Annotated in this window: 41 protein-coding genes; 27 read left to right on the top strand and 14 right to left on the bottom strand. The window is 71.6% G+C overall.

Annotated features, from left to right (window positions below; all coding sequences use genetic code 11):
* Window positions 1–331 precede the first annotated feature (331 nt).
* Complete coding sequence (locus tag ACWDY5_RS37585) at window positions 332–1,306, bottom strand: 4-hydroxy-3-methylbut-2-enyl diphosphate reductase (RefSeq protein ID WP_449726897.1); 975 nt, start codon at window positions 1,304–1,306, stop codon at window positions 332–334.
* 140 nt (window positions 1,307–1,446) lie between these two features.
* Between ACWDY5_RS37585 and ACWDY5_RS37580 the strand changes: the two genes are divergently transcribed.
* The 5 genes from ACWDY5_RS37580 (at window position 1,447) to glpX (ending at window position 5,249) form a co-directional block, all read left to right on the top strand.
* On the top strand, window positions 1,447–2,166 hold the full coding sequence (locus tag ACWDY5_RS37580; protein WP_449726896.1) for a lipid droplet-associated protein: 720 nt from the start codon (window positions 1,447–1,449) through the stop codon (window positions 2,164–2,166).
* Window positions 2,163–3,428, top strand: coding sequence for an exodeoxyribonuclease VII large subunit (gene xseA / locus ACWDY5_RS37575; protein WP_449726895.1), 1,266 nt, complete (start codon window positions 2,163–2,165; stop codon window positions 3,426–3,428). The genes ACWDY5_RS37580 and xseA overlap by 4 nt, the downstream gene beginning before the upstream one ends.
* Window positions 3,409–3,843, top strand: coding sequence for a hypothetical protein (locus ACWDY5_RS37570; RefSeq protein WP_252481151.1), 435 nt, complete (start codon window positions 3,409–3,411; stop codon window positions 3,841–3,843). Before xseA ends, ACWDY5_RS37570 begins: the two co-directional genes overlap by 20 nt.
* On the top strand, window positions 3,840–4,067 hold the full coding sequence (locus ACWDY5_RS37565) for an exodeoxyribonuclease VII small subunit (protein WP_449726894.1): 228 nt from the start codon (window positions 3,840–3,842) through the stop codon (window positions 4,065–4,067). Before ACWDY5_RS37570 ends, ACWDY5_RS37565 begins: the two co-directional genes overlap by 4 nt.
* 138 nt (window positions 4,068–4,205) lie before the next feature.
* Window positions 4,206–5,249 carry a class II fructose-bisphosphatase gene (gene glpX / locus ACWDY5_RS37560; protein WP_449726893.1) on the top strand — a complete coding sequence of 348 codons (1,044 nt, stop codon included), beginning with the start codon at window positions 4,206–4,208 and terminating at the stop codon, window positions 5,247–5,249.
* Window positions 5,250–5,303: 54 nt separating this feature from the next.
* Here glpX and ACWDY5_RS37555 read toward each other — a convergent pair whose 3' ends face one another.
* Genes ACWDY5_RS37555 through ACWDY5_RS37545 form a run of 3 tightly spaced genes read right to left on the bottom strand, consistent with a single transcriptional unit; the run spans window position 5,304 to window position 7,052 of the window.
* Entirely contained in the window at window positions 5,304–5,501 is a 198-nt protein-coding gene (locus ACWDY5_RS37555) for a hypothetical protein (protein WP_449726892.1), read from the bottom strand.
* Window positions 5,502–5,515: 14 nt separating this feature from the next.
* On the bottom strand, window positions 5,516–5,773 hold the full coding sequence (locus ACWDY5_RS37550) for a hypothetical protein (RefSeq protein ID WP_449726891.1): 258 nt from the start codon (window positions 5,771–5,773) through the stop codon (window positions 5,516–5,518).
* Between the two features lie 13 nt (window positions 5,774–5,786).
* Window positions 5,787–7,052 (bottom strand): protein-glutamine glutaminase family protein, encoded by a 1,266-nt coding sequence (locus ACWDY5_RS37545; RefSeq protein WP_449726890.1) that lies wholly within the window; start codon window positions 7,050–7,052, stop codon window positions 5,787–5,789.
* Between the two features lie 255 nt (window positions 7,053–7,307).
* Between ACWDY5_RS37545 and ACWDY5_RS37540 the strand changes: the two genes are divergently transcribed.
* From ACWDY5_RS37540 to ACWDY5_RS37530, 3 genes are all read left to right on the top strand, one after another.
* Window positions 7,308–8,072, top strand: coding sequence for a S1 family peptidase (locus ACWDY5_RS37540; protein WP_449726889.1), 765 nt, complete (start codon window positions 7,308–7,310; stop codon window positions 8,070–8,072).
* Between the two features lie 186 nt (window positions 8,073–8,258).
* The gene (locus ACWDY5_RS37535) at window positions 8,259–9,029 is read left to right on the top strand and encodes a S1 family peptidase (protein WP_449726888.1); all 771 of its coding nucleotides are present in this window, start codon (window positions 8,259–8,261) and stop codon (window positions 9,027–9,029) included.
* 174 nt (window positions 9,030–9,203) lie between these two features.
* Entirely contained in the window at window positions 9,204–9,821 is a 618-nt protein-coding gene (locus tag ACWDY5_RS37530) for a L,D-transpeptidase (protein WP_449726887.1), read from the top strand.
* 59 nt (window positions 9,822–9,880) lie between these two features.
* Here ACWDY5_RS37530 and ACWDY5_RS37525 read toward each other — a convergent pair whose 3' ends face one another.
* The gene (locus ACWDY5_RS37525; protein ID WP_449726886.1) at window positions 9,881–10,876 is read right to left on the bottom strand and encodes an NAD(P)/FAD-dependent oxidoreductase; all 996 of its coding nucleotides are present in this window, start codon (window positions 10,874–10,876) and stop codon (window positions 9,881–9,883) included.
* Between the two features lie 257 nt (window positions 10,877–11,133).
* On the opposite strand from ACWDY5_RS37525, the gene ACWDY5_RS37520 reads away from it, so the two are divergent.
* Complete coding sequence (locus ACWDY5_RS37520; RefSeq protein ID WP_449726885.1) at window positions 11,134–12,531, top strand: class II fumarate hydratase; 1,398 nt, start codon at window positions 11,134–11,136, stop codon at window positions 12,529–12,531.
* Here ACWDY5_RS37520 and ACWDY5_RS37515 read toward each other — a convergent pair.
* Entirely contained in the window at window positions 12,470–13,396 is a 927-nt protein-coding gene (locus ACWDY5_RS37515; RefSeq protein WP_449726884.1) for a DMT family transporter, read from the bottom strand. The two genes, ACWDY5_RS37520 and ACWDY5_RS37515, sit on opposite strands and share 62 nt — an antisense overlap.
* Before the next feature lie 47 nt (window positions 13,397–13,443).
* On the opposite strand from ACWDY5_RS37515, the gene pdxR reads away from it, so the two are divergent.
* The 5 genes from pdxR (at window position 13,444) to guaB1 (ending at window position 19,279) form a co-directional block, all read left to right on the top strand.
* Window positions 13,444–14,874: a MocR-like pyridoxine biosynthesis transcription factor PdxR gene (gene pdxR, locus ACWDY5_RS37510; RefSeq protein WP_449726883.1), complete on the top strand. Its 1,431-nt coding sequence runs from the start codon at window positions 13,444–13,446 to the stop codon at window positions 14,872–14,874.
* Entirely contained in the window at window positions 14,856–16,358 is a 1,503-nt protein-coding gene (locus ACWDY5_RS37505; protein WP_449726882.1) for an ATP-dependent DNA ligase, read from the top strand. The genes pdxR and ACWDY5_RS37505 overlap by 19 nt, the downstream gene beginning before the upstream one ends.
* A gap of 134 nt (window positions 16,359–16,492) precedes the next feature.
* A complete protein-coding gene (locus ACWDY5_RS37500) occupies window positions 16,493–16,813 on the top strand; it encodes a DUF4288 domain-containing protein (protein ID WP_449726881.1) in 321 nt (106 codons plus the stop codon).
* 139 nt (window positions 16,814–16,952) lie between these two features.
* The gene (locus tag ACWDY5_RS37495; RefSeq protein WP_449726880.1) at window positions 16,953–17,792 is read left to right on the top strand and encodes an NAD(P)H-binding protein; all 840 of its coding nucleotides are present in this window, start codon (window positions 16,953–16,955) and stop codon (window positions 17,790–17,792) included.
* A gap of 47 nt (window positions 17,793–17,839) precedes the next feature.
* Complete coding sequence (gene guaB1 / locus ACWDY5_RS37490; RefSeq protein WP_449726879.1) at window positions 17,840–19,279, top strand: GMP reductase; 1,440 nt, start codon at window positions 17,840–17,842, stop codon at window positions 19,277–19,279.
* 96 nt (window positions 19,280–19,375) lie between these two features.
* Here the strand turns inward: guaB1 and ACWDY5_RS37485 are convergent, their stop codons facing one another.
* The 5 genes from ACWDY5_RS37485 to ACWDY5_RS37465 all read right to left on the bottom strand — a co-directional run bounded on the left by ACWDY5_RS37485 (window position 19,376) and on the right by ACWDY5_RS37465 (window position 24,691).
* Window positions 19,376–19,558, bottom strand: coding sequence for a hypothetical protein (locus ACWDY5_RS37485; protein ID WP_449726878.1), 183 nt, complete (start codon window positions 19,556–19,558; stop codon window positions 19,376–19,378).
* A gap of 167 nt (window positions 19,559–19,725) precedes the next feature.
* Window positions 19,726–21,009: a PhoH family protein gene (locus ACWDY5_RS37480; protein WP_283661589.1), complete on the bottom strand. Its 1,284-nt coding sequence runs from the start codon at window positions 21,007–21,009 to the stop codon at window positions 19,726–19,728.
* A 398-nt stretch (window positions 21,010–21,407) separates the two neighbouring features.
* Entirely contained in the window at window positions 21,408–22,307 is a 900-nt protein-coding gene (locus tag ACWDY5_RS37475; RefSeq protein WP_449726898.1) for a PfkB family carbohydrate kinase, read from the bottom strand.
* A gap of 339 nt (window positions 22,308–22,646) precedes the next feature.
* A complete protein-coding gene (locus tag ACWDY5_RS37470; protein ID WP_449726877.1) occupies window positions 22,647–23,882 on the bottom strand; it encodes a DUF885 domain-containing protein in 1,236 nt (411 codons plus the stop codon).
* Between the two features lie 29 nt (window positions 23,883–23,911).
* Window positions 23,912–24,691 (bottom strand): isoprenyl transferase, encoded by a 780-nt coding sequence (locus ACWDY5_RS37465; RefSeq protein ID WP_283661592.1) that lies wholly within the window; start codon window positions 24,689–24,691, stop codon window positions 23,912–23,914.
* A gap of 67 nt (window positions 24,692–24,758) precedes the next feature.
* Here ACWDY5_RS37465 and ACWDY5_RS37460 point away from each other — a divergent pair, with 67 nt between their 5' ends.
* From ACWDY5_RS37460 to ACWDY5_RS37445, 4 genes are all read left to right on the top strand, one after another.
* Window positions 24,759–25,148: a CoA-binding protein gene (locus tag ACWDY5_RS37460; protein ID WP_449726876.1), complete on the top strand. Its 390-nt coding sequence runs from the start codon at window positions 24,759–24,761 to the stop codon at window positions 25,146–25,148.
* Window positions 25,149–25,210: 62 nt separating this feature from the next.
* A complete protein-coding gene (gene trhA / locus ACWDY5_RS37455) occupies window positions 25,211–25,888 on the top strand; it encodes a PAQR family membrane homeostasis protein TrhA (protein ID WP_449726875.1) in 678 nt (225 codons plus the stop codon).
* A 127-nt stretch (window positions 25,889–26,015) separates the two neighbouring features.
* Complete coding sequence (locus ACWDY5_RS37450; protein WP_449726874.1) at window positions 26,016–26,753, top strand: hypothetical protein; 738 nt, start codon at window positions 26,016–26,018, stop codon at window positions 26,751–26,753.
* 8 nt (window positions 26,754–26,761) lie between these two features.
* A complete protein-coding gene (locus tag ACWDY5_RS37445) occupies window positions 26,762–27,178 on the top strand; it encodes a hypothetical protein (protein ID WP_449726873.1) in 417 nt (138 codons plus the stop codon).
* Between the two features lie 12 nt (window positions 27,179–27,190).
* Here ACWDY5_RS37445 and ACWDY5_RS37440 read toward each other — a convergent pair whose 3' ends face one another.
* Window positions 27,191–27,709 (bottom strand): hypothetical protein, encoded by a 519-nt coding sequence (locus ACWDY5_RS37440; RefSeq protein WP_252481174.1) that lies wholly within the window; start codon window positions 27,707–27,709, stop codon window positions 27,191–27,193.
* Between the two features lie 117 nt (window positions 27,710–27,826).
* On the opposite strand from ACWDY5_RS37440, the gene ACWDY5_RS37435 reads away from it, so the two are divergent.
* The 5 genes from ACWDY5_RS37435 to ACWDY5_RS37415 all read left to right on the top strand — a co-directional run bounded on the left by ACWDY5_RS37435 (window position 27,827) and on the right by ACWDY5_RS37415 (window position 31,508).
* Window positions 27,827–28,444, top strand: coding sequence for a hypothetical protein (locus tag ACWDY5_RS37435; protein ID WP_449726872.1), 618 nt, complete (start codon window positions 27,827–27,829; stop codon window positions 28,442–28,444).
* Window positions 28,445–28,511: 67 nt separating this feature from the next.
* Complete coding sequence (locus ACWDY5_RS37430) at window positions 28,512–28,853, top strand: hypothetical protein (protein ID WP_449726871.1); 342 nt, start codon at window positions 28,512–28,514, stop codon at window positions 28,851–28,853.
* Window positions 28,854–28,878: 25 nt separating this feature from the next.
* Entirely contained in the window at window positions 28,879–29,661 is a 783-nt protein-coding gene (locus tag ACWDY5_RS37425) for a hypothetical protein (RefSeq protein WP_449726870.1), read from the top strand.
* 39 nt (window positions 29,662–29,700) lie between these two features.
* On the top strand, window positions 29,701–30,414 hold the full coding sequence (locus tag ACWDY5_RS37420; RefSeq protein WP_449726869.1) for an ESX secretion-associated protein EspG: 714 nt from the start codon (window positions 29,701–29,703) through the stop codon (window positions 30,412–30,414).
* Window positions 30,411–31,508, top strand: a complete 1,098-nt coding sequence (locus tag ACWDY5_RS37415; RefSeq protein ID WP_449726868.1) for a pentapeptide repeat-containing protein — start codon at window positions 30,411–30,413, stop codon at window positions 31,506–31,508. Before ACWDY5_RS37420 ends, ACWDY5_RS37415 begins: the two co-directional genes overlap by 4 nt.
* Here the strand turns inward: ACWDY5_RS37415 and ACWDY5_RS37410 are convergent.
* Complete coding sequence (locus tag ACWDY5_RS37410) at window positions 31,461–33,488, bottom strand: thioredoxin domain-containing protein (protein ID WP_449726867.1); 2,028 nt, start codon at window positions 33,486–33,488, stop codon at window positions 31,461–31,463. The two genes, ACWDY5_RS37415 and ACWDY5_RS37410, sit on opposite strands and share 48 nt — an antisense overlap.
* A gap of 30 nt (window positions 33,489–33,518) precedes the next feature.
* A complete protein-coding gene (locus ACWDY5_RS37405) occupies window positions 33,519–35,009 on the bottom strand; it encodes a PucR family transcriptional regulator (RefSeq protein ID WP_449726866.1) in 1,491 nt (496 codons plus the stop codon).
* A gap of 89 nt (window positions 35,010–35,098) precedes the next feature.
* Between ACWDY5_RS37405 and ACWDY5_RS37400 the strand changes: the two genes are divergently transcribed.
* The 4 genes from ACWDY5_RS37400 to ACWDY5_RS37385 all read left to right on the top strand — a co-directional run.
* Entirely contained in the window at window positions 35,099–36,409 is a 1,311-nt protein-coding gene (locus tag ACWDY5_RS37400) for an amino acid permease (protein WP_449726865.1), read from the top strand.
* Complete coding sequence (gabT, locus tag ACWDY5_RS37395; protein ID WP_449726864.1) at window positions 36,406–37,746, top strand: 4-aminobutyrate--2-oxoglutarate transaminase; 1,341 nt, start codon at window positions 36,406–36,408, stop codon at window positions 37,744–37,746. The genes ACWDY5_RS37400 and gabT overlap by 4 nt, the downstream gene beginning before the upstream one ends.
* A 42-nt stretch (window positions 37,747–37,788) precedes the next feature.
* Window positions 37,789–39,177 (top strand): 3' terminal RNA ribose 2'-O-methyltransferase Hen1, encoded by a 1,389-nt coding sequence (locus tag ACWDY5_RS37390; RefSeq protein ID WP_449726863.1) that lies wholly within the window; start codon window positions 37,789–37,791, stop codon window positions 39,175–39,177.
* Window positions 39,174–41,050: polynucleotide kinase-phosphatase (locus ACWDY5_RS37385; RefSeq protein WP_449726862.1), on the top strand; the 1,877-nt coding region annotated here is incomplete at its 3' end. The genes ACWDY5_RS37390 and ACWDY5_RS37385, both read left to right, overlap by 4 nt.

Here is a 41,050-nt window from a genome sequence, read left to right as displayed (position 1 = left end):
TGGTGGCGGTGCGGTCGGGGGCCGGGGCGCGGGTGGCCGTGGTGCCGCCGGTGGCGCGGCCGGTGGCCGGGCCGGTGGCGCTCGCGATGCCGGTGGCGCGGCAGGCGGCCGTGGTGGCGCGGCTGGCGGTGGGCGGCCGGTGCCGCCCCGGGGCGGTCAGCCCGGCCGTCAGCAGCCGCCTCCGCCGCAGCGCGGTGGCCCACCGCCCAGGACTGGCGGTCAGCCCCCCGCGCCGCGCAGGCGCCCGCCACGGGACGACGACTACTAAGAGACAAAGCGAAAGGGCCGCTCCCGAGGTGGGAGCGGCCCTTTCGCTTTGTCAGTGCGGCCGTCAGGACTCCTTGGCGGCCTTCTCCTTCATCTCCTTGCGCAGCTCCCGCGGCAGCGAGAAGGTGATCTTCTCGTTGGCGGTGGTGACCGTCTCCACGTCGGCCCAGCCGCGCTCCTCCAGGTGCATGAGCAGCTTCATCACCAGCTCGTCCGGCACCGAGGCGCCGGAGGTGACGCCGATGGTGCCGACACCCTCCAGCCAGGCGTCGTCCACCTCGTGCGCGAAGTCCACCAGGTAGGCGGCCTTGGCGCCGTAGTCCAGCGCCACGTCGACCAGCCGCAGTGAGTTGGAGGAGTTCTTGGAGCCGACCACCAGGACCAGGTCGCACTGCGGCGCCATCACCTTGACCGCGGTCTGGCGGTTGGAGGTGGCGTAGCAGATGTCATCGCTCGGCGGGGCCTGCAGCTCGGGGAACCGGTTCTTGAGCTGGTTCACCCGCACCATGGTCTCGTCGACCGACAACGTGGTCTGGGACAGCCAGATGACCTTGCTGGGGTCGCGGACGGTGACCTTGTCCACGTCCTCCGCGGTGTCCACGAGCTGCACGTGGTCGGGGGCCTCACCAGCGGTGCCCTCGACCTCCTCGTGCCCCTCGTGGCCGATCAGGAGGATGTCGTAGTCCTCCTTGGCGAAGCGCTTGGCCTCCTGGTGCACCTTGGTCACCAGGGGGCAGGTGGCGTCGATGGTGCGGAGGTTCCGCTCGGCCGCCTCCGCGTGCACCATCGGGGACACGCCGTGCGCCGAGAAGACCACCATGGCGCCCTCGGGCACCTCGTCGGTCTGGTCGACGAAGATCGCGCCGCGCTCACGCAGCGTGTCCACGACGTGCTTGTTGTGCACGATTTCCTTGCGGACGTAGATGGGAGCGCCGTAGGTCTCCAACGCCTTCTCGACGGTGATCACGGCCCGGTCCACGCCGGCGCAGTAGCCGCGAGGGTTGGCCAGCAGCACGCGCTTGGGCTTGGCAGTGGTCATGTCATCCAGGGTACGGAGCGTTCCGCCGGTGAGTCGATTCGATCAGGTGACCAGAAGAATTAGCGAGGTCACAGCGCACTCACCCGGATGGCGGAGCGAAAAGTTTCCCTGATCCGCCGGACTGCGGCAGGCTGTACCACATGAAACCGCTGCCACTGCCGGTCCGCGTGGCCGCCGGGCTCGCCGCGGCCGCCGTGGAGCAGGCCCGCAAGCTGCCAAGTTCACTCGCCGGGCTGCCCGTCACGGTGGCCAGCACCGCGATGCAGCTGTCCATGCGCGCCCAGCAGCACGTGACCGAGCTCGCCATCAAGGGCGACGAGATCCTGGCCACGCTGCGCCCCGCGGAGGAGACCCCCGAGTGGGCGACCTTCGACGAGGACCTGGACGACGCGCCCCCGCCGGCCGCCCCGCCGAAGGCTGACGAGGCCGAGCGGCTGCCCGGCCGGAAGAAGGCGGGCGAGGTCACCGTCGCGGACGAGGCCCCGCGCGGCCGCACGAAGGCCGGTGAGGTCACCGTGGCCCCCTCGGACGAGCCGCCGAGCGGCCACGAGAACGCCGGTGAGGTCACCGTGACCCGCTCGGACGGGCCGCCGAGCGCCCGCGCCAAGCCGGGCGAGCTCACTGTGGCCCGGGCCGCCGAGCAGCCCGCCGCTGCCGCCGAGGCCCCGGAGCCGTCCGGGAACGAGCCTGCCGGCGTGCCCGGCTACGACGCGCTCTCCCTCGCGCAGGTGCGGGCCCGGCTGCGCTGGCTCACCGTCGAGCAGCTCGACGACCTGCTGGCCTACGAGCAGGCCACCAAGGCCCGCGAGGAGTTCGTCCGGATGCTGACCCGGCGGATCGCCACCGTGCGCGAGTCGTGACCGCGCCCAGCACCGCGGAGCAGCCGTGGCCGGTCCGGACGGTGGCGCGCAAGATCGCGGAGTGGATCGCGCGGCTGGGTTCGGTGTGGGTGGAGGGTGAGGTCACCCAGATCTCCAACCGGCCGGGCACCGCGACCGCGTTCATCACCCTGCGCGACCCCTCCGCCAACGTCTCGGTCACCGTGACCTGCGCGACCGCGCTGCTGAGAGGCCTGGAGACGCCGCTCACCGAGGGCGCGCGGGTGATCATGCACGGGCGGCCGGTGTTCTACGAGGGCCGCGGCACCATCAGCCTGCGGGTGGACGAGATCCGCGCGGTGGGCATCGGTGAGCTGCTGGCCCGGATCGAGCGGCTGCGCAGGCTGCTGGCCGCCGAGGGCCTGTTCGAGCCGGCCCGCAAGCGCAAGCCGCCGTTCCTGCCCAACCGCGTCGGGCTGATCACCGGCCGGGCCTCGGCGGCCGAGCGGGACGTGCTGACCAACGCCAAGCATCGCTGGCCTGCCGTGCACTTCCGGGTGATCAACGTTGCGGTGCAAGGACATCTGGCCGTGCCGCAGGTGCTGGAAGCGCTTGCCGAGCTCGAAGCCGACCCCGAGGTCGACGTGATCGTGATCGCCCGCGGCGGGGGCAGCGTGGAGGACCTGCTGCCCTTCTCCGACGAGGCGCTGTGCCGGGCGGTGGCCGCCTGCCGCACCCCGGTGCTCAGCGCGATCGGGCACGAGCCGGACACCCCGCTGCTGGACCACGTGGCCGACCTGCGCTGCTCGACTCCGACGGACGCGGGCAAACGGGTGGTTCCGGACGTGGCCGAGGAGACGGCCAGAATCGGCCAGCTCCGCGACCGGGCCCGCCGGGCACTACACGGATGGGTGGATCGGGAGCACCGGTTGCTGACCCAGTTGTGTTCCCGCCCAGCGCTTTCCGACCCGTTCGGCCCATTGGAACGCCGAGCGGAGGACGTGCGGGCGCTGCGCGAGCGGGCCCGCCGGGCCACGGTCTCCCGGCTCGGGCACGAGCAGAGCGGGTTGGACGGTGTCAAAGCACGCTTGACGACCCTGGGACCGGCCGCCACTCTGGCCCGCGGATACGCGGTTGTGCAGCGCGTCGTGGCCGGCGCCCCGGACGGGGTGCTCCGTTCGGTCGCGGACGCGCCGCCGGGAACGCTGCTGCGGGTCCGAGTCGTTGACGGAGCGGTGCACGCGATCGTGCCCGAAGACACCGGAGCGGTGAACGGAGGTAGCGGTGGCGTCGCTGGCCCATGAGCCGACCTTTCTCCCGCTGACCGTCGCCGCGGCCAGGACGGCGGCGCAGAGCCAGGTCGACCCGCCGGTGCGGGCGGCGGCCGGGGTGGTGCAGCGCAGGGCCGAGGAGGCCAACTCCGCCGCGGCCGAGTGCTGGGCCGCGCTGCTGGCCGGCTGCGACGCGCCGGGCAGGCGCGCCCTGCCGTCCCGGCTGCGCGCGCTGTCGGAGGCCACCTCGCACTACGTCGGCAGCCACTGGTGGTACGGCACGGGGTCCCCGCACCGCCGCCGGGTGAGCGAGGCGGAGAATCGCATCGACGAAGCCGCCATGGAAGGCGACGGCGCGGAGTTCGCCGAAGCCTTCATCGGCTATGACCAGGCGGTGGCCACCGCCGTGGTCCGGGTGCAGAGCACGATGGGGAGCCCCACCGCGTGAGTGAGAACAACACCGACGCCGCCCTCGGCTACGAGGCGGCGCGGGACGAGCTGGTCGAGGTCGTCCGCAAGCTGGAGGCCGGTGGACTGTCCCTTGAGGACTCCCTGGCGCTGTGGGAGCGCGGCGAGGCATTGGCCAAGGTCTGCGAGAAGCACTTGGCGGGCGCGCGGGCGCGGGTCGAGCAGGCACTGGCCACTGTGGAGCAAGCTGAGCCGAACGGCTGACCTGAACGGTTCAGCAATCGGTTCAGTGAGTGCTAATCGTCACTGTCACCCCTGCTCAGCTCACCCTCCGTCGTCGAGGTCTGCCAGGATCGGTAAGCAGTTTCAGCGTCGATCTGCGCAGACCTCTGGAGGCGGAACATGGCCGCGAACACTGCCCCGCGACGTCGTGAGGCACCCGATCGCAACCTCGCCCTGGAACTGGTCAGGGTCACCGAGGCGGCCGCGATCGCCGCGGGCCGCTGGGTCGGCCGGGGTGACAAGAACGGCGGTGACGGCGCGGCGGTGGACGCCATGCGCAAGCTGATCGGCACCGTGTCCATGCGCGGCGTGGTGGTCATCGGGGAGGGCGAGAAGGACGAGGCCCCGATGCTGTTCAACGGCGAGCAGGTGGGCAACGGCGACGGCCCGGACTGCGATGTCGCGGTCGACCCGATCGACGGCACCACGCTGATGGCCAAGGGCATGCCGAACGCGCTGGCCGTGCTCGCGGTGGCCGAGCGGGGCGCGATGTACGACCCGTCCGCGGTGTTCTACATGCAGAAGCTCGCGGTCGGCCCGGACGCCGCCGACGTGGTCGACCTGGACGCCCCGGTGGCGGAGAACATCCGCAGGGTGGCCAAGGCCAAGCACACCGACGTGGCCGACGTGACCGTGTGCATCCTGGACCGGCCCCGGCACGAGGCCCTGGTCAAGGAGGTCCGCGAGGCCGGCGCCCGGATCCACTTCATCAGCGACGGCGACGTGGCGGGCGCGATCTCCGCGGCCCGGCCGAGCACCGGGGTGGACCTGCTGCTGGGCATCGGCGGCACCCCGGAGGGCATCATCGCCGCGGCCGCGCTCAAGTGCATGGGCGGCGCGATCCAGGCCCGGCTGTGGCCCAAGGACGACGAGGAGCGCGAGCGCGCGCTGGCCGCCGGGCACGACCTGGACCGGGTGCTGACCACCGACGACCTGGTGCGCGGGGACAACGTGTTCTTCTGCGCCACCGGCATCACCGACGGCGACCTGCTGCGCGGCGTGCACTACCGCTCCGGCGGCTGCACCACCCAGTCCATCGTGATGCGGTCCAAGTCCGGCACGCTGCGGATGATCGACGGCTACCACCGGCTGACCAAGCTGCGCGAGTACTCCTCGGTGGACTTTGGCGGCGACACCGTGGAAGACGTCCCGCCGCTGCCCTGAACCACCTGCCGAACCGGCCGGCCGCCCACCCGGCGGACGGCCGGTTCGTCGTGTTCAGTCCGCCGGCTGCGGCGCGGGTCCCGCGTCCACGGCCTCGGCCTCGGCGGCCGCGAGGTTGACCGGTGCCGCGCCCGCGTCCTGGTCCTCGCCCGAGACCTGGACCGAGGCCTGCCGCTCGGTCCGCTCCTGGCCGATCCGGATCACCAGCCCGGCCGCGAGCTCGGTGCTGTCCAGCTCGATCTCGATACGCACGGCTTCCTCCCCGTTCACGCGTTCAAGACCGCGTAGCGGCCCTCGAAGGTGACCGGGATCCCGGTCAGGTTCCGGACGGTGATCCAGTAGGTGCACAGCGCCGCGCTGGTCCGCTCGACCGCGACGTCCCAGTCGATCGCGGGTCCGCCGGAGACCGGCGTGACCGGCATCAGGTACCAGACCACGTGCTGACTGGCGTCCCAGCTGTGGTTGAAGTAGCGCACGGTCGCACCGGCGCCGATCGTGACGGTGAATGCTGTTCCGGTCCACATCGACGGCTCCCGGTCAGATCTTGAGGTAGTGGTAGCGGGCCTCGAACTTGACGGCTCGCCCGGTGAGGTTCTGCACGGTGATCCAGTACGTGCACAGGTTCGCGTCGGTGCGCTGCATGGCGACCTCGTGCCGGATTTGCGGGCCGCCGGAGCAGATCGAGGTGGGCATGACCGTCCAGTACACGTGCCTGCTGGCCTGCCAGCTGTGGGTGAACCAGCGGAAGGTCTGCCCAGGGGCCAGGCTGGCGCGGAACTGCACCCCCGGCGTGGCCGGCTGGCAGTTCGCGTACGGCGGCGGGCCTGCCGCGCCGTTGGACCGCAGCTGGAGCGCGGCGCGGAAGCGGGCCAGCACCCCGTTGGTCTTGCTGTAGTCCGGGTCGAACCGGTCCGGGTCGTAGTGGTTGTGGAAGACCTCCGCGCCGGTGGGCACCAGCCGCGCGGCCGGATCGCCCTGCGCGCCCTTCCAGGTGTCCTGGGTGACCGGTCCGTCGAACAGCGCGGGGTCGATCACGTAGGTGACCCCGCCGGCCACCAGTGTCGGGGCCACGTGCCAGCCCCAGCCCACCAGGCAGTCCGGCTTGTTCGCGCTGTTCACCCGCAGGGTGCCGTAGATCCAGACCTTGTCCGGCGTGATCCCGTTGGCGATCATCAGCCGGGCCATCTCGTGCGCCCGGCCCCAGCAGCCGTCGTCGGGGTAGGTGAACGGGATGCCCGGCGCGGCCGGGTTGGCCGAGCAGGCGGTCTGGCCGGCCACCAGGCGGTACATCTGCACGACCTGGGCGTAGCTCACCGGCGTGCCGAGCGCTTCCGCGCTGCCCTTGGTGAGCTGCTCAGCTACCGCGGCTTCTTTTGGGGCAGGGCGCACGTCGATGATCGCGCGCTCGTCGAGGGTCTCGGTGACCAGCACGGTCTCCCGGCTGTCCCTGGCCTGTTCGAGCAGGGCCAGCAGTTCATCGAAGTCCGGGTTGTCCCGGCGCAGGTGGTGCTGGGCGTGCGAGGGCTCAAGATCAACCTCGACCTGGTCCTCGCCGGGGGTCAGGCCCATCACGGTGACCTGGTGGGGCACCAGCACCTCGGTGACCAGGCCGGTGTCCGGGTCGACTTCGACGTAGGCGTCCAGGTTCGCCGCATGCAGCTCGGCCAGCGCGCCGAGCCAGCCCGTGGCGCGGGGTTCGCGCAGGTCGACGCGGGCGGTGCGGCCGCCGGTGAAGGTGATGGACTCATAGGTCTCCGCTGCCGCGGCCTGAGCCGGAGCCCGTGCCGCCAGCGGACTGGACAATGTGTCGACTATTGCATTTCTTCGGGGCACAGAATCAAGTTCCCTCACCCGAAAAGATCAGCTCAACCATTGGCCACAGGGCTGACCGGCAGTGTGCCTTTTCGCGCTATTCACCTAACATAGGGCCTTTGCCCGCACGCCTGCCCGAAAAGGCACACAGGTGCGGCCATCAGGCGGTACCACGCTCCGATTACGGTCGATTACTCTCCGCGTCAACCTTGGCAGAGGGCGCCGGGGTTGAGAGGAGAAATCCCTGTGCGAGCGAAAAGAATGGTCGTCGGATTACTCGCGGCCGTGGCCACCGCGTTTGCCGGGCTGACCGGGTCCGCCACCGCGGCCCCGGACAACACCGATGTCGATCCGTTCATCGTCGGCGGCGTCAACGCCACCCAGGTCTACAGTTTCATGGTTTCCCTGCAGAACACCTCGGGTGGGCATTTCTGCGGCGGCTCCCTGATCAAGTCGAACTGGGTGGTCACCGCCAAGCACTGCGTCCAGGGCAGGACTCCGGCCTCGGTGCGCGCCCGGATCGGCACCACCAACCGCACCTCCAGCGGCAGCTACGTGGCCGCCACGGCCATCCACCTCAACCCGACCAGGGACATCGCCCTGGTCCGGCTGGCCGCCGCGGTGCCGCAGGCGCCGATCAAGGTCGCCGCGGCGTCCGGCCCAGTGGGCACCGCGACCCGGCTGCTCGGCTGGGGCCAGACCTGTCCGTCGCCCGGCGGCTGCGGCGCGCCGGTGATCCTGCAGCAGCTGAACACCTCGATCGTGGCCGACGGCCTGTGCGGCGGGATCTTCGGCGCCCAGGAGATCTGCACCAACAACCCCGGCGGCACCAGGGGCGCCTGCTACGGCGACTCCGGCGGGCCGCAGATCAAGATGGTCGCGGGGGCGTGGCAGCTGATCGGCGCGACCAGCCGTTCCGGCGGCAGTTCGATCTGCGCGGTGAAGCCGTCGATCTACGTCGACGTGCCGGTCTTCCGCCCGTGGATCAGCGGAATCGCCGGTCCCGTATAACGGGTCGATAGCTAACGGGCCCGCGGTGTTCGCCGCGGGCCCGTTCGGTTAACGGTCATAAACCGTTATGTGCGGACACAAAGCCGGTACCCGGCCCTACTTATGCAGGGTTCACCATGTGGAACGGATGTCCTTACGGTGCACCTCACCTCCGGCGAACGCGCCGGAAGTTGAGAGGAGAGAACCGTGAGGGCACGTTCTCTGATCGTCGGAATCCTGGCCGCGGCCGCGACCGCGCTGGGCGGTCTCGCGATGCCGGCCGCCGCGGCGCCGGCGACCACCGCCGGTGACGTCGATCCGTTCATCGTCGGCGGCACGAACGCGACCGAGACCTACAGCTTCATGGTGTCCCTGCAGAGCACCTCCGGCAGCCACTTCTGTGGCGGCTCCCTGGTCAAGGCGAACTGGGTGGTGACCGCCAAGCACTGCGTGCAGGGCAGGCAGCCGTCCTCGATCCGCACCCGGATCGGCACCACCAACCGCACCAGCGGCGGGGTGACCGCGGGCGTGTCGCGGATCATCAACCACCCCAGCGCCGACCTGTCCGTGCTGCAGCTGTCGTCCTCGGTGAGCGTGGCGCCGATCTCGATCGCGCCGGAGTCCGGCCCGGTCGGCACCGCCAGCCGCATCATCGGCTGGGGCCAGACCTGCCCCACCCGCGGCTGTGGCTCCGCGCCGATCACCCTGCAGCAGCTGGACACCTCGATCGTGGCCGACAACCGGTGCTCCGGCATCAACGCCGCTTCTGAGATCTGCACCAACAACACCGGCGGCAACAAGGGCGCCTGCTACGGCGACTCCGGCGGCCCGCAGGTGAAGGGCACGGCGGGCAACTGGACCCTGATCGGCGCGACCAGCCGCTCCGGCGGTGGCGCGACCTGCGCGACCGCGCCGTCGATCTACGTCGACGTGTCCTACTACCGCAACTGGATCAGCACGAACACGGGCGGTCTCTGACCCCTCACCTGATCGGCTGACGAACGGCCCGCCGCCTCCTGTAGCGGCGGGCCGTTTGTCACAGTTCGAAACGGGTAAGCGAGAAAGAGCAACCTAGGGATCCCAAGGCACGTCATTGTCGTTGCTGGAGCGATGACTCGCCCGTGACGCCGGGCGGAGAACTTGGGGTGAGCGATGCGTGGCAAGAAGACCTCTGTGATGCTGGCGGTGACCGCTACTTTCGGTCTGCTGCTGGCCGCCTGCGGCACGCCGGAGACGCCGCAACTGGCCGGGAACACCGGGCAGGTGGCGAGCAGTGCGGCCCCGTCATCGTCCACTTCGGAGTCCACCAGCAAGCAGCCGAGCACCACGCGGCCCACCACGACGCAGCCGACCACCACCACGCCGCCGAAGCCCAAGCCGGAGCAGAAGGACACCGTCGAGCCGGCCTCGGCAGGCAACACCACTCCGTGCAAGGACACCGCGCGGGCCTGCATCGACCTCTCCGCCAACAAGGCGTGGATCATGGCCGACGGCAAGGTGGTGGCAGGGCCGGTGCCGATCACGCACGGCCGCAAGGGCTGGCTGACCCCGCCCGGCACGTTCCGGGTGAACGTCAAGCGCCCGATGCACTACAGCAGCATCTTCAACAACGCGAAGATGCCGTGGTCGGTGTTCTTCAACGGTGGCATCGCCTTCCACCAGGGCAGCCTGCGGGAGAAGTCGCACGGCTGCATCCACCTGTCGCCCTCGGCCGCCAAGCAGTTCTACAACCACCTGTCCAACGGCGACATCGTGCACGTCGTGCCGTGATGGTCCACTGAGGACGAACGGCCCCGGTCGAGCTGACCGGGGCCGTTTTCCGTTGTGACTCAGGGCATGTTGCTGGAGTGACCCGGGAACAGATGTGCGTCCGGGTTGAGCGCGACCGCGATGTTGTTCACCGCGGTGGCCGCCTCGCCGAAGCCGGTGGCGATCAGCCGGACCTTGCCGGGGTAGGTGGCCACATCGCCCGCGGCGTAGACCAGGTCCCGGTTGGTGCGACCGGTGCTGTCCACCAGCACCGTGCGCTTCTCCAGTTGCAGGCCCCAGGTCTCCAGCGGGCCGAGGTCGGCGGTGAAGCCGAGCGCGGCCACCACCGCCTGCGCGGGCAGCACCTTGTGGTCGCCGGCCTTGAAGGACAGTTCGACCTCCTCGATGCCCGCGCCGCCGCGGATCGCGGCCACCTCGGCGTCGGTCAGGATCGGCACGCCCAGCTCGCGGACCTGCCGGACGGTGGCCTGGTGCGCGCGGAAGGCGGCCCGCCGGTGCACCAGGGTGACGCTGCGTGCGATCGGGTGCAGGGCCAGCGCCCAGTCGAAGGCGGAGTCGCCGCCGCCGACCACCACCACGTCCTGGTCCCGGTGCACCTCCAGCGCGGGCACGAAGTAGGACAGCCCGCGCCCGAACCAGTCCTCGCCCACCGGTAGCGGCCGGGGCCGGAACTCGCCGAGCCCCGCGGTGATCAGGACCGCGCCCGCGCGGATCACGCTGCCGTCGGCCAGGCCGACGTCGAACCCACCACCATCCACTGTGGACAGTGTGCGGGCCTTGCGGTTCAACAGGTAGTTCGGTTTGTACTGGGCCGCCTGCTCGACCAGCGCGCCGATCAGGTCGCGCCCGCGGACCGCGGGGAACCCGGCGACGTCGAAAATCATCTTCTCCGGGTACATCGCGGTGACCTGGCCGCCCGGCTCGGGCAGCGAGTCCACCAGTGCGGTGGACAGGTCCCGGAAGCCCGCGTAGTAAGCCGCGAACAGTCCGGTGGGCCCGGCCCCGACGATCAACAGGTCGACCTCGGTTCGGCTGTGCTCGGACGGTGCGCTCATTGACACCCGCTCTCTAGCCAGTCCTGGGAACCCCATCGAGCCTAGGCCGTGTCCCGTGGATCTCGCACGCAATCGCCGGGCCCAAGCCGCCCCTGGCGGTGTCGCCGGAACAGCCGAGTACGCCCGGTACGAGGCTGTCCCGGCGCCACCGCCAGGAACGACCTGGACTCCGGCGCTCGCGCACGAGATCCACGGGACACGGCCTAGGTGGTGCGGACCACGGTGCCCAGTAACCGGAAGAGGCGCAGAATTCGGATATGAGCGACGAGGGATTCCGGGTCGAGCACGACACGATGGGCGAGGTCAGGGTTCCGGCTGACGCGCTGTGGCGGGCGCAGACCCAGCGCGCGGTGGAGAACTTCCCGATCTCCGGCCGCGGCCTGGAGCGGGCCCAGATCCGGGCGCTTGGCCTGGTCAAGGCGGCCGCGGCCAGGGTGAACGGGCGGCTGGGCGTGCTCAGTCCGGACATCGCCGAGGCGATCGCGACCGCCGCGGACGAGGTGGCCGCGGGCGGACACGACGAGCACTTCCCGATCGATGTGTTCCAGACCGGTTCCGGCACCTCCTCCAACATGAACGCCAACGAGGTGATCGCCACCCTGGCCAGCCGGGCGCTCGGCCAGGACGTGCACCCCAACGACCACGTCAACGCCTCCCAGTCCTCCAACGACGTCTTCCCGACCACCATCCACCTGGCCGCCACCGAGGCCGTGCTGCGCGACACCATCCCCGGCCTGGCGCACCTGGCGCAGACCCTGGAGCGGCGGGCCGGGGAGTGGGCCGAGGTGGTCAAGGCCGGGCGCACGCACCTGATGGACGCGGTGCCGATCACCCTCGGCCAGCAGGTCGGCGGCTGGGCCCGGCAGGTGCGCCTGGGGGTGCAGCGGCTGGACGGCACGCTGCCCCGGCTGGCCGAGCTGCCCATCGGCGGCACCGCGGTGGGCACCGGCATCAACACCCCGGCCGGGTTCGGCGCGGCCGTGGTGGAGGAGCTGATCAAGTCCACCGCGCTGCCGGTGACCGAGGCGGCCGACCACTTCGAGGCCCAGGGCGCGCGGGACGGCCTGGTCGAGGTCTCCGGGCAGCTCAAGACGGTCGCGGTGAGCCTGTTCAAGATCGCCAACGACCTGCGCTGGATGGGCTCCGGCCCGCGCACCGGCCTGGGCGAGCTGCACCTGCCGGACCTGCAGCCGGGCTCCTCGATCATGCCCGGCAAGGTCAACCCGGTGATCTGCGAGGCGGCCATGATGGTGGCCGCGCAGGTCATCGGCAACGACGGCACGGTGGCCTTCGCCGGCGCGGCGGGCAACTTCGAGCTGAACGTGATGATGCCGGTGATGGCCCGCAACGTGCTGGAGTCGGCCCGGCTGCTCGGCGCGGTGGCCCGGCTGCTCGCGGACAAGGTGGTCATCGGGGCAGAGCCCGACGTGGACCGGCTGCGCGAGTACGCCGAGTCCTCGCCGTCCATCGTCACCCCGCTCAACCGCTACCTCGGCTACGAGGAGGCGGCCTCGATCGCCAAGCAGTCCCTCAAGGAGCGCAAGACCATCCGCGAGGTGGTGCTGGCGCGCGGGCACGTGGACGCGGGCAAGCTCACGCTCGCACAGCTGGACGAGGCTCTGGACGTGCTGAAGATGGCCCACGGCGGCCGCTGAACAGCTGGGCGCGCTGACCGAGGGCACACCCCACGGCCACGGTCAGCGCGCCCGCCGCCGAGGTCAGGGTGAGCGGCTGCGCGCCCAGCGCCACCGAGACCACCAGCCCGGACACCGGGATCAGCCCGGCCAGCACGCCGGAGCGCTCCGGCCCGACCACGGACACGCAGCGGTAGTACAGCCCGAAGGCCACCGCGGTGACCAGCAGCCCGAGCACCACCAGCGCGGTCCACTCCACCGCGGTCGGCGCGGGCCACGGGTTGTCGCTGACCAGCATGCTCAGCAGCGCGCTACCCACGGCCGCGACCACACAGGCGTAGGCCGAGGTGGCGATACCGCCGATCCGGCGCACCACACCCACCGCGAACAGGGTGAACCCGGCCTCGCCCAGCATGGCCAGCAACGCCAGGCCCAGCCCCGGCAGCGACCAGCGCCCGCCGCCGGAGATCACCAGCACCCCGGCGAAGACCAGCCCAGCGCCGAGCACCGCGGTCAGCCGCGGCCGCCTGCCAAGCGCCAGCGGCACCACCAGCGCGATGACCAGCGGCGATCCACCGATGATGGCGGCGACAAAACCGGGTTCGGCGTAGCGCTGGCCCTCGATGATGGCCACGTTGAACCCGACCATGCCGGTGACCGCGAGCGCGACCAGCGCCAGCACGTCCCGGCCGGTCACCCTGGGCAGGCCGCCGCGCCACAGCAGCCAGCCGAGCAGCGCGACCGCGCCGATGGCGTACCGGATGGCCTGCGCGGACAGCACCGGGTACGCGCCGAGCAGCCCGTTGACCGGCACCGCGCCGCCGACCAGGCACAGCGCGGCCATCCCGCCGGCCAGGGCGAGACCAGTGGACTTCGAGGTGGTCATGGCGGAAGCCTGGCTCCGGAAGTGGTCTGGCCATAAGCTCCACTTCCATGGCGAAGGATTGGACCACTTTGCGGGAGCTGCTGCTCCCCGCCGTGTCCGGGCCGGGCGCCCGCGGCAAGTCCCTGGAACAGGCGATCCGGGAGATGGTGCGGGACGGGCGGCTGCGGCCGGGCGTCCGGCTGCCCTCCAGCCGGGACCTGGCCGCCCAGCTCGGGCTGTCGCGGGGCACGGTCACCGCGAGCTACGAACAGCTGGTCGCCGAGGGCTACCTGGTGGCCAGGCACGGCTCCGGCACCCGGATCGCGGAGGCGGTCGGCCCGGCCGAGTCCCCGGCGCCGGCACCGGCCGCCGCGCCGCAGTGGCGGTTCGACCTGCGGCCGGGACTGCCCGCGCTGGGCGCCTTCCCGCGCGCCGCCTGGCTGGCCGCGACCAGGGCCGCGCTCAACGAGATGCCCGACTCCGCGCTGGGCTACCCCGAGCCCAGCGGCCTGCCCGAGCTGCGCGCGGAGCTGGCCGGGTACCTGGGCCGGGTCCGCTCGGTGGTCACCGACCCGGCCGGGATCACCGTCACGCACGGGGCCGCCGAGGCGCTCGCGCTGCTCGCCCAGGTGCTGCGGGACCGGGGGCTGACCGAGATCGCGGTGGAGAACCCCAGTCACCACGGCCAGGCCGAACTCCTTGCCGCGCAAGGACTCCGGCCGGTCCCGGTGCCGGTGGACTGCGACGGGATCCAGGTGGACGCGCTGGCCCGCACCCGCACCAGGGCGGTGCTGGTCACCGCCGCGCACCAGTTCCCGCTGGGCACCGCGCTGGCCCCGCGGCGGCGGCGTGCGCTGCTGGCCTGGGCGCGTGATCGGGACGCGGTGGTCATCGAGGACGACTACGACGCCGAGCACCGCTACGACCGGCCCACGGTGTGCGCGACCCAGTCGCTGGACCCGAGCCGGGTGGCCTACATCGGCAGCGTCAGCAAGATCCTCGCGCCCGCGCTGCGCCTGGGCTGGCTGGTGCTGCCCGCCGACCTGCGCGCCGCGGTGGCCGACCGGAAACGCCTGCACGACCTGGGCTGCGGGCCGCTGCCGCAGGCCGCGCTGGCCCGGTTCCTGCGCGAGGGCGGCTACGACCGGCACCTGCGCCGCACCCGGCTGCTCTACCGCCGCCGCCGGGACGCGCTGCTGGCCGCGCTGGCGGAGCACCTGCCGGAGTGGCACACCGTGGGCATCGCGGCCGGCCTGCACCTGGTGGTCCGGCTGCCCGAGGGCACCGACGACGCCGCGCTGTCCGCCCGGCTGGCCGGGGCCGGGATCAACGCGCCCGCGCTCTCCGGCTACGCGCACCCGCCGGTGCCCACGCCCTACCCCGGCCTGGTGCTCGGCTACGCCGCACTCTCCGCCGACCGGCTGCGCGCGGCCGTCGCGCACATCGCGCGGAATGTCGGTGACCTGGTGAAGATGGAGGGATGCGCCTCGCCGAGCTAGTGCACACCTCCGCCACGGTCGCGGGCACCCGCGCGCGCAAGGCGAAGATCGAGACCCTGGCCGCGCTGCTGCGCGGCGCCACCGACGTCCGCGACGTCCGGCTGGCCACCGCCTACCTGATCGGCGTGCCGCCGCAGGGCCGCACCGGCGTGGGCTGGCGCTCGCTGACCGCGCTGGACACCACGCCGGCCGCCGAACCCGGCCTCACCCTGCACGCGGTGGACGACACCCTGTCCGCGCTGGCCACCACCGCGGGCTCCGGTTCGGCGCAACGGCGCAAGGACCTGCTCACCGCGCTGTTCGGCCAGGCCACGAAGCCGGAGCAGGACTTCCTGATCCGCCTGCTCACCGGCGAGCTGCGCCAGGGCGCGCTGGACGGCGTGATGGCCGACGCGGTGGCCGCCGCCTTCGAGGTCCCGGCGGCCGCGGTGCGCCGGGCGCACATGCTCAGCGGTGACCTGTCCGCGGTCGCGGAGTCGGCCCGCGCGGGCGGCGAGGCGGCGCTGGCGGAGTTCCGGCTGGAGGTCGGCCGCCCGATCCGGCCGATGCTGGCCTCCCCCGCGGAGTCCCTGGACAGCGCGCTGGCCGAGCTGGGCGAGGTCAGCGTGGAGTACAAGCTGGACGGCGCCCGCATCCAGGTGCACCGCGACGGCGAGGCGGTGCGCGTGTTCACCCGCACCCTGCGCGAGATCACCGCCTCGGTGCCGGAGCTGATCGAGGTGGTGCTCGGCCTGCCCTGCACCTCGGTGGTGCTCGACGGCGAGACCCTGGCGCTCACCGACGACGGCCGCCCGCGCCCGTTCCAGGAGACGATGAGCCGCTTCGGCGCCACCTCGGCCAGAGAACTCCTGCTGCACCCGTACTTCTTCGACCTGCTGCACCTGGACGGCGTGGACTACCTGGACGCCCCCCTGCGCGACAGACTGTCCACTTTGGACTCACTCGTTGGCGACCGCCGTATACCGTCCACAATGGACCCATCGGCGGCGGCCACCCTGCTGGACAACGCGTTGGCCGCCGGCCACGAGGGCGTGATGGTCAAGTCCCTCGACTCGCCCTACGCCGCGGGCCGCCGGGGCAAGTCCTGGCAGAAGGTCAAACCGGTGCACACCCTGGACCTGGTGGTGCTGGCCGCGGAATGGGGCCACGGCAGGCGAACCGGCTCACTGTCCAACCTGCACCTGGGCGCCCGCGACCCGGACGGCGGCCCGCCGGTGATGGTGGGCAAGACCTTCAAGGGCCTCACCGACGAGCTGCTGGCCTGGCAGACCGCCGAGCTCCGGAAACTGGCCACCAGCACCGACGACTACACGGTGTACGTGCGGCCGGAGCTGGTGGTGGAGATCGAGCTGGACGGGGTCCAGGTCAGCCCGCGTTATCCGGGCGGCGTGGCACTGCGCTTCGCCCGGGTGCTGCGGTATCGGCCGGACAAGGAGGCGGCGGACGCGGACACCATCGACGCGGTCCGCGCATTGCTGCCCTGATAGGGCTTTCCGCAGTTTTCCGCAATGCGCGGGATTCCGGTGGTATTCGCGGTGCTCATCGCACTCGTGCTCGCCGCCCTGCTGGCCTGCGCCGGAGCCGGAAAGGCGAGCCTGGACCGCCTACTGTCGCGGACATGACACGGTTCTGCGCGGTGATCGTCTTGTGCTCGCACGCCGAGGGCAAGGACCCGCTGTACCAGGAGAACATCGTGCTGCTCGACGCCGACTCGCTGGAGTCGGCGCGGGCACGCGCGGAGCGGCACGGCCGGGACGGCGAGACCGAGTACCGCAACGGCGACGGCGAGCTGGTGCGCTGGCGGCTGGCCCAGGTGGTGGACGTGGCCGAGGTGCCGGACCAGGCGCTCGGCGACGGCGCCGAAGTCTACACCCGCCATTTCCGCGACTACGCCGCCTACCGCCGGTTCGAGCCGCTGCTGGGCGGCGAACCGCTCTGAGCACCGGCCGCAGACAGCAAAAATCGCGATCCGTCAAATAGTTTCGCCGTATTTCCGTTAGCAAAGTCCTATGTGCGTGTAGGTGATTTTTCTGGCTAGGGTCGCCGCCGAAGGAAATCAAACGCACTGGAGGGGACTTATGACGATTCTGGTGACCGGCGCGACCGGCTCGGTCGGCAGGCACGTGGTGGACGGCCTGCTGGCCAGGGGTGAGCAGGTGCGCGCCACCACCAGGGACCCCGGGCAGGCGAACCTGCCGGGGGCGGCCGACGTCCGGCAGGCTGACATCAACGACCCGGACACGTTCCTGCCCGCACTGGAGGGCGTGGACAAGCTGTACCTGTTTCCGCACTTCGCCCGCTTGGAATATTTCCTGGGCAAGGTCAAGGAGGCCGGGGTCCGGCGGATCGTGACGCTGTCCTCCTCCTCGACGGTGCAGCGGCTGCGCACCAACAAGGAGGCCGGGGACGGGCACCTGCTGGTCGAGCAGGCGGTGGAGGACACCGGGCTGGAATGGACCCACCTGCGGCCGGGAATGTTCGCCGGGAACACCGGCGAATGGGCGGAGAGCATCAAACTGGAAGGGGTCGCCTACGGCGCCTATCCGCAGGCCGCGATGGCGCCGATCCACGAACGGGATATCGCCGAGGTGGGCATCGCGGCATTGCTGGAGGACGGTCACGTTTATGCCAGGTACAGCCTGACCGGACCGGAAACGCACACCAGGGTCGAACTGGTGCGGATCATCGGCGAGGTGCTCGGGCGGGAGCTGAAGTTCCGCGAGCAGACCCCGGCGGAGGCGGTGGCGTTCTGCCGGGCGCAGGGCTATCCGGACGACGTGATCACCATGATCGAGGGCTACCGGGCCGAGGCCAGCAGGCGGCCGGACGAGGTGACCGACACGGTCGAGCGGGTGCTGGGCCGCCCCGCGCTGTCCTACCGGCAGTGGGTCCAGGACCACGCGGACTGGTTCCAGTGATGTGAACCCCAGTCCGGGAAGCGCGCGAGTCCGTATCCTGGGCTGTCGTGCGCTTCCTGGACGGGGTCACCCCCGGATACGACCTGACCTATGACGACGTCTTCCTGGTCCCGCGGCGCTCCGGCGTCGTGTCCAGGTTCGACGTCGACCTGTCCACTGTGGACGGGACCGGCGCCACCATCCCGATCGTGGTGGCCAACATGACCGCGGTGGCCGGCCGCCGGATGGCCGAGACCATCGCCCGGCGCGGCGGCATCACCGTGCTGCCGCAGGACGTGGCCCCCGAGGCGGTCGCCGAGATCGTCTCCTGGGTCAAGGGCAGACACCCGGTGTGGGACACCCCGCTGGTGGTGGACGCCGGCGCGGCCGTGGCCGACGCGCTGAACCTGCTGCACAAGCGGGCGCACGGCGCGGTGGTCGTGGTCGACGCCGAGGGCACCCCGCTGGGCGTGGTGAACGAGGCCGCCTGCACCGGGGTGGACCGCTTCGCGCGGGTCGCCGACGTGCTCGACGAGGACATGCTGGTGCTGCCGCTGACCGCGCAGCCGCGCGAGGTGTTCGAGCGGCTGCACGGCCGCCCGGCCACGCTGGCGCTGGCGGTGGACGGCGAGGGCCGCCTGGCCGGGGTGCTGACCGAGGTCGGCGCGCTGCGTGCGGACATCTACCGCCCGGCGCTGGACGAGCGGGGCAGGCTGCGGGTGGCCGCGGCCATGGGCGTCAACGGCGACGTGGCGGCCAAGGCCGAGGCGCTGCTGGCCGCCGGGGTGGACACGCTGGTGGTGGACACCGCGCACGGGCACCAGGAGAAGATGCTCACCGCGCTGCAGGCGGTGCGCGCGCTGGCGCCCTCGGTGCCGGTGGTCGCGGGCAACGTGGTCACCGCCGAGGGGACCAGGGACCTGATCGAGGCCGGCGCGGACATCGTCAAGGTCGGGGTCGGCCCCGGCGCGATGTGCACCACCCGGATGATGACCGGCGTCGGCCGCCCGCAGTTCTCCGCGGTCGCCGAATGCGCCGTCGAGGCCAGCAAGTACGGCAAGCACATCTGGGCCGACGGCGGCGTCCGGCACCCCCGCGACGTCGCGCTCGCACTGGCCGCCGGCGCCAGCTCGGTGATGATCGGGTCCTGGTTCGCCGGCACCTACGAGTCGCCGGGCGACCTGCACCAGGACGAGCAGGGCAGGCTGTACAAGGAGTCCTTCGGCATGGCCTCCAAGCGCGCGGTCAGCGCCCGCACCCGCACCGACTCGGCCTTCGACCGGGCTCGCAAGGGCCTGTTCGAGGAGGGCATCTCCAGCTCCCGGATGCGCCTGGACCCGCTGCGCCCCGGCGTGGAGGACCTGCTGGACGCGATCTGCTCCGGCGTCCGCTCCTCCTGCACCTACGCGGGCGCGACCACGGTGGAGCAGTTCCACCAGCGCGCGCTGCTGGGTGTGCAGTCCGCGGCGGGCTTCGCCGAGGGCCGCCCCCTGCCGACCGGTTGGTAGCGCAGACAAAACGGACCCCATGCCTCCCCCCGAAGGAGGCATGGGGTCCGTGGGCAACGGACCGCCCCGAGCGGCCCGGCTGGTTGTCTCCCCGCGTCAGGCGGCGATCGGTCCCGCGGCGCGAACCGCGGGTTGCACCCCGACGTGCGCCGGCCCCCGAGCCGGCTTGGCACGCTTGGCCGCCTTGCCCGTGCCGTCCACGATGACCGGCAGCACCATCAGGACCAGGACGAGCACGCTCAGCACGGCTCCGGTCCAGGTCAGCACCATCTCGATCATGTGGTCTCCTCGGGCTCGCTGTGTTCTGGAACCACTATCGCCCGGTGCCGCCCACCCGCGGATCGGCAGTACGGCCACTGTCCACCTGGCCGATCGGCCATCCCCGGCCTGCCGATCGGCCGATGAGCGCGTGGCGGGCGGCACGAGTCGTGCCGCCCGCCCCCGCCTCAGCTCATGTAGTCGCCCTCCAGCATCTCGGTGACCAGTGCCGCGATCGGCGAGCGCTCCGAGCGGGTGAGGGTGACATGCGCGAACAGCGGATGCCCCTTCAGCTTCTCGATCACCGCCGCGATGCCGTCGTGCCTGCCGACCCGCAGGTTGTCCCGCTGCGCCACGTCGTGGGTGAGCACCACCCTGGAGCCGGTGCCCAGCCGGGACAGCACGGTCAGCAGCACGTTGCGTTCCAGCGACTGCGCCTCGTCCACGATCACGAAGGAGTCGTGCAGCGACCGGCCCCTGATGTGGGTCAGCGGCAGCACCTCCAGCATGCCGCGGTCGAGCACCTCGTCGATGATGTCCTTGCTGACCATCGCGCCCAGCGTGTCGAACACCGCCTGGGCCCAGGGCATCATCTTCTCGTTCTCGCTGCCCGGCAGGTAGCCCAGCTCCTGTCCGCCGACGGCGTAGACCGGCCGGAACACCACCACCTTGCGGTGCAGCCGCCGTTCCATCACCGCCTCAAGACCGGCGCAGAGCGCCAGCGCGGACTTGCCGGTGCCGGCCCGCCCGCCGAGGGAGACGATGCCGACCTCGGGGTCCAGCAGCAGGTCGAGGGCGATCCGCTGCTCGGCCGAGCGGCCGTGCAGCCCGAAGGCCTCGCGGTCGCCGCGGACCAGCCGCACCCGCTTGTCCGGGGTGACCCGGCCCAGCGCGCTCGCGGTCCCGGCGAGCAGCCGCAACCCGGTGTGACACGGCAGGTCCCGCGCCTCGTCCAGGTCGACCACGCTCTCCTTGTACAGCGTGTCCACCACGTGCGAGCCGACCTCCAGGTCAGCCGTGCCGGTCCAGCCGGACGGCGTGACGTCCTGGGCCCGGTACTCGTCAGCGGCCAGCCCCACCGCACTGGCCTTGACCCGCAGCGGCATGTCCTTGGTAACCAGGGTGACCTGGTTGTTCTCCGCGGCCAGGTTCAACGCGCAAGCGAGGATCCGGGCGTCGTTGGAGTCGGTGCGGAAGCCGGAAGGCAGGACATCCGGATCCGAGTGGTTCAGTTCCACGTGGAGGGTGCCGCCCTCCTCGCCGATCGGAACCGGCGAGTCCAACCTTCCGTGCAGTACGCGGAGGTCGTCGAGCAAGCGCAGTGCCTCGCGAGCGAACCAGCCCAGCTCCGGGTGGTGTCGCTTCCCCTCGAGCTCGCTGATCACCACGAGCGGCAGCACCACCTGGTGCTCCGCGAACCGGGTGATCGCCCAGGGGTCGGACAGCAGCACCGAGGTGTCCAGCACGTACATACAGCCCTTTGAGGCTGTCGCACGGCGGGCACCGCTGCGGGCGGAACGGGTCGAGGACTGTGCTGGGGACCGTCGTGCGCTCACGGCAACTCCCTCACGAACGCGGCACCCGCGTTCGGTGCTCGGTGGGCCAGGCACTACCCTGCGGGTCGGTGTTCGTCGACGCTGATGGCTTCAGCGTCGGAACACACGGCCACAAGGGCCGGGTGCCGGCCCCCGCGTGCGCGTAGACGTCACGACCAGGGCCTCCCTGGACGAGTCGATCGGGTCGACCCGTCACTGGCAAGCTACCTGCGGCCACCGTCAATCGGCATGAAGCCACACAGGTGATTTGGTTAATTGTCACCGCAACGCTACGTACTGCACACATAGCGCCACCGCCACCAGCCAAAATGTCCCTATTGTCGCTTTTCGGTCACGCTGGGTGCATACCGCAGCCAGTCCCGCGGCCCCGGGTACCGCACCCGCACCGAAGCCACCCCCGCCGCCCAAGCCAGGTGCTCCGCCAGCTCCGCGGCCACCCACCCCCGCTCCGCCACCGAGCTCGCGAACGCCCCGTGCAAAGCGTCCCCCGCCCCCAGCGTGTCCCGCACCGGCACCCGCGGCACGGCCACCTCACCGGTCCCCAGCCCCCGGTCCCAGTAGACGATCGGCTCCCCGCCCGCGGTCATCGCCCCGGTCCGCACGATCCCCCGCAACGCCGCCAGCGTGTCGGTCCGACCGTCCTGACCAGGGAGTCGGTAGTCCCCGGAGCAGATCACCACATCGGCGGCGGCGAGCAGCTCATCATGGTGCGGCCGGTACCGCCCCGCGTCGAAGACCACCGGCGCACTGGCCCGGACGGCGGCCCTGGCCAGGTCCGGATGGTGGCCGTCGATGAGCACAACGTCGGCCGCGGCGAGCAACTCGGACAGGTCCGCCGGCGGTGTCGCGGACACCCCACCCGCGTCGGTGGACACGATGTTCCGGTCCCCGGTCCGCTCATGCACGGTGATCGCGGAGACCGCGGGCGGCAGCTGCCGGTCGGGCGTGCAGTCACGCACGGTTATACCGAAACCAGTCAGTTCCTGGTGGATGAGACGTGCCAACGGGTGATCTCCGAGTGCGGTCAGGAGAGTGACGGCGGATCCGGTGGCGGCAGCGGTAACCGCGGCGTTACATGCGGGACCACCAGCGGCGACGTCTTGACGGGTCGCGGTGACCTTGCGGTTGGGGGCGGGGAAGTCGGGGACGCGGTGCAGGACGTCGAGGGTCGCCAGCCCAACACACAGCACCCGCCCTGGAATGTGACCGGTCATCTCACCGTGCTTTCTGGTTGTGGGGTGGCGGTCATCGGCAGTCTCGCTTGCCTTGCCGGTGATCGACACAGCGCCACTGGCACCGCCCGACCGGCCAGCCACTCAGCCAGCCAGGCCGCCAGGCAATGTGACCGGTCGTCTTGGGTCTGCGCTAAATATGACCGGTCGTCTTTAAGAAGCAGCGAATGTGACCGGTCGTCTCAGGCAACCGGCGAATGTGACCGGTCGTCTTAAAGGCCCGGGCGCGGCTTCGCCCGGATTCGCTCCCGCCCAGGATTCGCCCTACCTCTAAGACGACCGGTCACATTGAGCCTGGGCCAGCGAACCGAACCGGAGCGCTCACCTGACCCTCGGCACCGCCGGGATGTCCGCCGCGATCTCCGCCCGCACCCCAGCCGGAATCAACGGCTCATCCAGCAACCGCCGATACCGCTCCGCCACCGTCTCCCCCGAAGGCCGCGCGTTCAACCACGTCCGCAGCAGCCGGTACCCCTCCACATACGTCGTCGTATACGCCCGCCACAGCGGATCCGACAGGAACCGGATCATCTGCCGGGCACGCGCGTCCGTGCACAGCAGCCAGCGGCGCAGGAACATGGCTACCTCGTCCACGTCGGCGCCCCGGTCGTGCAGCATGAGGGCGGCGTCTTGGCGGACCGTGGCGAGTTTGTCCAGGGCGCCTTCGAGGCGTTCCTGTTGTTCGCCTTCCATGCGCAGGCCCAGGTCGGCGACGATCTCCTGGGTCCAGGTGCCCCAGCCGGAGCCGATGACGGCGTGCAGGCCCAGGTCGGCGAGGCCTTCGGCCATCAGGCATTGCGGGGTGTTGACCAGGAAGATCGTTTGTTCGGACTGACCGAGGGTGCCGACCAGGCCCGCTTCCTTGCGGCAGTGTTCGGTGTGGTGGCCGGGGTAGGACTCGTGGGCGACCAGGTGCGGGAGGTTGGCCATGCGGTGGCCCAAATCGGCGTTGATGGCGACCTTGGAGTGGTAGTCGCCGAGGTAGTAGTTGAAGCCGCTCCACGGTTTGTCCGCGACGATCTCGTAGTCCACCACCTCCTGCTCCGGCAGGCCGAAGGTGGTGCGGACCTCGTCGCGCAGCGCGCTGGAGAGGGCGTGCACCGCGGGTTCCAGCTTGTCCGGGGGGACCAGGTCGCGAGCGCGGAAGGTGCTCAGGCGGGTTTCCAGCGAGCCCTCGCCGGGCAGCAGGTCCGACAGCTCGGCGTGCGCGGCGCGGTAGTCGTCCTGTTCGCCGGGGGTGATCCGGACCTGGAAGTAGGCCTCGACCTCCTCGACGAAGGAGACCGCTTCCCCGGCGAGCTTGCGGCCGGAGCACTCCAGCGCGACCAGGTGCGCGTCCAGGAAGGCGACGCGTTCCGGTTCGAGGTTGATCCCGGCCAGCTCGGCGCGCAGCTCCCTGGCCCTGGCGGCCAGTGCCGCGGGGTCGGGGCGGGCTTCGGCGAGCACCTGCCGCCGCAGCGCGGGATCGCCGGTGTAGGCGTCGACGAAACCGTCGACCAGGCGGTCGAACCGCAGGCCGAGCAACAGGTACTCGCGTACGAGCTGATGTCCCTCCACCGCGCGGACCCTACGCCAGCGGTCCGGGACTACGAGCCGAAACGCCGGTGCCGGGCGGCGTAGGCACGCAGCGCGCGCAGGAAGTCGATGCGGCGGAACTCCGGCCAATAGGCCTCGCAGAACCAGAACTCCGAGTGCGCGGACTGCCAGAGCAGGAAGCCGGAGAGGCGCTGTTCGCCGGAGGTGCGGATGAGCAGGTCCGGGTCGGGCTGACCAGAGGTGTACAGGTGCTCGGCGATGTGGTCGACGTCGAGGACCTCGGCCAGCTCCTCGATGGTGGTGCCGGCCTCGGCGTGCTGGAGCAGCAGTTTGCGCACCGCGTCGGCGATCTCCCTGCGGCCGCCGTAGCCGACCGCGACGTTGACCTCCATGCCGTCGCGGTCCCTGGTGCGCAGCGCCGCCGCGGACAGCCGCGCCGCGGTCTCGGTGGGCAGCAGGTCCAGCGCGCCCACGATGCGCACCCGCAGGCCGGTGCCGGGCTCGGTGAGCTCGTCCACCACGCCGGCGATGATGTCCAGCAGCGGGTTCAGCTCCTCCGGCGGCCGGTCCAGGTTGTCAGTGGAGAGCAGCCACAGGGTGACCACCTCGACGCCGACCTCACGGCACCAGCCGAGCATCTGCTCGATCTTCTGCGCGCCGATCCGGTGCCCGTCGTTGACGTCGACGAGCCCGGCTTCCTTGGCCCATCTGCGGTTTCCGTCCAGGATCACGCCGACGTGGCGGGGATGCTCCACCCCGATCAGGCCACGGCGCAGCCGCCACTCGTAACCGATTTCGAGCAGATCGCGTACTCGCTGACGTACACCCACGTCCGCGCAGCGTACGCCGATACCCAGGCACACTGTTCGTGTGCACCCCCAGTGGCAGGACCCCGAGGTGATCGCACGGCTCGTGCGCACCGCCCGCACCGTGGCCGTGGTCGGCGTCAGCGCCCGGCCGGACCGGCCGAGCCATCAGATCGCGCAGTACCTGCACCAGCAGGGCTTCCGGGTGTTCCCGGTGAACCCGGCGCTACGCGAGTTCCGCGGCATGCCGGTCTACCCGGACCTGGCCTCGGTGCCGGAGCACATCGACATCGTGGACGTCTTCCGCCGCGCCGAGTCGGTCCCGCCGGTGGCGGAGCAGGCCATCGAGGTCGGCGCGGGCGCGCTGTGGCTCCAGCTCGGCATCGTCGAGGAGGAGTCCTGTCAGAAGGCGGCCGCGGCCGGGCTGGACGTGGTGGCGGACCGGTGCATCCTCGTCGACCACCGCAACCTCACCGGCTGAAGTGATGTGCAGCTGACCACAACATAACCAGTGCGTAACCTACGGTGCCGTAACCTTGACAGGTGTCATCCGCGACCCTTCCCACACCCCCGGACCAGATCGTCAAGCCGCGGATGCGCGGCTGGATCCACCTGTGGTCCTTCTTCGTCTCGCTGGTCGCGGGCGGAACGCTGATCGCGGTGGCCGCCGGCTCGGTCTCCGCGCGGGCGGCCCTGGCCACCTCGATCTACACCGTGACCATCCTCGGCCTGTTCGGCATCAGCGCGCTGTACCACCGGCGCACCTGGGTGACCGAGGGCGCGCTGCGCTGGATGCGCCGCCTGGACCACTCGATGATCTTCCTGTTCATCGCGGGCACCTACACCCCGTTCTGCCTGCTGGCCATGGACCCCGGCCTGGGCAGCGTGGTCCTGGCCGTGGTCTGGGGCGGCGCGCTGGCCGGGGTGACGCTGAAGCTGGCCTGGCCGGAGGCCCCGCGCTGGCTGGGCGTGCCGATCTACATCGCGCTGGGCTGGGTGGCCGTCTTCGTGCTGCCCGAGCTGGGTTCCCGCGGCGGGATCACGGCACTGGTGCTGCTGCTGGTCGGCGGCCTGTTCTACACCGTCGGCGGCATCATGTACGGCACCCGCTGGCCCAACCCGTGGCCGAAGGTCTTCGGCTTCCACGAGTTCTTCCACGCGGCCACCGCGCTGGCCGCGGTCTGCCATTACATCGCGGTCTGGCTGGTGCTCTTCCCGTAGCGACTTGCCGGGGTGCGGGCGCCCGCCGCCTGCCCGCACCCCGGCAGCCCCGCAGTGTGCCCTTCCGTAACCGTAGGTAGACCCGGCGGGGACCTCGTTGCGACATCCCGCCTGGGACGATGGGCAGGTGGAAATCACGAGAGTAGTTCTCGGCCTCGTCGTCGCACTGTGGTTACCGCTGAGCCTGCCGGACCGCGGCCTTCGCCACAGTCCGGTATTCCGAATTCTGTGGACTGTCTTGTATTCTGCCTATGTTCTCATTCCACTCGCCGGAAGCTGGCGCGGTTGGGTGTTGTGGACGGCCACAATTCTCGCAAGCATCCTTCACTTAACGGCAGATCGAAAAAAGATCGGCAACAACGCAACAAAGTTCGCAAAGGACACCTGGAGGCGAGCAGTAGCGACGGCTGCCATTCTGATCGCAGCTGTCCTATTCGTGCTCCTGATCGCACAGGGCTGGAACACGTTGGCCAAAGTCGGCGAAATACTCACCAGCGACCGAGCAGCATTGGTGGCCTCTGGACTGCTCGCTGCAGTGTTCTGCGGGAACGACCTGGTATTGCTCCTCGTCAAGACCTTCATCGGCCTGCCCGAGAAAGACAAGACAGCACCACTGGAACAGGCACTTACCAGCGAATATATCGGCTGGCTCGAACGAGCGATCGTGTTTGCTTTCATCGTTGGCGGTCAGCCGAGCGCGGCTGCCCTGGCCATCACCGCCAAATCACTCGCGCGCATTCCAGACCCGAAGGCTCACGAGAAGAACTTCATCGAGTATTTTCTAATCGGAACACTCTCGAGCCTGCTTGTCGCCCTGAGCATTGCTGTTACAGTGAGGATCGCACTCGGCCTGCCCGCACTGTAAGGATCTAGATGCCCGATCCGCTGGACCACCCGTTTTTTTCGGAGCTGAAATCCTTCGGGTTCCCGGTCAGTGATTACGCGCTGGCCGGGAGCGCACCGTTGTACGCGCTCGGTCTCATCGACGACCCGTCTGACCTGGACGTCGTCGCCCGCGGAAAAGCCTGGGCGATGGCCATCGCGGCAGGCACGCCGGAACCCGCGCCCTTCGGTGACGTCAAGCGGGTCCAACTCGCCGGTGGCCATGTCGAAGTACTCAACGGGTGGTTCCCCACAATCTGGAGCACCGATGAAATCATCGACACGGCCACCACCGTGGGCGGGTTCCGGTTCGTGCGTCTGGAGATCATCAGGCAGTCGAAACTACTGCTGCGCAGACCGCGCGACCTGAAGCACCTTCAGCTGCTCAACAACTATCTCCGCCGCTGACTGGATCCGCGACTACAGCCCCGGCCCCTTGGCCCGCAGCTCGTCGACCTTGGTCATCGCCTCGCGCAGCTCGCCGAGCCACTCGTCGGCGTGCTTGCCCACCAGTCGCACCGCCCAGGCCAGCGCCTCCGAGCGGGAACGGGCCACGCCCGCGTCCACCAGGGTGTCCAGCACCAGGCGTTCCGGCTGGCGGAGGCGGGTCATCACCGGGACGGACAGCCGGGTGAAGCGTTCCTCGGTGCCGCCGAGGCGGGCCGCCCAGGCGACCTTGCGGCCGTAGCGGTGCTCGGCCTGGCGGGCGATGTCGATGCGTTCCGCGCGGGTCTGCTCGCGCCAGCGGGCGATCCGGCCGGCTTCGGCCGCGGCGCGTTCGGCCTCGTCCGGGTAGTCGCCGTCCAGGGGCTGTAGCTCGCCGAGGATGGTGATCTCCTCGCGGTCCACGATGACCTCGGGCGGGCCGGTGAACCAGCCGTCCGGCAGCCTGCCCGCGAACCAGCCCGCCGCTTCCTTGCCGCTGTGTCGATGCCCCATGGCTTTCTCCTCTTGTCCTCGTTGCACTGATTACATGCTTACACCTCTTCCAACTCATTCGGCGAGTACTTCGTTTCGCGGTCGCGTTCGCCCGTGGAGAACAGTGAAGATGGGGCCATGGGGTCCGACTGGTCTTGGCAGCTGCACTTCGCCACGCCGCTGACCGCCGCGCGGGCCGACGAGCTGCTGGCCGTGCTGGCGGCCGGGGGCTGGCGGCTGGGGCCGCGGCTGGCCATCAGCCGCAAGGAGCTGCTGGACGGGCTGGCCATCGGCCGCTGGGACGTGCCGCTGTGGTCAGCCGAGGAGACCGACCTGCTGCTGAGCACCACCCCGGACTCGGTCTGCCTGACCCTGGACGCCGCGCACACCTGGCGCGAGCCCCGGCCCGAGGCCGACGGCTACCGGCTGCTGCACCGGGGGCTGACCGAGCTGTGGGTGCACCTGGCCGAGCGGTTCGACGCGGTGTTCGGGCGGGTGGAGGACGAGCTGTCCTGGGACCGGGTGTCCGGGCTGCTCACCGAGTCCCAGCCCGACGGCGTGCCCGCGCCGGGGCAGTGGCCGGACTGGCTGGGCTGGTGGACCTACTTCAACGCCGAGCGCGCCGACATGCTGCCCAACCCGCCGGCCGGGCTGCGGCTGACCCCGCGCGGCGCGGTGCTGGCGCTGCTGGACGATCCGGCCGCGGTGGACCCGGCCGAGTTCCAACGCATTCACCAGGGAATGCTGGCCAGCTGAGAAAACTTTTGCTCGTCGGTCCGGTGACGTAGTCTCTCCTTTCTCGACTGTCGGGAAAGGACACCGGATGGCATCTCCCGATTCCGGGGCCACCATGCGGATCAGCCCGGAAAGCGCGGCCGCGCTCAGCACGCGCCTCCGCTCGCTGCTCGACCGGCTCGAATCGCTGCGCAGCAGGGGGCTGCACGCGGCCAGGCTGACCCCACCGGCGAAAGACCCGGTCAGCGGCTTGGCCATGGCCAGGTACCGCGATCTGGTGGACCGGGGACCCGGTTCCTTCCTGGCCGAGATGGATCAGGCGATCATCGAACTGCGCAGGCAGCTCAGCGCCGCCGAGAACATGGCAACCGATTACCGATCAGTGGAGCGTGACAATTCGCACGCTCCGGGTTTACCGGGCGACAAATAAGCGGATCGTAGGGGCAGGGGGAATCTTGAATACCTGGAACGAGGGACTTTTCTGGTGGGCTGAGGCGCCCATCGCGCGCATCTGCGCCGATGTGCACACCGGCCCTGGCGCAGGCCCGCTGTACCAGGCCGCCGAGCACTGGCAGCGGATCTGGGCCGAGCTGGACGAGCTGCGCACCGACTACCACCGCAGCTTCGCCGAGTTCGCCCGGCACAACACCGACCGGGGCGCGGTGGTGGCCACCGAGGTCGCCCACGCCGCCAGCGCGCTGCTGGTCGACGCGCAGGCGCAGGCCGCCGCGGCCAGGGAGCTGCTCGCCACCGTGGCCGGGGAGTTCGACCTGGTGCGGGCCAGCGTGCCCGCCCAGTTGCCACCACCGCCCGCGCACAGCACCGGGTTCCTGGACACCACCGGCGCGGCCTGGCTGCACACGCCGGACCTGCACGGCGCGGAGACCCAGCTCCGGCAGGTCACCGACCGGGCGCGGGACGTGCTGGGCGGGTACGAGCGGGCGGTGCTGTTCGGGCTGCCCAACCGACCGGTCGACCGAGCGGAACCACCGGCGGTCCGGCCCGCGGTGCGGGTGCGCGCGGCCGAGGCGGAGACCGAGCCGCTGCCGCTGCCGGCGAACTTCGGGCCGACCGGCGCGCTGCCCGCCGCGCCCGCGCCGGTCCCGGTCCCGCCGCCCGCGCTGCCGCCGCCGCGGTGGGACGAACCGGAGCAGGGCTACCTGCGGCACGTCGCGGCGGATCCGGACGACCCGTTCAGCTCCGACCTGACCGTGGCGCCCCCGGTGATCGGCGAGTAGGCGGCGATGTCGAACTTGTGCCGAGAACCGTTGTCCCGCTTGGGTTTCAGCACGCTGTGGCAGGCCGTGCACGGGGACCGGCCGCAGCCGGTGGTGCTGGACCTGGCGCCGGAGACCGGCGACTACCCCGACCGGGCCGCCAGTCTGCGGCGGGGGCTGGCGGAGTTGTCCGCCAAGGGATACCGGGACCAGCGGCGGATCGCCGAGGACGTGCTGGCGCTGGTCCGGCTGTTGGCCGAGCACAGCCGGTCGCTGGACCTGCGGCTGGTCGGCCGGGGCGGCTGGGTGCGCGCGCTGGCCGCGGCGGGCGGGGCGGAACAGGCCGGGCTGGCGGTGCTCTCCCCCGAGGGGCTGACCCTGCGGCCGGTGCGGGACACCGGGCTGGCCGCGGCGCTGGTGGCCGAGCTGCCGGAGCACCCGCGCGGCACGCTGCGCCAGCTGTCCGTGCCCACCGCGCAGCTGCGCGCGGTCACCGTGGGCAGCCCCGATCCCTGGGAGCGGCCGCTGTCCAAGGCGGACCGGGGCGTGCTGGCACCGCTGGTGGCCGATCCGGTGGTGCGCCGGGCGCAGATCGGCGGCACGGTGCGGGAGCGCTGGGGCACGCCGCGGCGGCTCGAACGGCAACTGCTGGTCAACGACGGGCAGCGGCACGGCCGGCACCTGGTCTACGCCACCGGCACGCACACCACGCTGGTCAGGGCCGATGCCAGGCTGCTGGTGCGCAGCGCGGGGGAACTGCTGGACCGGCGATGAGCGGGCGGCGCTGGCGCGGGGAGCGGTTGCCGCTGGCGGTGCTCGGCGTGGCCTTCCTGCCGCTGGCCGGCACGGTGGCCTGGCTGCTGGCCAGCGGCCAGGAGATCGGCCAGAGCGCGATGCTGGCGGGCACGGCGCTGGTCAGCGCGGTGCTGGCCGGGTACACCGCGTGGCTGGCCGACCGGCGCAGGCGGGTGGAGGAGGAACGCGGGCAGCTGGAGCGGGAGAAGGCGGAGACCGAGCGGCAGCGGCAGGCGCTGGAGCTCCAGCGGCACGAGCTGGACCAGCTCAAGCACGAGCGCGACCTGCAGCGGGTGGCCGACGAGGGCTTCGTGGGCACCGTGGAGCTGCTGGGCCACGCGGCCGCGCAGGTGCGGGTCGGCGCGCTGTACGCGCTGGCCGGGATCGCCGCGGCGCGACCGGCCATGGCGCAGCAGGTCATCGACATCGTGTGCGTCTTCCTCCGGCAGGCGATCCCAGCGCAGGAGCCGGGGGCGCGGCACCTGCGCAGGGAAGCGCAGAAGGTGCTGGACCGGGTGTTGCGGGCGCACCAGGGCAAGCCGGTGCTGCTGGACCTGTCCGACACCACGCTGCACGGGCTGGCGCTGACCGAGGTGACGCTGGCCGGCCTGGACCTCAGCGGCGCGTTGCTGGAGGGGCCGTGCACGCTGCGCGGGGTGCGGGTGCTGGGCAGGCTGGTCCTCAGCGACGCGGTCTTCCACGGGCCCGCGCACTTCGAGCGAGCCGGCATGGGCGAGCTGGCCGCGGACCGCACCCGGTTCCGGCAGACCGCGGGCTTCGCCGCGATCGTGGTGCGGGACAAGGTGAAGCTCGCCCAGGCCAGGTTCGAGCGGGCCGCCGAGTTCGGCCAGGCGACCTTCGGCGGGGCGGTGCACTGCATGGCCGTCTTCGCCGACCGGGCCGACTTCGCCGGCTGCCGGTTCGGCGGGCTGGTCAGCCTGACCGGCTCGCGGTTCGCCAGCCCGCCGGACTTCGGCGGCGCCACCTTCGCGGTGCCGCCGAGGCTGGACGAGGGGCCGGGCGGCTCAGGGCTGGACGGCGCGGCGGATGGCGCTGGTCAGCTCCACCACTGAGGTGACCGGGCGCTCGCACACGTAGCCGCGGCAGACGTACCCGGCCGCGGTGCCGTTGACCAGTGGGCGGCCGGTGAGCAGCGGGACGCCGGGTTCGTCCGGCTCGCCGCCGATGAGCACCGCGCCGGCAGGCAGGGCGGCGCGGGCGGCGGCCAGCAGTTCCCAGCGGCGGTTGTCCGCGCCGGAGCTGACCACGGCGACCTGCACCGGGCCGTGCTGGGCGGCCTCGGCCACGGCCAGCCACCAGCCGGCGAACCGGGGTGCGCGGGCGGCCAGCACGCCGGCCCGGCTCAGCGCGCTCTCCGCGGCCACCCGGTAGGTGCCGGCGCGGTCCGAGCCGGTCAGCACGGAGGCGGTGAGCAGGGCACCGGCCAGGGCGGCGGCGCCGCTGGGGGTGGCGTTGTCGGAGATGTCGCTGGGGCGGCGGACCAGTTTTTCCGCGTCGGCGGCGGTGTCGAAGAAGACGCCGGGGTGGTCCGGGTCGGCGAACTGGGCCAGTGCGGTGTCCAGCAGGCCGGTGGCGTGCGCCAGCCAGCTGGGCTGGCCGGTGACCTGGTGCAGCACCAGGAACGCCTCGGCGGTGTTGGCGTAGTCCTCCAGCACGCCGGCCGCCTCGCCCACCGCGCCCTCGCGGGAACCGCGGCGCAGCCTGCCGTCCACCAGGTGCGTGCCCAGCAGCAGGTCGGCCGCGAACACCGCCGCGTCGATCCACTGTGGACGGTCGAAGTAGGCGCCGCCCTCGGCCAGCGCGGCGATGGCCAGCGCGTTCCAGGCGGTGATCACCTTGTCGTCGCGGCCGGGCTGCGGGCGGGTGGCGCGGGACTCACGGAGAGCGGCGCGCACCCGCTGCCAGCGGGCCGGGTCGTCCGGATCGGCGAGCAGCTGGAGGGTGGACATGCCGTCCTCGAAGGTGCCGCTTTGTGTCACCTGCAACAGGTTCGCCGCCCAGGCACCGTCCTCGGCGCCGAGCACCTCGGTCAGCTGGGCCGGGGTCCAGGCGTAGGTCAGGCCCTCCACGCCGTTGGTGTCGGCGTCCAGCGAGGAGGCGAAGCCGCCCTGCACCGTGTGCAGGTCGGTGAGCAGGAACTCCGCGGTCTCCACCGCTACCCGCCTGGCCTGCGCGGAACCGGTGCGGCGGGCCAGGTGGGTGTAGACGCGCAGCAACAACGCGTTGTCGTACAACATCTTCTCGAAGTGCGGCACCACCCAGGCGGCGTCCACGCTGTAGCGGGCGAAGCCGCCGCCGAGCTGGTCGTACAGGCCGCCGCGGGCCATCGCCTCGCAGGTGCGCTCGGCCAGCGAGAGCGCCTCGGTCGAGCCGGTGCGCTCGTGGTGACGGAGCAGGAACTCCAGCACCATCGACGGCGGGAACTTCGGCGCGCCACCGAACCCGGCGTGCGTGTCGTCGAACTCCTGGGCCAGCGCGGTCACCGCGTGCGCCAGCACATCACCGTCCACAGTGGACTGTGGCAGTGGCCGGGCGGCCTCGGTCAGCTGGGCCACCACCGAGCGGGCCGCCTCGCGCACCTCCTCGCCGCGCTCGGTCCAGGCCTCCACCACCGCGGCCAGCAGCTGCTGGAAGGACGGGTAGCCGGGGCGCGGCTGCGGCGGGTAGTAGGTGCCGCAGTGGAACGGCTCGCCCTCGGGGGTCAGGAAGCAGGTCATCGGCCAGCCGCCGTGGCCGGTCATGGCCTGGGTGGCCTCCATGTAGACCGCGTCCACGTCCGGCCGCTCCTCGCGGTCGACCTTGACGTTGACGAACCCGGCGTTCATCAGCTCGGCGACCACCGGGTTCTCGAAGGACTCGTGCGCCATCACGTGGCACCAGTGGCAGGCGGCGTAGCCGACTGACAGCAGCACCGGCACGTTCCGGCGGCGGGCCTCGGCGAACGCCTCCTCGCACCACGGCCACCAGTCCACCGGGTTGTCGGCGTGCTGGAGCAGGTACGGGCTGGTCGCCGCGGCCAGGCGGTTCGGCATGGGTGCGTCTCCCGAGCGTTGGTGGCGAGGTCAGTGCGGTTGGTGCAGGTGCAGGGCGAGCCAGAGCTCGGCGCGAACACCTGGCGAGTCCAGGTCCTTGTCCAGCAGGTCGGCCACCTTACGCATGCGGTTGCGCAGGGTGTGCCGGTGGACACCAAGCTGTTGCGCGGCCGGGTCCCACTGTCCATGGTGGCTCAGCCATACCCGCAGGGAGGTCAGCAAATCCCCGCGTCCGGTGGCATCGTGCGTGTTCAGCGGACTGAGCAGGGCCGAGGCGAAGGCGGTGCCCCGGCGGCCGTCGACCAGTGCGAGCAGGCCGGACCCTGCCAGGTCGGCGAAATCCAGCACCGGCCGGTCCTGGCGGCGGGCCGCGTCCACCGCGGCCAGCGCCTGCCGGTGTCCCTCGGCGACCTCGGTCACCGGCCCGGACACACCCAGCCGGACCCCGGCCAGGCGGCCGGGCAGGGCGCGGCACCAGGCCAGCAGCTCGCCCTCGGCGGCCAGCACCACCACCCGGTCGTTGACCTCGGCGAAGAAGCAGGGCTCGGCCACGCCCTGGGCGGCGAGCAGGTCCATCGCGGCCGCGCGGGCCGGGGCCGGACCGGTCAGCGCCAGCACCCGCAGCGGCGGCGCGGGCAGCGCGCCCCACAGCGGCCGGACCACCTCCGCGACCAGCTCCCGCTGCCCGGCCGCGAGCAGCGTGAACAGACCGGCGCGCAACCGCCGGGCGGCCGCGTCCAGGCCGCCGGTCTGCTCCAGGGCCAGCGCGAGCAGCGAGGCGGCCGCGCCGAGCAGGTGGTGCTCGGCCGGGGTCCACGCCCGCGCGCTGCCCAGCAGCAGGAACGCCCTGGTGCGACGGCCCGCGCCGAGGGCCTGCGCGGTGATCCACTCGCCGGGGGCCTGCGCGGTGACCGCGGCCGGTGGCCGGGCCGCGCGCAGCCGGTCCAGCAGCCCGGCCGCCTCGGCGACCCGGCCCCTGGCACTGGCCGGGGCGGCCCGCAGCGACTCGCCGGCCACGTCCAGCAGCACCACCCAGGCGTCCAGCTCGCGGGCCAGCCGCCGCAGCACCGCGCCCAGCCCGTCCACCCCGGTGACCGCGCCGGCCAGGGCTTGCAGCGCCCCGCTCATCCGGGTGGCCTCGGCGTAGGAGTCGGCCGCGACCGCCCGGCTGACCGCCTTGGTGACCGCGATGAACGGGGTGTCCCGGGGCACCTCCAGCAGCGGGAAGTCCCTGGCCCGCGCGGCTTTCACCAGCTCTGCAGGCACCCGCTGGTGGCTCAGCCCGGTGCCGAAGGCCAGCCCGGCGGCACCGGCGGCGGCCAGCCGGTCCAGGTAGGCCCGCCAGGCAGGCCGGGCCAGCCCGGTGGTCAGCAGCAGCTCGCCGCCCTCCAGGAACGGCGTCGGGTCGGCCAGCTCGCTGACGTGTGCCCACGGCAGCGGCCGCTCCAGCTCCCGGGCACCGGCCAGCAGCCGGAGGCCCAGCTCGGGCAGCTCCAGCAGCGCGCGCACGGTCAGCGGCACCCGTACCTCGACAAAGTGGTGTGGTGAGAACTCCAAACTAGCCACTTCGTCGACTTCCCGCCCGGTGTGGCCGCGCCCACACTCGGCCCATGGCCACCCTCGCGCGCACGCTCCAGCAGCGGCACCTGTCGATGATCGCGATCGCCGGGGTGATCGGCGCCGGGTTGTTCGTCGGCTCCGGCGCGGCCATCGCCAAGGCCGGTCCCGGCGTGCTGGTCTCCTACGCGGTGGCCGGGCTGCTGGTCGTGCTGGTGATGCGGATGCTGGGCGAACTGGCCGTGGCCAACCCGGAGACCGGCTCCTTCTCCAGCTACGCCGACCGCGCGATCGGCCGCTGGGCCGGGTTCTCCATCGGCTGGCTGTACTGGTGGTTCTGGGTGGTCACCGTCGGCATCGAGGCCACCGCCGGGGCCGCGATCGCGCACCGCTGGCTGCCGGTCCTGCCGCAGTGGGCCTGGGCGCTGGCGCTGATGGTGCTGCTCACCGCGACCAACCTGTTCTCGGTGCGCTCCTACGGCGAGTTCGAGTTCTGGTTCGCCTCCATCAAGGTCGCCGCGATCACGGTGTTCCTGCTGCTGGGCGTCGCCGCCATCGCGGGCACGCTGCCCGGGGTGACCGCGCCCGGCACGGACAACCTGCTCGGCCACGGCGGGTTCTTCCCGAACGGGGCCGCGCCGGTGTTCTCCGCGATGCTGGTGGTGGTGTTCTCCTTCTTCGGCGCGGAGATCGCCACCGTGGCGGCCGGTGAGTCGGCCGACCCGCAGCGGGCGGTGCGGATCGCGGTGCGCTCGACGGTGTGGCGGATCCTGGTGTTCTACCTGGGTTCCATCGCGGTGGTGGTCACCTTGCTGCCCTACGACGACGCCAGCGTGGCCACCAGCCCGTACGTCGCGGTGCTGCAACGGATCGGACTGCCGGCCGCGGCCGCCGTGATGGACGTGGTGGTGCTGACCTCGGTGCTGTCCTGCCTCAACTCCGGCCTCTACACCGCCTCCCGGATGGCCTTCTCGCTGTCCGGTCGCGGCGACGCGCCGAAGTCCTGGCAGCGCCTGAGCGCCAGCGGCTCGCCGCGCACCGCGGTGCTGGTCTCCACCGTGTTCGGCTTCGGCACCGTGGTGCTCAACTACTTCGCGCCGCAGGACGTGTTCACCTTCCTGGTCAACTCCTCCGGCGCGATCGCGATCCTGGTCTGGCTGGTGATCGCGGTGTCGCACCTGCGGATCCGGCAGTCCCGCGCGGTGCTGACCTGGCTGAGCATCGTGGCCATGGTGGTGCTGCTGGCAGGCATGCTGTTCGACTCCGGCACCCGCCCGCAGCTGCTGGTCAGCCTCGGCGTCGCCGCCATCGTGCTGGTCGTTTCCCTTCTGCGCCAACGAAACCCGAGGAGCGTCCCGTCATGACCCGACAGGCCGGACCACCGCAGCAGCGCACGCTGGCCACCGCCCTGCCCGGACCCAGGTCCACCGAACTGCTGGCGCGCAAGGAGAACGCGGTCGCCCCCGGCATCGGGGTGACCGTGCCGGCCTTCGCCGCCGAGGCCGGCGGCGGGGTGCTGGTGGACGTGGACGGCAACTCGCTGATCGACCTGGCCTCCGGCATCGCGGTGACCGGGGTGGGCAACGCGGACCCGGTGGTGGTCGCGGCGGTGGCCGAGCAGGCCGCCCGGTTCACCCACACCTGCGTGATGATCAACCCGTACGAGAGCTACGTCGAGGTGTGCGAGCGGCTCAACGAGCTGACCCCCGGCGGCTTTGCCAAGCGCTCGGCGCTGTTCAACTCCGGCGCGGAGGCGGTGGAGAACGCGGTCAAGATCGCCCGCTACGCCACCGGCCGGTCCGCGGTGGTGGTCTTCGACCACGCCTACCACGGCCGCACCAACCTGACCATGGCGCTGACCGCGAAGAACATGCCGTACAAGCAGGGTTTCGGCCCGTTCGCGCCCGAGGTGTACCGGGTGCCGATGTCGTACCCGTTCCGCGACGGCCTCAGCGGCCCGGACGCCGCGGCCAGGGCGATCGAGACGATCGAGGCCCAGGTCGGCGGTCAGAACGTGGCCGCGGTGCTGATCGAGCCGATCCAGGGCGAGGGCGGGTTCGTCGTCCCCGCGCCGGGTTTCCTGCCCGCGCTCTCGGCCTGGTGCGCGGACTCCGGCGCGCTGTTCGTGGCCGATGAGATCCAGACCGGCTTCTGCCGCACCGGCGACTGGTTCGCCGTCGACCACGAGCAGGTGGTGCCCGACCTGGTCGCCACCGCCAAGGGCATCGCGGGCGGCCTGCCACTGGCCGCGGTCACCGGCCGCGCCGAGGTGATGTCCGCGGTGCACCCCGGCGGCCTCGGCGGCACCTACGGCGGCAACCCACTGGCCTGCGCCGCCGCCCTGGCCACCATGGACCGGATGCGCGAGCTGGACCTGGCCGCCGCGGCCCGCCGGATCGAGTCCCTGGCCGGCACCCGGCTGCGCGCGCTGGCCGCCACCACCCCCGCCATCGGCGAGGTCCGTGGCCGGGGCGCGATGCTGGCGATCGAGTTCGTCAGGGACGGCGGCGAGCCGGACGCGGCACTGGCCAAGCGGGTCACCGCGGACTGCCACGCGGCCGGGGTGATCGTGCTCACCTGCGGCACCTACGGCAACGTCATCCGGCTGCTGCCGCCGTTGGTCATCGGCGAGGACCTGCTCGCCGAAGGGCTCGACGTCCTGGAGACCGCGATCCGGGACGCGGGTTCAGAAGGGGCTTAAAGCGGGAGCGGGGAACGGCGCGAGCGGGAATACTCCCCGTTCGTGCTGTTCACCCTGACAACCACGCACCAGCCAGCGACCGACCTCGGCTTCCTGCTGCACAAGCATCCGGGCAAGGTGCAGACCTTCGAGGTCGCCGCGGGGACCGCGCACGTGTTCTACCCACAGGCGGAAGAACATCAGTGCACGGTCGGTCTGCTGCTGGAGCTCGACCCGATCGAGCTGGTGCGGCGGGGACGGGAGAACACCGCGTTCAGCCTTGGCCGCTACGTCAACGACCGGCCGTACGTGGCCTCCTCGATGCTCGCGGTGGCGCTGGGCAAGGTGTTCCGCACCGCGCTGGGCGGGCGTTGCGAGTCGCACCCGGAGCTGGCCGCCACGCCGATCCCGCTGGCCATCCACCTGCCCGCGGTGCCCTGCCACGGACCGGCGGACCTGGTGACGCGGCTGTTCGAGCCGCTGGGCTGGGCGGTGGACGCGCGGCCGATCCCGATGACCGGCTGGGGTGACTCGCCGTACGTGGACCTGCGGCTGACCGGCACGCTGCGGCTGGCCGAGGCGCTCAACCACCTCTACGTGCTGCTGCCGGTGCTGGACAACGCCAAGCACTACTGGGTCTCCGAGGACGAGGTGGAGAAGCTGCTGCGGGCCGGGGACACCTGGCTGGCCGAGCACCCGGAGCGGGACCTGGTGAGCCGCCGCTACCTGCGGCACCACCGGGGACTGGTGACCGCCGCGCTGACCAGGCTGGCCGAGGCCGACGACACCGAACCGGCGGAGCTGGACAACGCGTTGCAGGAGGCGGTGGTGCCCAGCGAGCCGCTCGCGGTGGCCCGCCGGCACACGATCCTGGCGCTGCTCAAGGAGATCGGCGCGCGGCAGGTGGTCGACCTGGGCTGCGGTGGTGGCGCGCTGCTGCGGGAGTTGTTGCGGGACTTGCACTTCACCCGGATCCTCGGGGTGGACGTCTCCGCGCGGGCGCTGGCCGATGCCGAGCGCAGGCTCCAGCTGGACCGGATGTCCGAGCACGTCGCGGACCGGCTCACCCTGCGCCAGTCCGCGCTGACCTATGTGGACGGTGAGCTGCGCGGCTTCGACGCGGCGGTGCTGATGGAGGTCGTCGAGCACGTGGACCCGCCGCGGCTGCCCGCGCTGGCCCGCGCGGTCTTCGGCGGCGCCGCCCCCGGCGCGGTGCTGGTGACCACGCCGAACGTGGAGTACAACGTGCGCTTCCCGGGCCTGCCCGCCGGGCAGTTCCGGCACCCGGACCACCGCTTCGAGTGGACCCGCGCCGAGTTCCGGGCCTGGGCCGAGGAAGTCGCCCAGCGCTACGGCTACGCGGTGGAGTTCCGGCCGGTCGGACCGGATGATCCCGAAGTCGGACCGCCCACCCAGCTCGCGCTGTTCCGCCGCACGGAGGTCGCCCGATGACCGCACTGTCCATTCCGGACAAGTCGCTGGTGCTGCTCGTCGGCGTCTCCGGCTCCGGCAAGTCCAGCTTCGCCGCCAAGCACTTCACGCCGACCCAGGTGCTCTCCAGCGACTTCTTCCGCGGCCTGGTCAGCGATGACGAGAACAACCAGGAGGCCACCGCGGAGGCCTTCGACGCGCTCCAGTACGTGGCGGGCAAACGGCTGGCCGCCGGGCTGCTCACCGTGGTGGACGCGACCAACGTGCAGCAGACCTCGCGCGCCTCGCTGATCGCGCTGGCCAAGCAGCACCACGTGCTGCCGGTGGCGATCGTGCTGGACGTGCCGGAGTCGGTCTGCGTGCAGCGCAACGCGGCCCGCCAGGACCGCCAGTTCGGCGCGGAGGTGATCGCCCGGCAGAAGTCCCAGCTGCGCCGCTCGCAGAAGCACCTCATGCGCGAGGGACTGCGCAAGGTGCACACCCTGCACGGCCAGGAGGAGATCGACGCGGCCACCATCGTGGTGGAGCCGCTGATCAACGACCGCACCGGGCTGACCGGGCCGTTCGACGTGATCGGCGATGTGCACGGCTGCCGGGGCGAGCTGGAGTCGCTGCTCGCCGAGCTGGGCTGGGACCTGGAGTGGGAGAACAAGAAGGCCGTCGGCGCCAGCCACCCGGAGGGCCGGATCGCGGTGTTCGTCGGTGACCTGGTCGACCGCGGCCCGGACACCCCCGGCGTGCTGCGGCTGGTGATGAACATGGTCGAGGCGGGCACCGCGATCTGCGTGTGCGGCAACCACGAGCAGAAGCTGCACCGGGCGCTGACCGGCCGGAAGGTCACCGTCTCGCACGGGCTCGCCGAGTCCCTCGACCAGCTGGCCGGGCAGCCGAAGGAGTTCCGGGATCGGGTGGCGGAGTTCTGCTACGGCCTGGTCTCGCACTACCTGCTCGACGGCGGCAACCTGGTGGTCGCGCACGCCGGGCTGCCGGAACGCTTCCACGGCCGCGCCTCCGGCCGGGTGCGCAGCTTCGCCCTCTACGGCGACACCACCGGCGAGACCGACGAGTACGGGCTGCCGGTGCGCTACCCATGGGCCAACGACTACCGCGGCCGGGCCATGGTGCTCTACGGGCACACGCCCACGCCCGAGGTGGAGTGGATCAACAACACGATGTGCCTGGACACCGGCGCGGTGTTCGGCAACAAGCTGACCGCGCTGCGCTATCCGGAGCGCGAAGTGGTCTCGGTGCCGTCGGAAAAGGTCTGGTACGAGCCGACCAAGCCGCTCGTCCCGCCCGCGCCGCCGGAGCGCGAGGCCGGACTGCTGGAGCTCGCCGACGTGGCGGGCAAGCGGGTGGTGGAGACCGGCGAGCTGCACGGGCGGGTCACGGTGACCGCCGAGCACGCCGCGGCCGCGCTGGAGGTGATGAGCCGGTTCGCGCTGGACCCGCGCTGGCTGCTGTACCTGCCGCCGACCATGGCCCCGGTGAACACCTCGGCCCTGCCGGAGGTGCTGGAGCACCCGGCCGAGGCCTTCGCCGCCTACCGGGCCGACGGGGTGCGCGAGCTGCTGTGCGAGGAGAAGCACATGGGCTCGCGCGCGGTGCTGCTGGTCTGCCGCGACGAGCAGACCGCGTTGAAACGCTTCGGCGTGGCCGGACCGGGCGTGGTGCACACCCGCACCGGGCGGGCGTTCTTCGCCGACGACCGCGGCGAGCAGCTGCTCGCCGGGGTCAGCGAGGCGGTCACCGCGGCCGGGCTGTGGGCCGAGCTGGACACCGACTGGCTGCTGCTGGACGCCGAGCTGCTGCCGTGGAGCGCCAAGGCCGGCGGGCTGATCCGCGAGCAGTACGCCGCGGTCGGCGCGGCCGCCACCGCCGCGCTGCCGACGGC

The sequence above is a fragment of the Crossiella sp. NPDC003009 genome, from assembly GCF_053591555.1.
This window is presented reverse-complemented; position numbering and strand designations above follow the sequence as displayed.

Coding starts and splice junctions, on each gene's coding strand:
- ACWDY5_RS37480 (WP_283661589.1), bottom strand. CDS start 21,009: ATGTACGTGCTGGACACCTCGGTGCTGCTGTCCGACCCCTGGGCGATC.
- ACWDY5_RS37505 (WP_449726882.1), top strand. CDS start 14,856: ATGCGCCTCGCCGAGCTAGTGCACACCTCCGCCACGGTCGCGGGCACC.
- ACWDY5_RS37440 (WP_252481174.1), bottom strand. CDS start 27,709: ATGGGGCATCGACACAGCGGCAAGGAAGCGGCGGGCTGGTTCGCGGGC.
- ACWDY5_RS37430 (WP_449726871.1), top strand. CDS start 28,512: ATGGCATCTCCCGATTCCGGGGCCACCATGCGGATCAGCCCGGAAAGC.
- ACWDY5_RS37520 (WP_449726885.1), top strand. CDS start 11,134: ATGAGCGACGAGGGATTCCGGGTCGAGCACGACACGATGGGCGAGGTC.
- ACWDY5_RS37550 (WP_449726891.1), bottom strand. CDS start 5,773: ATGTGGACCGGAACAGCATTCACCGTCACGATCGGCGCCGGTGCGACC.
- gabT (WP_449726864.1), top strand. CDS start 36,406: ATGACCCGACAGGCCGGACCACCGCAGCAGCGCACGCTGGCCACCGCC.
- glpX (WP_449726893.1), top strand. CDS start 4,206: ATGGCCGCGAACACTGCCCCGCGACGTCGTGAGGCACCCGATCGCAAC.
- ACWDY5_RS37485 (WP_449726878.1), bottom strand. CDS start 19,558: ATGATCGAGATGGTGCTGACCTGGACCGGAGCCGTGCTGAGCGTGCTC.
- ACWDY5_RS37530 (WP_449726887.1), top strand. CDS start 9,204: ATGCGTGGCAAGAAGACCTCTGTGATGCTGGCGGTGACCGCTACTTTC.
- ACWDY5_RS37415 (WP_449726868.1), top strand. CDS start 30,411: ATGAGCGGGCGGCGCTGGCGCGGGGAGCGGTTGCCGCTGGCGGTGCTC.
- ACWDY5_RS37410 (WP_449726867.1), bottom strand. CDS start 33,488: ATGCCGAACCGCCTGGCCGCGGCGACCAGCCCGTACCTGCTCCAGCAC.
- ACWDY5_RS37525 (WP_449726886.1), bottom strand. CDS start 10,876: ATGAGCGCACCGTCCGAGCACAGCCGAACCGAGGTCGACCTGTTGATC.
- ACWDY5_RS37435 (WP_449726872.1), top strand. CDS start 27,827: ATGGGGTCCGACTGGTCTTGGCAGCTGCACTTCGCCACGCCGCTGACC.
- ACWDY5_RS37475 (WP_449726898.1), bottom strand. CDS start 22,307: ATGACCGGTCACATTCCAGGGCGGGTGCTGTGTGTTGGGCTGGCGACC.
- ACWDY5_RS37445 (WP_449726873.1), top strand. CDS start 26,762: ATGCCCGATCCGCTGGACCACCCGTTTTTTTCGGAGCTGAAATCCTTC.
- pdxR (WP_449726883.1), top strand. CDS start 13,444: ATGGCGAAGGATTGGACCACTTTGCGGGAGCTGCTGCTCCCCGCCGTG.
- ACWDY5_RS37495 (WP_449726880.1), top strand. CDS start 16,953: ATGACGATTCTGGTGACCGGCGCGACCGGCTCGGTCGGCAGGCACGTG.
- ACWDY5_RS37500 (WP_449726881.1), top strand. CDS start 16,493: ATGACACGGTTCTGCGCGGTGATCGTCTTGTGCTCGCACGCCGAGGGC.
- ACWDY5_RS37515 (WP_449726884.1), bottom strand. CDS start 13,396: ATGACCACCTCGAAGTCCACTGGTCTCGCCCTGGCCGGCGGGATGGCC.
- ACWDY5_RS37585 (WP_449726897.1), bottom strand. CDS start 1,306: ATGACCACTGCCAAGCCCAAGCGCGTGCTGCTGGCCAACCCTCGCGGC.
- ACWDY5_RS37580 (WP_449726896.1), top strand. CDS start 1,447: ATGAAACCGCTGCCACTGCCGGTCCGCGTGGCCGCCGGGCTCGCCGCG.
- ACWDY5_RS37400 (WP_449726865.1), top strand. CDS start 35,099: ATGGCCACCCTCGCGCGCACGCTCCAGCAGCGGCACCTGTCGATGATC.